The organism is Paenibacillus sp. FSL L8-0470, assembly GCF_038008625.1.
Classification (GTDB): domain Bacteria; phylum Bacillota; class Bacilli; order Paenibacillales; family Paenibacillaceae; genus Paenibacillus_AQ.
Genome location: NZ_JBBOZM010000001.1, coordinates 1 through 57,671, shown reverse-complemented (window position 1 = coordinate 57,671; position 57,671 = coordinate 1). Strand labels below are relative to the sequence as shown.

Genomic DNA, 57,671 nt, shown 5'->3' with positions numbered 1-57,671 from the left:
TTTGTTTCGACAATTTTTTTGACGAGCCCATGCACTTCGGCGTAATTTACGGTTTGGTCCAGATCATCCTGAAGACCAGCCCCCCGCAGATCAAGCTCCAGCTCCAGGTCAATATAGTAACGTTGTCCAAGCTTGCGTTCCTCTTCGAACACACCATGATATCCATAATACTCCATGCGGTGCAGCTTCATTTTATCCACCCTGATCCCTGCTTTCTAATACAAAATAGTTCGTTCAGCAATAGCCATCTATTCATGCACCCGCGGAGAGGCGGCATAGAGCATCGCATCACACATAAGTACGGTACGTTTCATCGTGGCCACATCATGCACCCGCACAATCTGGCAGCCTTGGGCAATGCCGAATGCAACGGTAGCGGCGGTTCCCTCCATCACATCATCAGACGGGAGGTCCAGCACGGTACGGATGAATTTTTTGCGGGAAGTGGCAAGCAGCATGGGATAACCCAGCATCGTAAGTTCATCCAGCACCATCATCGCCTGCAAATTCTCCGCATAATCCTTGGCAAAGCCAATGCCTGGATCAAGGATGATATTATGCGGCTTCACACCGGCTTCGAGCGCCAGGCTGATGCTGCCATTGAGGTCAGCTGCCATATCCGCGGCCAAATTCTGATAATTCCGGTCGTGGCGGTTGTGCATCAAAATAATCGGACAGTCTGCCTCAGCAGCCACAGCCGCCATATCAGGATCAGCCTTGCACCCCCAAATATCGTTGATGATATGGGCCCCTGCCCGAATCGCCTGACGTGCCACCTCCGCCTTATAGGTATCTATGGATAATATCAACTGAGGCGCAGCGCGGTGAATGCTCTCAATAACAGGCAGTACACGGGCCAGCTCCTCTTCCAGGCTTACCGGTTGATGACCGGGACGGGTTGACTCTCCGCCTATATCGATAATATCGGCACCTTCAGCAGCCATTTGCAGCGCATGTCTTACCGCTTGATCCGGTTCATTCCATAGTCCGCCATCAGAGAAGGAATCCGGGGTTACATTTAAAATGCCCATAATTAACGTCCGGTCACCAAGGATCAGCTCGCTGTTGTTCCAGCGGTAGGTCCGCTTATAGATTACGGGTCTCATACCGGCTCTCCCATCCTTTCCCTGTATAAAGTAATCAATTGCCCCGTGTATGCCCCGCAGCGCCCTGTGCCTACAGTCAGCGCCTCATCACCGTGCCACAGTGTGGTAACCGGGACAATCTCCTGCACCGAATTGGTGAGAAACACCTCATCGGCAGCCTGAAGCTGTTCCCAGCGGTACAATCCCTCTTCCACGCGGAGTCCGGCGGCAGGAGCCAGCTTCAGGACCATTTCCCGGGTAATTCCCGGAAGGATGCCTGTGGCCAGTTCAGGTGTGTGCAGCACCTTATTGCAGATAAAAAAAATATTGCTCACAATTCCCTCAGCAATGTTCCCTTCTGCAGTCAGCATAAGCCCTTCCGTGCCGCCGGCCGCAGAGGCATATCCGGCAAGCTCCCGTTTGGCCAGTATATTGTTCATATAGTGGAGTGACTTCAGCCTTACCGGTCCTTCGGGGGTATTACGACGCAGCTGCAACAGCTGCAGTCCTTTGCCTTCACTGTAGAGAGCGGCTGGCTGGCGCGGCAATTCTTTGATATAGAGCAAATGATTCGGGCGGCTATAGTCACCAGCCGGAAGACCAAGAATGTCTTCCCCGGCTGTAACTGTATACCGTATATAGGCATCCTTTAGTGCGTTTTTGTCCATCACCCGTGTGATCCAGTCCCGCAGGGACGCTTCATCCGGTACAAATGGAATGCCTAGCTGCCTGCAGCCATCAGCCAGTCTGTCCAGATGACGGCGCAGCAGGAAGGGGACGCCGTTATAGGTGCGAAAGGTTTCAAACAAGCCCATACCGTATAAAAAACCGTGATCCAAGGTGGAGACCACGGCGTCTTTAGCCTCAACTACGCTATTGTTGAGCCCTATATATTTCATGCCGTTTCCCCGGCTCTCCGTTTCAGAAAGTTGCGCAGCATGATGTGCCCATGATCCGTAATGATCGATTCAGGGTGGAACTGCACGCCTTCAATCGGGTACTCTTTATGGCGCAGCGCCATAATCTCGCCTTCCACAGTCTCGGCTGTAATCTCCAGACATTCCGGCAGACTCTCACGCTCTACAATCAGAGAATGATACCGGGTTGCAGTAATGGGAGATTCCAGTCCTTCAAATACGGATGTGCCGTGATGGTGAATCGGCGATGTTTTGCCATGCATCAGACGCTCCGCACGGATAACATTGCCGCCAAAGGCCTGTCCGATAGCCTGATGTCCGAGACAGACTCCAAAGATCGGTATGATCCCCTTAAAATGCTGCAGCACTTCCAGACTGATGCCGGCTTCGTTCGGCGTACAAGGTCCGGGAGAGATCAAAATATGGTCCGGAGCCAGCGCCTCTATCTCCTGAATGCTGATTTCATCGTTGCGGAATACTTTCACTTCTTCCCCCAGCTCCCCCAGGTATTGTACCAGATTGTACGTAAAGGAATCATAATTATCGATGACCAAGATCATTGTATTGCTCCCCCTTCGGCGCCGCCGGTCGTCCGCAATTCCTGCTGATGCTCACTGCAGAGAACCGCCTTCACGACCGCTTTGGCTTTATTATGGCATTCCCGGTATTCGCGGTACGGATCCGAATCAATCACAATACCCGCGCCCGTCTGAATATAACCGACTCCGTCCTTCACTGCCAGTGTTCTTATAATAATATTTAATTCCATATTACCGTTATAGTCAATCCAGCCCAGTGATCCAGTATATGGACCACGCCGTACCGGCTCCAGCTCCTCGATGATTTCCATTGTCCGCACCTTGGGTGCACCGGTAATGGTACCGCCGGGGAACAAGGCGGCCATGACATCATAAGCATCCTTGCCGGGGGCGATGCTGCCCTCGACCTGCGAGACGAGATGCATGACATGCGAGTATCGCTCCACGGTCAGCAGCTCCGGCACGCTGACCGATCCATAGGCCGCGACCCGGCCGATGTCGTTTCTCTCCAGATCGACAAGCATAATATGCTCGGCGGTCTCCTTCTCGCTCCCGCGCAGCTCCGCCTCCATGGCGGCATCCTCCGCGGGAGTCAGGCCCCTGCGCCGGGTACCGGCAATGGGGCGGGCACTGACCTTGTCCCCGTGCAGCTTGACCAGCAGCTCCGGCGAAGCGCTGGAGAGAGCGAAGCCGGGCGAGCGAAGCAGCCCCATGTACGGGGACGGGTTGAGCTTGCGCAGCCATTCATACACATCCTCCGGCGAGGAATTCAGCTGCGCCTCCTTGCGCAGCGACAGGTTGACCTGGAATACATCGCCCTGGCGGATGTATTCCTGAACGTGAAGCACAGCCTGCTGGAATTGCCCGGGCGAGAAAGCAGAGGTCATGCCTGGCCATTCACCGGACAGGTCGGCGCTTGATTCAACAGCAGCGATAATTCCACGTTCCTCTTCGCGGTCTTCCTCCAGGCCGGGAGCAGAGCAGATCTGATGCCACTGTTCCACCATTCCTTCTGCCCGGACGGTTGCGTCTTGATACAGTGACTTCAGAGCGGCAAGCTCAGACGAGCTGGCCGCAGCAACCGGCACATGCACGATGGAATAGAGCGTGTTCTCAAGATGATCATAGATCCACAGCTCTTCCAGCCGCATGAAGAGATAGTCCGGAAATTCGGGATCATCCTGGGCAAGCACAGGGAGCTGCTCCAGAGAGCGGACTACATCATAGCTGAGGAACCCCGCACAGCCTCCACGGAACGGGGGCAGGCCGGCAACCTGCAGTTTGGGCGAAGTGAAGCCGCTCATCCAGTTTTGCAGCACTTTCAGCGGCTCTCCCTGCAGCTCCACAGCTTGCGGTACTGGTTCATTCGTTCCCGCTGCCTCCGGGGACAAGCTGAGCACCTCGGCATCCCCGCCTTTTCCTTTTAGTACTGAAACGGGCTGCAACCCCAAGTATGTGTATCGTCCGCCTTTCCCGCTCTCCAGCACCACTGAATAGGGGGAGGCCAGCTGCCAGGCCTTCATCCAGGAAGAGGGCAAGCCCTCCTTGTCCTGCGGTGATTTTATAATTAAAGGGAGGAGGCTCCAGTCCTCTTGTGCCCACTGCTCCCAATCCTGCCAAGCCGTTATGATTTCCAAAGCCATCCTCCTAAAAGTTTTGTGAAGCCCTGCACTTCTTCAATTTGCTTCGTAACAAAACTTGCTTCGTAAGCATTCGCTTAAGTTCTATGAAGCTGCGCTGCTTGCATTAAGCAATCTAAAGTTTATTGCCTGTCAGTATACTGTACTTCGTGCTGCTTTGAAAAGCCTGAACCATGGATTTTCTGAAAAAATCTGCTTCAACTGACTCCAGCCTCATCTGCTGTGGAAGCACAGGAAGGATTATATCTTTCATCATGCACAAAAAAGAGCCTTCGTTATCCCTGTCTTAGCGGATGCGAGGACTCTTAGTTATTTGCTTAGTCAGCAATTATGCTTCGAAGTTATACAGTGGTGTGCTCAAATAGCGTTCGCCGTTACTTGGGATGATCACAACCACTTTTTTGCCTGCGCCCAGTTCTTTAGCCACTTTAAGAGCCGCGAATACAGCTGCACCGGAAGAAATACCGGACAACACGCCTTCCTCTTTAGCCACGCGACGGGCAGTTTCAAATGCTTCATCATTCTCTACGTGAATGATCTCATCATAAATGTCCTGGTTGAGGATTTCAGGAATGAAGTTTGCGCCAATCCCCTGAATTTTGTGAGGTCCCGGTTTGCCGCCGGCCAGAATTGGCGAAGCAGCTGGTTCTACCGCATAAATCTTCACATCAGGATATTGACCCTTCAACACTTCACCTGCCCCGGAGATAGTTCCCCCTGTACCCACACCAGCGATGAAAGCATCCAGCGGTCCACCAATGGATTCAATGGCTTCCACGATTTCCGGGCCGGTTGTTTCAAGGTGGATTTTCAAGTTGGCTTTGTTCTTGAATTGTTCAGCCAGGAAGAAGCTTGGGTTCTCGCTTAAGATCTGCTCCGCCTTCTTAACCGCACCGTTCATACCTTCCGATCCTGGAGTCAGTACCAGCTCTGCGCCGTAAGCACGCAGCAGATTGCGGCGCTCAAGGCTCATCGTTTCCGGCATAACAATAATAGCCTTATAACCTTTGGCTGCAGCTACAAGCGCAAGGCCAATACCTGTATTGCCGCTGGTTGCTTCTACAATCGTGCCGCCTGGTTTCAGAAGACCTTCCTTCTCAGCCTCTTCTACAATACTGAGGGCAATGCGGTCTTTAACGCTGGAGCCCGGGTTTTGGTATTCCAGCTTCAAATAAATTTCCGCTGATCCTTCAGGAACAATACGATTGAGACGAACGAGCGGTGTGCCTCCGATCAAATCTGTTACACTGTTGACGACTTTAGCCATGTAAAAACCTCCTTGGAATGATAAATGATATATGGGTGCATAACTTGTGACATATATAAGTCTTCAGCTTGTAATTCCGGGTGTGCACCAGGAGATTCAACACCGCAGCACCAAGTTATAGCGCTGTTCCGCGGTCAAATATGATCTGCCGCTATCTATTTCCGACTAAAACAGTAGGTTTTCCATTTAATTTCATATTATCAATCTTGCAGGCTGTTGTCAATATATATCGCTGTATCATATTTAGCGCGCAAATCACTCTCCACCTGCTGTAATGGAGCTGCCTGCTCCAGGGCCAGCTCCCGCCGAACCTGCTCACGGATTTCCGTCTGATCCTGGCTTTTGGGATCAATCATTTTCTCCAGCCGGATAATGGCATAATCATCGCCCGTCTGCAGGGGACCTGCGATATCTCCTTCGTCCAGTTGCGCTGCCGTCTTCAGCAGATCCTCCGGCCAAAAGGGATCCTCCTCTTCCACGGTTCCGATGCTGCCTCCTCGTCCCCGGCTTTCCTCATCTATGGATAATTCCTTGGCAAGTGCAGCAAAGTCCTCTCCTTGCTCCAGCCGGTCCATTACACGCTCAGCTTCGCTGTAGGTGGCCACTTTGATTATCGAGAGCTGCATTTCTTTCCTCGGTGTGAACCGCTCGGAATTCTCCTCTAAATAATTATCAATTTCCGCATCAGTAATGGTAATGCCTGCAGTTGCAACTGCCTGAAGAGTCAGGCGATACACTGCTTCTTCACGCACTTCCTGACGGGAAAGCCCCAGCTCCGACTGCATCTGGGCATAGTATTGCTCTTCCGAACCGTAACCGGTCATGCTGCGCTTCAATTCCTGCTCAATCTCCACATCTGTCACAGCAACACCAAGAGCCTTGGCTTCTTTGTCGACTACAATATGATTAAGCATGCCCAGCAGCACATCATTACCGTACTTTTTTTTGAGTTCATCCACCCAGGCTTGATCCGTTACCGGTTGGCCTCCTGCAGAGGCGATGTCCGAGGACTCGCCGTCCGCCGGCTCTCCTTTAAGAATGGACATCGCCCGCAAACTCCAGAATAAAAGACCTCCGAGCATCAAAGTCGCGACAGCCAGTAGAATAACGGCATTGCGCAGCGCGCGCTCCTGTCTTGTCATCATCCTCAGCCCTACGATTTCGCTTGATCCAGGATAACCTGCAATTCATCCTTATTAAAAACATAGGCCTCGTTGCAAAAATGGCAGACAACCTCAGCCTGATCATCTTCTTCAATCAAACGCTCCAGCTCTTTCTCACCCAAGCTGACCAGTGTCTGCTCCACCCGTTCACGCGAGCATTGGCAGACAAATTTGATATCCAGCTCATCCATAATCACTGCATCCGGTAAAAGATAACGGAGCATCTCTTCGGGTTCCAGCCCCTCTTCCAGTAAAGCGGTTACTGAAGGCAGCGACCCTACCGCCCGCTCAATCTCGGTGATCTCTTCATCCGTAAGCCCTGGAAGCAGTTGTACAATAAATCCCCCGGCTACGCGCACGGAGTTATCGGTTTCAACCAGCACACCAAGACCCACCGCAGCCGGTGTTTGTTCGGAAACTGCAAAGTAATACGTGAAATCATCTCCGAGCTCACCGGAAATAATCGGCACACTTCCCCGGTAAGGCTCCTTCATGCCTAAATCCTTACTGATATCAATAAACCCTTCCGTACCCACGGCGCCTGCGACATCCAGCTTGCCAAGACTATTGCTCGGCAGATGAACATGCGGGTTGGTCACATAACCGCGTACTTCTCCAAAAGCATTTGATTCTGCAGTAATCTGTCCGATCGGTCCATTGCCTTTGACCATTACGGCGAGTTTCTCCTGACCTTTGAGCATTGCGCCCATCATGGCTGCAGCGGTAACTGTACGGCCCAGTGCGGCTGTAGCCGTTGGATACGTATCATGTCTGCGCCGCAATTCATCAACCAGCGCTGTCGTGCGCACAGCAAAAGCTCTGACTCTGCCATTCAGCGCCGTTCCCCGGACCAGCCGGTCCTTTTTGTTATCCATCGGGTGCATACTCCTCCTATCTCCTGCCCTTTAAGGCTTCTTTATTTTATTTGTTGCGGTCATAAATAATACGCAAACCTTCCAGCGTCAGCATTGGATTCACTTCATCAATACAATCCGTTTCACCGGCAATGAGCGGGGCAAGTCCACCCGTAGCGATGACCTTCAGCACCGGCGCATTCATTTCCAGCTTAATGCGCCTTACAATCCCTTCAACCTGCCCGGCATAGCCGAAAATAATCCCTGCCTGCATAGCGTGGACTGTGTTCCGTCCGATTACCTTCTTCGGCTTCTCCAGCTCAATCCGCGGAAGTTTGGAAGCCCGCTGATATAAAGCCTCCGTAGAAATGCCGAGTCCCGGCACAATCGCCCCGCCAAGATAATTGGCACCTGCGTCAATGCAATCGAAGGTAGTCGCAGTTCCGAAATCAACAACAACTAGCGGACATTTATATTGCTCAATGGCAGCAACTGCATTAACAATCCGGTCAGCACCTACCTCACGCGGATTCTCATAGCGCAGGTTAAGCCCTGTCTTGATTCCTGGACCTACCAGCAGCGGATCCTTGCCAATATATTTCACACACATCTCCACGATGACCTGAACAAGCGGCGGAACTACCGAGGAGATAATAACCCCTTCGATATCCTTCACCGAAAGTCCCGACATGCTGAATAGATTATGGATCAGAACTCCATACTCATCCACAGTGGACTGGCGTGCAGTATTAAGCCTGAAATGGTGCAGCAGCTCACGCTGCCGGTACACCCCGAGAACAATATTGGTATTGCCGATATCGACGGCGAGCATCATGACAGCGGGCCCTCCTTCTTCGCATTCAGATCCAGACTGATATCCAGACTGGAGAAAGAATAGGTGAGACGGCCCACTGAAATTACATCAACGCCGGACTCCGCGATACGGCGAACCGTTTCCAAAGATACATTACCCGATGCTTCAGTCTTGACATGAGGCGATTTGGCCTTAATTCTTCTCACAGCTTCCTTCATCAGCTCAGGAGACATATTATCAAGCATGATGATATCGGCTCCGGCAACAAGTGCTTCCTCCACCTGCTCAAGGTTTTCCGTCTCTACTTCAATCGTCATTGTATGCGGAATATTAGCCCGTGCACGTCCTACAGCCTGACGGATTCCGCCAGCGCCTTTGATGTGGTTGTCCTTAATCATTACCGCATCATATAATCCGAACCGGTGATTCGCTCCACCACCGACCCGTACAGCGTATTTCTCCAGCATCCGGTGACCGGGTGTTGTCTTGCGCGTATCCACCAGACGCGTCGGCAAGCCATGAAGCTCCTGAACGAAGGAGGCGGTACGTGAAGCCACGCCGGACAACCGCTGCATTAAATTAAGTGCCAGCCGTTCCCCCGTGAGGATCGCATGCGTGCTGCCTTCAACTTCAGCGATGACCGTTCCCTTGGACACACTCTGGCCTTCTTGCACCAGTGCCGTGAACACAAGCGACGGATCTACAATCTCAAACACAAGCTCCGCTACAGGGATTCCGCAGATAATGCCGTCCTCTTTGGCGTGAATAATACCCTTGGACTCATGGCCTGCAGGTATCGTCGTACGGGTCGTTATATCCCCGGAACCGACATCCTCCTGCAGCCAGCCTTTAATTGCCTGTACCAGCTCTTCATTATATCCATTAAACATCATCACTTAATTCCTCCACTATTCCCAGTTCGCGAATCTGGAGCAGATGCTTCTGCCACTCTGCATCATTCCGCAGCGGATAGTCTTCACGGTAATGTGCTCCGCGGCTCTCCTCCCGCGCCAAAGCCGATTCCGTAATCAGCAGGCAGCAGGTCAGCATATTGGCGAACTCGTACTCCTCACGTTTGGTCAGCGCCGAAGCAAAAATCGGCAGCTGCCGTTTCAATTCCTCCAGCCCCTTAGACAACATCTCTTCATTCCGCCGCAATCCGGCGTAACGGACCATTACCTTCTGCAGCTTAAGCCGCCGCTCCACAATAGCTTGTGTAGGAGACTCAACACGGCCTTGCTGACTACCTGCCGAAATCGTCTCCCGCCGGAGCGGAGGAAGCTGGCGAATGCGTTCAATAATCCGCCGTCCGAACACAATGGCCTCAGACAAAGAATTGCTAGCCAAGCGGTTGGCGCCATGTACCCCGGTGGAAGACACCTCACCGCAGGCGAATAAACGGGAGATATTGCTCTCTCCGTTGAGATCGGTCTTAATGCCCCCCATCATATAATGCGCAGCAGGAGCCACGGGAATCCAGTCCGTTGTAATATCCAGTCCGTAGCCCATACATGTCTCATATATCGTGGGGAAACGATGTTTGACCATATAGGCCGATTCATGCGTAATATCCAAATAGACAAAGGTTGATTTGGTCAGCTCCATCTCATTGACAATGGCCCGGGCCACGATATCGCGGGGTGCCAGTTCCAGCAGCTCGTGATATCGTTCCATGAACCGCTCTCCATTGATATTGCGCAGCACAGCGCCCTCGCCGCGTACCGCTTCCGAGATCAGAAACCTCGGGGCTCCCGGATAACTAAGCGCCGTTGGATGGAATTGGATAAATTCCATGTCGCGCACATGGGCTCCGGCCCGGTAAGCGATGGCTACGCCGTCTCCGGTTGCAACTTCCGGATTAGTAGTATAGCGGTACAATTGTCCCGCCCCCCCGGAGCATAGAATCGTTGCATCAGCCTGCAGGAACAATCTTCCTCCACCCGGCCGCTGTACCAGTGCCCCAAGGCATTCGCCGCCCTCGGTAACGAGATCAATGACATAATGATCATCCCATACCTCTATATTGTCATGTTCAGTAACCTGTTCAGAGAGTGCACGCACAATTTCAAAGCCCGTAGCATCCCCGTTGGCATGCAGAATCCGGCGGTGGCTGTGTGCTCCTTCTTGAGTCAAAGCCAATATGCCATCTTCCTTGTCAAATACGGTGCCGAGCCGGATCAGCTCATGTACCCCGCCCGGTCCTTCATTCACCAATACATCAACAGCAGCCGAGGAGCAGAGCCCTGCACCAGCCATTAGTGTATCCTGCCGGTGATATGCCGGAGAGTCATCTTCGGCTATTACAGCGGCAATTCCTCCCTGAGCATATCTTGTATTACTCTCCATCAGCGATTTCTTAGTAATCATAATGACATGCCGGTCTTCACTCGCTTTAATAGCCGTGAACAATCCGGCGATACCTGAACCGATAACAATGCAATCCGTCTTTATTGTAGGAAGCTCGCGAAGGTCGAAATCAACCAAATACTGTGGAATCATGACCGCTTTTCACCTGTTTCAACGAAAGAGTAGCGCATGCTACCGGACTTGTAGCATGCGCTCTAGGGAAGTTCTGGCTTTGTCGGCGACAGCAGGCGGTACGTAAATCTGCGGCTTCATCGTCTCCAGGCATTTGACCAGTTTCTTTAAATTATTGACCTTCATATTAGGGCATACTAGAAATTTCGTTGCAAAATGGAATTCCTTATCCGGACTATCCAAGCGGAGCTGGTATCCGGTACCGTCTTCTGTCCCAACAATGAACTGCCGGCGGTCCGATTTCCGGCAATATTCAAGAATCGAGGTGGTGCTGCCTACATAATCGCCCATGGCAACCACTTCAGGGCGGCATTCCGGATGCACCACAAACTCGGCTTCCGGATATTTCGCTTTCATTTCCACTACATCTTTAACGGTAAGCATATCATGAGTGTTGCAATAGCCTTCCCAGATAATCAGCTTCTTGCCCGTCTGGTCCTGGACGTATTGACCCAGATTCTTATCCGGCACCCAGATGATTTCTTCCGCATCGAGTGATTCGATGACCTTCACAGCGTTGGCAGAGGTACAGCAAATATCAGTCTCTGCTTTAATTTCAGCCGACGAGTTGATATAAGTCACCACTTTAGCATTTGGATGCTGTGCTTTCAGCTTGCGCAAGCCATCCACATTGACCATATCGGCCATCGGACAACCGGCGCGTTCATCAGGAATAAGCACAGTTTTGTTAGGCGCCAGAATCTTAGCGCTTTCCCCCATGAAATGAACACCGCAGAAGACGATCACTTCTGCATCGGTCTCCGCTGCTTTTTGAGCGAGTAAAAAAGAGTCCCCCCGAAAATCGGCAACCTCCTGAATTTCATCACGCTGATAATAATGAGCCAAAATGATTGCATTCCGTTCTTTTTTCAGCTGTTCGAGGCGCACACGAAGTTCGCGATTTTGTTCCTGCTTGCGCTCAAGCGCCAGAGCTTCCACGGTTAATTCTCCCCCTTATTTCTTCACGGCGTACGCCGGCTCTACTTTCGAATAGATTATATGTTCCTTGCGGATCTGCACAGCCACTCAGCTCTGCTATAGATAGTTATCCATTTATTTAATATTTAATCACTAATGTACACAAGGTTCCACCCTCTGTCAATGTAACCGGGAGTCGATCAAGCTGTACGGTAGGAAGCCTAAAGGCGAAAAAAATCCGGAGAACTTTAAGGTTCTCCGGACGAGCTTACGTAGCTTCATTCAGTTTAGGGGCTCTTTAGACGAGGCCTCCGCCGCCGTCTTTATTGCCGTCGTTAGAATCATTTCCATCCCCGGACTCCGGATTATTCGGAATATCCTTGGTCAGATCAGGAATTGTAGAAGAGGTGTCGTCCTTGCCTTGAATGCGGACACGCACATCACCAATAGAATCAATAACGGGTTCACCGGCTTCGTGTGTCACACCCGGAGTCTCTTCCGGTTTACCGTCTTCAGTCAGATAGCCTTGCTCGATCAATTCTCTAATCTGATCCAGTTCCAGCGTTTCTTTCTCAAGCAAGGTGTTGGCAATGAGGTGCATTTCCTTGGAGTGCTTGGTAAGCAGCTCCCGGCAGCGTTCATAGCTGCTACGGATAAAGTTCTGCATCTCCTGGTCGATTTCATAAGCGATGGAATCACTGTAGTTCTGCTCATGCCCGATATCGCGGCCCAGGAAGACCTGGCCTTGGGATGTACCGAACTGCATAGGTCCCAGCTTATCACTCATACCGTATTCCATAATCATGCTGCGGACAATACGCGTAGCCTGTTGGAAGTCGCTGTATGCGCCTGTGCCGATTTCACCGATGAACATCTCTTCGGCAACACGTCCACCGAGGAGTCCGGTTACTTTATCAAGCAATTCCTGCTTCGTAACAAGCATGCGGTCTTCTTTAGGAAGCATAATGACGTATCCGCCTGCGCGTCCGCGCGGGATAATCGTAACTTTGTGAACCATGTCTGCATGCTCCAAGAAGTAACCCACAATCGTATGACCGGCTTCGTGGTAAGCTACAATACGCTTCTCACGGTCGCTGATCACGCGGCTGCGTTTCTCGGTACCTACAATTACACGGTCAATCGCTTCATCTACCTCACGCATGGTAATATCCTTGCGGTTGCGGCGTGCAGCGAGCAGAGCCGCTTCATTCAGCAGGTTCTCCAGATCGGCACCGGTAAATCCGGTAGTGCGTTTGGCGATAACATCAAGTCTTACGTCTTTCGTAAGCGGCTTGTTGCGGGAGTGAACTTTAAGTACAGCTTCACGGCCTTTAACATCTGGGCGGTCAACTGTAATTTGACGGTCGAAACGTCCCGGACGAAGCAATGCCGGGTCAAGTATATCTGCACGGTTGGTAGCTGCGACAATAATAATGCCTTCGTTGCCGCCGAAACCGTCCATTTCTACAAGCAATTGGTTAAGTGTCTGTTCGCGTTCATCATGTCCGCCACCAAGTCCGGCGCCGCGCTGACGACCCACTGCATCGATCTCATCAATAAAGATGATACATGGTGCATTCTTCTTGGCATTTTCGAACAAGTCACGTACACGGGAAGCACCGACACCCACGAACATTTCCACAAAGTCGGAACCGGAAATACTGAAGAACGGAACGCCTGCTTCACCGGCAACTGCGCGGGCCAGCAAGGTTTTACCGGTCCCTGGAGGACCTACAAGGAGAACCCCTTTAGGAATACGCGCGCCAACAGCTGCGAATTTACGCGGATCCTTGAGGAATTCCACGACTTCCACCAGCTCTTGCTTCTCTTCATCAGCCCCTGCAACATCCTCAAAGCTGATTTTCTTCTTCTCTTCATTATATAACCGGGCCTTGCTCTTGCCGAAATTCATTACTTTGCCGCCGCCACCCTGTGCCTGATTGAACAGGAAGAAGAACAGGATGAACATAATAACCAGCGGAATGATGGAAGAAAGGAATGTCAGCCAAATGCTGTCACCTTCCATTTTTTTCGTAACCAGCTCTACACCGTTGAGGTCGCTGGCCCCAATAAGCTCATCAAGAGCCTTGTCTGTAGGAGGAACAAATGTGGAGAAATTTTTCGATTTGGCATCTGACGGCTGCTCTCTATATTCACCAGTAACGGCAAAAGCATTGCCTTCAAACTGAATCGTCATACTCTTCACATTATTGTCTTTCAATTCCTGCCTTAACTCATCGTATCTAGGGAAATCGGCGGATTCATTTCCATTGCTCACAAACTGGACAATGCCCACCACGACTAAAAATAAAATCAAATAAAAACCAGAATTCCGGATGAACCGATTCATCCCCTACCTCCTCTCACAACGCTCAAGTTATTGTACCATAGCCTGCCCAGAGTCCTCAAATGCTCAGTGCTCCGGAAATCTGATCCGTGGATCTAAGGCTGTCGATTAGTTCATTTGGAATAAATTTCAGGCTTCAGTACACCGACGTAAGGGAGGTTCCGATACAGCTCGGCATAGTCGAGTCCGTAGCCGACTACGAAAGCGTCAGGAATCACAAAGCCGGTATAGGCAGCTTCGAGATTAACGGTGCGTCCTGTCGGTTTATCAAACAGGGTAACCACAGAAATGGAAGCAGCATTGCGTCCTTGAAGCATTTCAATTAAATAACTGAGTGTAAGACCACTGTCGATGATGTCTTCGACGATCAGAACATCGCGTCCTTCAACTGACGCATCCAAATCTTTGATGATTTTGACTACACCGGAAGATTTGGTGGATGCTCCATAGCTGGATACAGCCATGAAATCCATCTCAACAGGTACTGTAATGACTTTAACCAAATCCGCCATAAAGATAAACGCGCCTTTCAGCACACAAATTACCAATGGCGTACGTCCTGCATATTCTGCGCTCAGCTGGGCGCCGAGCTCCCTGATTCTTTGTTGGATTTCTTCTTCGCTGATCAAGATTTCCTGAATATCGTTCTGCAACTTGCGAACCTCCTAAGTTATACTATGAAAGACTAACTTCGACCATTACGCTTCTTCGTGCTGCTCCATATCCTCCAGAGACAAGAGAAGAACCGAGGCCGTGTGCCGCCCTACTGCGGCATGCATCGAGCGCCTAACGCCCGGAATCCAGACGATATTGCCCAAACCATCACAAACAAGGGGAATCTCAGAGCGTTCGGAAGAAGGTATTTTATCATCAATGTAAATATCTTTTACCTTTTTGCTTCCGTTTAATCCCATAACCCTTATGGTATCTCCAGGCAATCGGGAACGAATGGTCAGCGGCAGGACCAGCTCATCGCTGTCAAACCAAGCCGACATCTTCCCATAGTCCTCCCCCTGTACTAAAAAAGTTTCTTTCTCCAGCACCGTCATCGTCATTACTTTTCCTAGTTCCGTCAGCAAAAGCCGGGAATCAGGCAAAGACATCCGATATGTATAACTAACCTTCCGCTGCGGAGGCTTGGACGAGAACAAAATTGTATCATATTGCCGCGCACAGATCAGACCTCCACCCAAATCCAAACTCCATACGGTGGGGTGTTCCTGCAGCGTTCCCCGGCGTACAGCCTCGATCTTGGAAAAATCCAGGGTCGATGAATCCGCCGACAGATAATTTAATATTAGTTTAATCAAACGCCGTTGTAAAGCGGAGGGTATGGCCGCGAACAAAGCTCTCTTAAAGGTGTATTTTCCATGCTTCATCAAAACCAGCTCATCGAAGCATCTTGCTGCGTTCGCCTCCATAAATTCATCTTCGGCTCCGACAATTTCGGACAATTGCAGAAGCGACTGTTTGACTTTCGGGTTGTACTTTTCCAGTGAAGGCAGCACCTCCAGCCGGATGACATTCCGCTTATATTTGGTCAGCAGATTGCTGGCATCTTCGGCATAGGGAAACCCTTCATCCCGGCATAACCCGACAAGAGCCGTTTTGTTAATACGCAGGAAGGGGCGGATGAGTTCCACCTTTTTTTCTGTCCTCTTCCAGCGCATTCCGGCCAGACCGGAAGGTCCGCTGCCCCGCAACAGGCGCATGAGCACCGTCTCCGCCTGATCATCGGCATGATGTGCCAGCGCAACAGAGCGTGCGCCATAGCGGTGCGCAGTCTCGATCAGAAACTGATATCGTTTCTCGCGTGCCGTCCCCTCGGGGCCAAGCCCGCTGCCTTTGGCGAGGGAAGGGATATCAAATTCGGCCAGCTCAAAAGGCACCCCCAGCTCCCCGGCCATTTGCCGGACGAACTCCGCCTCCTCAACCGACTCAGCCCTGAACCCGTGGTTTACATGGGCACATACCAGCTTTAGCGGTATCCGGTTCACAGATATTTCATGCAGAATACGCAAAAGAGCCACAGAGTCCGACCCTCCGGAAACTGCGACTACTATGGTGTCATGGGGCGCCCACAGCCTGTGCTCGGCTGCAGACTCCAATACGGATTCCACAAGCTCATTCATTTGCTCCATACGGTGCTCCCTTTCTTGCCCTATCATTTACACAATCTTTGACCGGCATGGCCAGCATTCCGGTATATATATGAGATCAAAAACGCAATACCCAATAAATCGTAAAAGCCAGCACAAATAACGATAACCCAAATGCACTTTTTAGCCAGCGCGGGGTCGCCATGGCATCCTTCGGCTGTTTGCGCGTTCCGTATATATGAACCTTCCAGATCTCAGCAGCCTGCGCCGAACCGGGAAATCCGCCTTTTAGTGCAAGACACAGCCAAGAGGAGAGCTTCCTGTCAGGCAAACTTTTGGCCAGCTTAATCAGTTCATCGACGCTTCTTGTCTGCGGCAGCTGCTGGGCAGCGGCTTTCAGCCCGTCTTCATTAAGCAAACGAAGGCAGAGAACGGCAAAAGCAAACAGATCATAATTCTCGTCGCCGGTACGGCTGCCTGCATTCCAGAATCCCCGGTCATGCCATTCGGTAAATTGCTTCACACTGCGTCCCATGGGACTTGCGCCGCCATAGTCGATCAGTTCGGCTTCGCCGTAATGTGATACCATTACATTCTCGGGCTTGAGATCACCAAACACAAAACCGCATTCATGCAGCGTCTGCAGCTTCTCTAACAGCTTCAGTCCAACCAGACCCAGCCAGGAGATCCCGTTTTTAGCCAAAAAATGGTGCAGCTGTTTACCTTCAACGTAGCGCATCACATAAAAAGGGGTATGCTCTCCATCTTTGAAATCATCCGACTCCAGCAGGTAAGAGGACAGCGTAGATTCACGGCGGGCGCGAAACTCACTTCGCTTCCGGCAGGATTGCAGCGAGGTCAGCACGTTGATTTCCGACTGCAGCTCAAGCGTATCGTTTCCGATCTTGAGCGCATACCGCTCCCGTCTGCCTTCTCTTTGCACGAGATATACGGTTCCATTGGCCCCTCTTCCCAGCATCCGTTCAATGACATAACGGTTCCCCCGCCATTTGCCGCTAATAACGGTACCGGCAGGGTAGGGCGGATTAGACGACATACCCACCAATCATCCCTTCTCTTTCATCGTGATCCCTGCCCGGAAGGCGGTCACGGTGTTCATCCAGTGTATCACAACGGTAATATTCGAGCACCTTGAAAATAGCCGGACCTGTAGGCGTGGCTCCCCTCATTTTCAGCTTGGAGAACAGCGAGCGGACCTGCGACACATTACTCGTCCAGTCCATATCCAGCATGGCCTCCTCACTGCTCGAGCGCCCGGGAAAATGGAACACGGAAATCTCACTGCTTCCTTCCCGCGCTTCCAGGCTGAGGGCCAAATCACGGATAGCATCCTCTACGGCTCCCAGTTTAGGCTTCATACTTGCGCTTGCGTCAATCAGCAGTGCGATGCGCAGCGGCGAAGTTTCTGTCAGCTCATCTACGACGGTAACGACCTGCGAACGTTTCAACGGCGGCAGCTCTTCCAGCGAGCCTTCGCCGAGTATTTTTTTTACCTCTTTATTAACCGCCTGCTGAATGGTCTGAACCACAGTTTTGCGGGTCATCATCTGGATGGTCTGCGCCAGCTGCGGCGTTCCGACAATCCGGCTCAGTCCGCCCCCTGCTTTGGCAATATCGGAAATCTCCCGGCTTCCCAGCTCGCCAATGGTTCCGTAATCGACCACGCCAACCACGTTAACGGTGATTCCCTCCTGCCGGGCATGCGCCGCAGCCATCACCGGACTCTCCCCCACATTGGAACATCCGTCCGTAATGAGCAGAATTTGCTTCATGACCGTTCACTCCCCTTTGCCTTGTTATCTGTTTCTAGCATATCCAAGGTTGAGAGATTTCAAACGCCGCTTAGCGGAGATATTCAGATAAAAACAATAGTGAACTCGGGGAACTGCGAGGAACTTTTGGGCTTCCGATCGCTGTTGTCCCCGGATTTATTGAATTGGCCACATGGTGCAAATCCGGGGACAAAGGCGAACGCTGACGCTTCTCCAGCTCCAAAATTCCTCTCCGTCCCATAGATTCACGTTATGTTTGAAATCTGAAAAAGAACGCCGCTGAGCCAGCGGCTTTTGAAACGGGGCTGCGCAAAGGGCGGCGGAGTAGATGAGGCCCCGCCGAATTAGGATACTCCATTGCTTCCATATATAGCTCACGAAAGAATAACGTGAGTTAGATGATAGATTACCTTACTAGCTGACCGTGCGCGGCCGCTCCATCCGGCCGATGCCAGGCATATGCAGGCTGGACCATTCCGGATGATAATGATCGACCCGGCTGACGATAATGGTCATGTCATCATGGATTTCATTGCCTTGATAACGGATAACCTTTTCCAGCAGGCTGTCGGCCATATCCTGAGGATCATCTCCCTCCAGCTCCTGGATTAACCGCTTCATCCATATTTCTTTATTAACGGCATATCCGGGCGCATCATAAATACCATCGGTCATCATAATGAGAATATCACCCGGACGCAGCTGCATGCTGATCAGATCCACCTCAATGTCTTTTATGATTCCGATCGGAAGATTGCTCGAAGTAATCGGGATGACTTCGCTCCCCCTGCGGATAAAGGAAGGCGCAGACGCGATTTTCATAAAAGTAGTATGCGCCGAATACTGGTCGATCAGCGCCATATCCACCGTCGCATAGAACTCATCCGGAGAACGCAGCAGCAGAATGGAATTTACGGACTTTACCGCCAGCTTCTCGTCCATACCGGACTGCAGCAGCTTTTCCAGCATAGATAACGCGGCACTGCTCTCCATCCGGGCACGCTCTCCGTTACCCATCCCGTCGCTGATGGAAACAGCAAATGTGCCATTTCCAAGCTCTACGGTGCTGAAGCTGTCGCCGGAGAACATATCGCCTCCCTTGGCTGCCCCCGCAACTCCAGTATTCACCTCATAAGCTTTGGCAGATCCAAAGGTGACCATCGACAGTCCCTCGCGGGGATGCACTGCGGTTTCACTCACGACTGCAATATTCTCCTCCAGAATATCGGATAACAGCGGCGCAACCATCTTGCGGCACTCATCAAAGCCGCGGGTATAAGCATGAACCACTTCTATTTCTACCCGGCCGGGATCAAGGCTTAAAATCTCAATCGAATGAATGGACAACCCCAGTTTCTCCAGCGCCTCACGGATCTGGGCCTCCTGCCGGTACATTGCCTGGCCTTCACGTTTGATCTCCTTCGCCAGATCCTCCATCACCTGAGATACACCCGAAAGCTGCTCGGCAACAAATTGGCGGCTGTCGTATATTTGTCTTTTCCAGCGCATATCATGCTGGTATAGCTCATACTGGCCCTTCATCACTTCCAGCACCTCCCCTGTCTTGCCGCAAATCCGGCTCCACTCGGGCGGAAGCTGGGCTGCGGTGATGTCCGGGCATTCTTCTACGGTCGTCATCATATCTGTCATATACCTGTACGTCTGATAAAACTTCGTGTCCCAGCAATGCGAACGCCGGATACAGCCGGCGCAGGCACCCTCAGTTACGGTACTCATGAAGTCTTCCATTTCACGTTCACTTTTACCGGCTTCCCCAGCCCGGGGAATCTGCCCGAAGCTGCTCGACAGCTGCTGGAATACCTGCGAGAACTGGGTTACCCGGTCTGCTGTAATATCTCTCACTCTTCGGGCATATTCATGCTGTGACCGGCTGTGATCCGGTGTGCCCGGCACATATTTGGCGATGGCAGAAATAATCCCCTTTGGTGTTAGAAGAAACAACAGCACGGCAGCGCAAGTCTCCCAAGTTGAAGCCATCACATCACCCGGGCCCAAGAAGTAGACCGAAAGTATAGTTGAGCCCAGCAGCATCCCGATCGAGACTGCCCCTTTGCGCCCGGACTGCATCATCCCGGCCAGCATTCCGGAGAAAGCCAGGAGACTCATCTGATAAATGGCTCCGATATCAGCCAGGCTGAGGATCAGGCCGGTGACTACCCCGACGGCAGCACCGAGCGGAGCTCCACCGGCGAGAGCAAACAACAGAATAAGAAAGCGTGACAGAATATGTTCCAGCGACAAGCCGTTTATGATCCAGCCCACAAGGCCGGTCATGACGGAAGCCAGCAGAATAATCAAGCAGAGAACTTCATCATTCCGCAGCACCCGGCTCCTTTGCTTGTAAGTAAACAAAGGAAGCGCCTGCAAAAATACCAGTGTAAGCACAAAGCCAAGCAGCGCATCAAGTGTCGACATCATCAGCGGGTACCAGGCAATCGAGGGACCCATAATAATCCGGAACAGTCCGACCATAAATGAGGATACAAATACCATCAGCGGCGCATAGGACAGATCAATCCGCTGGAAGCTCTCAAAACCTTTGTACAGCAGGTAGAAGATAATTAGCTCTGCGGCAATCACTACAGCTCCGGAGAACGGGGTGAACAGACTGCCGAGGATCGTGGCTGCAGCCACCGGAAGTATGGAGTCTTTACGCATAAACACAATGACAGCAAAGTAAGCTACAGCAAAGGGTGACAGCTCGTCCAAAATCATTGCCCGTCCCAGCATAAAGCCCATTAAGCTCAACAGCAGCATCCATTTCTTCACTGTTAAAAACTGAAGCAGCGGTTGATTCCTACCCCAGCTCTTTAGACGCATGCCCCAGGCTTCCTTCTGCTCCTTGTCTTTGCTTCCCGCTTTTGTCCACTCCGGCAAATTGACCACATTGCTTTTATCCATTCCTCTGCACCACCCGTTTAAGAATTTATGGTTCTCATTATATAGCGGGGGTCTTAAGAAAGTTTGTCAGAAACAGAGAGCGAACTGTAAAAAATTTCCGACAAAAAAGCCTGTCCCGACAAAGCACCCGCGAAGCCTCTCGATCCCATGCGGGGCATTGGATTGATAGACTCGACCATCGGATTGCCGCAAGACTGTGCAGAGGCCAGCGGCAGATTTTCGTCAGCGATTGCTCTGGTGTTATGTGAGAATGAGATAGATGCTGTCGGCAATTTGCCGGGCAACGACAAAAAAACCGCAAGGGCGAAAGCCCCTGCGGTTATTTATGATGTGCAAGTAGATTATACGCGTTTGGCTCCACGGCCTCCGCGCTTTCCTTCTGTGTTCTTCTTGATCGAAGATATCCGTTCTTCGCTGTCTTTCAGGAAGCGTGACATTTTATCCTCGAATGAAGGTTTACCGGCTGCAGGCTTGAATGGACGCCCTCCCCGTTCACGATTGAAACCACCACCACCGCCGCCGCCTCCACCACTGCCGCCACCGCCGCCGAAACGGTCTCCACCGCTTGGACGTTCTGGTCTTGGAGCTCTAGGGGGACGTACTTCCGATGCCGGCTTATCTACAGCCTGCTTGATGGAAAGCCCGATCTTGCCGTCCTTGTCAACGTTGATCACCTTGACAGTTACTACATCACCAATCTTTAAATGATCGTTAACATCCTTGACGTAGTTATCGGCGATTTCCGAAATGTGAACGAGACCTGTGACACCTCCTGACAGATCCACAAATGCTCCGAAATGCGTGATGCCTGTCACCTTGCCTTCTAACTTGGTGCCCACTTCAATTGCCATAGAATAAAATGATCCTCCCTTAAAAATATACAGACGAATATAAAGTCCATCCAGTCTGCGGTGATTTGATTATACAGTAAAGAGCAAAGCAAGGCAACACAGCGAAAGCCTCTTTTGGCCTGCTTTATTGTCCTGATTGCTCGGGACGAATAGGCTGTTCCCCTAACGGATACATATTGTACCATTTACGCGCCAATTGGCCGATATACTCGTCATCGTTAAGTCGTGACACTTCGTATTTCAGTTGATTGAGAGAAGCCGTAACTCCCTCGCTGCTCGCCTGCTTCTTGGCCAGCTGTTCACTCTTGTCCGCAATTGCCGCACTCTGGGCAAAGAAAATATAACCGGCCCAGCCAAAAAAAACTGTAACCATGACCGCCCATATGAATCTTCTTCTCTTCGCGCCTGCAGCCAAGCCTTTGTTATTGCTACTCTTCTCTTCTGCAGAAAATCTGTTCATGCAGCCTACCCCCAGTTCAATCTCAGCGTTTCCACCATGCAGTCAACCACTCAGACAATCTCACCATCCAGGCACTGTGATAGAGCCGGGACAAAGACGGAGAGATCCATCTTACTGGAAGTACCCAAATTGGCTTCGTTAGACGCAGCAGCAGCTTCAGGATAAATAACAGGATCCGGCACAAGAGCAGCAGCGTCCCCCTCAGGAGGCGCCAAAGCCAGCGAAGCGGCATGCCTATTACGATTTCTACAGCTCTCCATAGCAGCCTGCACGTATACTGAATCGACTGAATTAACATTACCACAAAATGCCGCACCGTAACACTGAAGAGTAAAAAATAAATCCATACGCCTAGAAAGAGGCCAAGAAAGACATAAAACCTCAATTGTCCCTGATTCCCGGCATAAAGCATCCGGAAGACGAGGAGTGCCGCCCACATCCAATACAGCAGATCCAGCAGCGCATTCAGCCATTTGGGAAAGCTTAATTTCAGCGACAGCACCCGGTAGCTGTCATAGGCCAGTCCCATGGCTGTGCCGGCCAGCATCATGTAAAGCAGGGTGATCCACTGAATCGCGGGATTCATTTAAACAGTTTGCCGAGGATGCCTTTGTTTTTACTCTGCGCTCCGGGATCAAGGTAAATCAGGGAATGGACGTTGCCCTCCAGAGACAAAAGCCCATTCTCCAGACTTAGATTCTTGATATGTAAATGATTTCCGCGAATGGTGAGATGGCCAAGTTCCGTACGTAGCAGAAACTCCTCGCTGTCGAAGCTCTCCACATTCTGCACGCCTGTTAGCTCCAATTGCTTGCGACTGCGCATGTGCAGATCGTGCTGTTTATTGACTTTGACTGGCTCGATCATAGCATGTACCCCTCCTTCTTGTTTCTAATCTATGGTGGAAGAAGAGGTTATAGAACAGAGGCTTTTAGAATTTCAAAAGACCGATAGAGCTCCTGCACGAAGCCAACAGAGTTCTATTATTATTAAAAACAAAGAGGGTATTCCGGCCACTTCTGGCTACAGGAACACCCTCTTGCTTGTGATCTGCTTATCCTTACAGCGCTTTTACCAGTCGAGACCGTTGCTTTTGGCAACAGGCTCTTCACGGAGCAGCGTATACATGCCGGCGGCCTCATCCTTGCGGGTCGTTTCCACCAGTTTCTCCACTTTGACCGTTACTAGCTTTTGACCGAATTGCACTGTAATCTCGTCGCCGATCTTTACCGTACTGCTCGGTTTTGATTCCTTCCCATTAATCAGCACCCGGCCCTGTTCGGACACATCCTTGGCCACAGTGCGGCGCTTAATCAAACGGGATACCTTCAGGAATTTGTCCAGGCGCATTAGTTGACGGCTTCTTTAAGCTTGTTGCCAGCCTTGAAGGCCGGTACAGTGGATTCAGGAATTTCAATAGGTGTGCCCGATTGCGGGTTGCGGCCGGTGCGGCCGGAACGTTTGCGGGTTTCGAAAGTACCGAAGCCGATCAATTGGACCTTATCGCCTTTGGACAGTGCATCTGTAATTTCACCCAGCACGCCGTTCAATACGGTTTCTACATCTTTCTTTGCCAATCCGCTTTTTTCGGAAATGTTGTTTACCAAATCTGTCTTGTTCATAATTTGAAGTTCCTCCTAGGATACAAAAAAATAAATGAAACGCGATAAGCTGCTAGGATATGCCGCGAATCGTCATTTCGTCTTTAAGATATTCTGGATGCCGCCCGAAATTCCTGCCGCAAACACTCTATTTTTTAAAAATTAAGAGAGCAGTCCAGGCTCAGGCACTATTACATTATAAACCTCTCACCGCATTCCAAACCAGAGAGTTAAGCCCCATTCACATCATTGCCTCTTCCTGCAGCCCCTATACTGCAAAAGGCTGGGAAAGCGACGCCTATATTAGAGATGCTCAGAATCAATTTTTTTGCTCCTTGACCTTTGCCTCCTGCCACAACGCTTCCATCTCTTCTAGACTGCTGTCCAATAGACGGGTGTTCCGGCTTAGCAGCTGCTGCTCAATATATTGGAATCTAGATACAAACTTGCGGTTGGTACGGGTTAACGCCTCTTCCGGGTCCGCACCGATGAAGCGTGCAGCATTGGTCGCGGCGAACAGCAAATCCCCCAGCTCCAGCATTTGCTCCTCCGCCGGTGCGCCGGATTCGATAGCCTCCTGAAGCTCATCAACCTCTTCGCGGATTTTAGCCAGCACATCGCCAACGTTGTCCCAATCGAATCCTACTTTTGAGGCCTTTTTCTGCAGTTTGTAGGCCTTCATCAGCGCAGGCAAATCACGGGGAACACCACTCAGCGCGGATTCTGCTTCCGGTGTTACGCCTTTAAGCCGTTTTTCCTCGGCCTTCATGCCCTCCCAGTTCTGGAGCGCTTCCTCGGCATCTGCAGCATTCTTATCGCCGAAGACATGCGGATGGCGGAAGATCAGCTTGTCATTCAATCCTTCAATGACATCATAGACATTAAAGGTGCCCTGCTCCTCCTCCATCTGGGAATGAAGCAGGATCTGCAGCAGCAGGTCGCCCAGCTCTTCCTTCATATGGTCCGGATCATCCTCATCAATCGTTTCCAGAACCTCATAGGTTTCCTCAATCAGATTTTTGCGCAGTGATTCATGCGTCTGCTCCCGGTCCCATGGACACCCTTCCGGACTGCGCAACGTATCGACAATTTCATGTAAGCGGGCGAATGTGCGTTTTCGTGCACTTTCAGCGCGGTTGGCCGGAACATAAATCAGCGAGAGATTGCCGTACCCTTCCAGGCGGTCCAGCTCATACAGCGGTACCCGGAGAATACGTTCTTCCTTATCCACTCCAAGAGCATGTCCTACGATTACCTCATACTCCGGCGGATAACAATCCATCAGACAGAGCTTGGTTTCGGAAGCCGTGAAGCTGTCGTAGACCTGGCCGATCAGCGTATGCAGCTCCGGCTGAAGCTGGGAACTGCGGATACCGGAAGCATCCAGAAGCTGAAACCCTTCAATCGGGTCGAAGCCAAGCCGTACGAATGCCTCATCGAGAAAGCTTTCCCCGCCGAGAATGTGCAGTTCTACTCCCGCGCCCGGGCAGCGCTCCCGCAGCAGGGATACCGCCGATTCTGCAACCATGGGATGCCCCGGGACGGCATAGACAATTTCCGTACCCTGCGGTGCGGAACGCGCTTCCTCGATTAATTTCGCCGTAATGGCTTCATACACCTCAGGAAACGAGGACAGCGATTCATACAGCCCGTCAAAGGACTGGGAAGCTATTTCAAGCTCTGTTAAAGCTGCCATCACCGGATGCTCTGCGGTCCGGACATAAACGGCGGATGCGGATTGCAGCTTCTTGATAATGCCCAGGGTCAGCCGGTCGGGATTGCCGGAACCGAGGCCAACCACGGTTAATGTTGCGCTCATACCTGTCTCCACTCCTTCTGCACTGCCTTGCCGCTGAGGCTAAGGCAGCTTTGTATGTACTGCAATATAGTAATCTCATGCTTAAGAGATAACGGTTGGAACCCCTAGCTGCGCCTTAAGGGAACAGGCGCAGCTTCTTCAGCTTGTCCGCAAGCTGCGGGCCAAAGCCCGGAAGCTGGCGCAGCTCGCTTTCGCTGAGCAGCCGCAGGGCAACAGCGCCGGCCGCGAAGACGGCGCAGCCTGCCAGCACGCCGAGCAGGCTCTGCGCCAGGGCTGCGGTACGCCCGCCGCCGAAGCCGATGGCTGCGGCCGCACTGCCAACGCCGAGGCTTACGGCTGCGGCGCCCAGGCCAAGGCCCGCGAGCAGCAGCGCGGGCTTCACCAGGGCATCTGCGAAGCGCAGCCGCAGATGGCCCATACGGTACAGCAGCAGCACATTCAGCGCTGCTGCGAAGAGATGTGCGGCCACGCTGGCGATGGCTGCGCCGGTAATGCCCTGCTGCGGAATCAGCAGCAGGTTAAGGGCCGCCTTGAGCACCGCGGCGGCCAAGAGATGTATCGCCGGCGCGCGCACGGCGCCCAGGCCCTGCAGCAGCGCGGAGGAGATGATGCTGACCGTACCGCCAGCGGCGGTAAAGGCCAGCCAGGTCATCGTGCCGCTGCCGGCAGCATCACCGTACAGAGCCACATTGACCGGCTCTGCAAGGACGGCCAGGCCAACCGAAGCGGCCAGGCCCAGCAGCCAGAACCAGCGCAGCGACAGGCTGCAGCGGGTCTGGATCAGCCCTAGATCTCCGCGGTGCTTCGCCTCCGCGAGTGCCGGGATGAAGACCACTGATAACGAAGTGGCCAGCATCGTTACCATCTGAACAAGCGGCAGGCCGCGATTGTAGATGCCGAACTGCGCCATCGCCGCCGCTTCACTGACAGTTGACGACAGCAAACGGGGGACGGTAAATACATCGACCAGCCCGATAAGCGGTATAGCCAGCGTTCCGAGCATGACTGGAATACCATAGCCCAGCAGCTTGCGGGCCTTGGCTCCTGTCTGCTCCCGGATATTGTCCGCAGCAGAACTCCGGGTCCAGGCGGTTTCAGCGGCAGCTGATATCGCCAGCTCAGCCGACTGCTGCGCTACGCTCACACGGCGGCGGTAATTCTGCCAATACAGCAGCATGACAATCAGACCGGCCGCTCCGCCGCCAGCCGAGCCAATCAGCGCACCCGCCGCGATGGTGGCCGCATCTGCTCCCTTCCCGGTCAGATACAGCAGCAGTGCGATCATGACAGCTACCCGCACCGACTGCTCGACAACCTGCGACACCGCGGTAGGGACCATATTATGCAGTCCCTGAAAATAACCGCGCAATGCGGCCATAAGCGGAACAACAGCAAGCCCTAATGCGCTGCAGCGCAGCGCGGGAATGACATGGGAGTTGCCGACCCACCCGGCGATAACCGGAGCCCCAAGATAGGCAAGGGCCCCGATCACAAGGCCGCTGATGACTGTAATGGCCGCTGACAGCAGCAGAACCCTCCGGCCTTCGCTTTCATCTCTGTCGGCCGAGGACTCGGCCACGAATCTGGCGATTGCAGACGGCAGACCCAGCATAGCTATCGTTATAAGCATCGTGTACAGGGGATTAACCGTGTTGTATATGCCGAACACGGCGTCTCCCCCCAGATTTTGCAGCGGAATTTTCTGCAGCGTACCGATCAGTTTGGAGAGAATGGCTGCTGCGCTGAGAATAAATGCGCCTTGCAGTAATTTAGAGCCTTGTGTACCAGATTTCATAAAAGTACCTGCTTCTACAGCGATAACTGCCATAATGGGATGAATTTCTATATTATAACGCATGGAGGCGCGTAAGTAGAAACGGTTTTGCTTGCATTTACACGGACGGCCGCATTTTTCTGCAATCCGCATCTTCTTATCTTTTCCAAAATGGAATGTCAAAACCCCGCCCTCCCTTTGTATCATACCAAAAGGAAAGCGGGGTCCATAGTATCAAAGACGTTACTGCTCCATCTGCTTGCCCAGAAAAGCGGCTGCCGTTTCGGCCATTTTGATTTCCATTTGCGCCATTTTTACCGAATCATCCTTGTTCAGCAGCACTACACAACCGATGGGGTCCCCGCCTGAGATGATGGGAGCAGCTACATAGCTCGATATTAATTCTGCATGATCTTTACCGATGTCATAGCTGCCTGCATTCGTTTCGAGCACGGTCTTGCGGCTGTCCATTACCTTCTCCAGAAGCACACCCACCTGTTTCTCGAGATAATCCTTTTTGGAGCCTCCGGCAAGGGCGATAAAAGTGTCCCTGTCAGTAATCATTGTAATATGCCCGGTGCCTTCATAAAGCGACTCTGCATATTCCTTGGCGAAATCGCCCAGCTCACCAATGGGGGAATACTTCTTCAGTATGACTTCACCGTCGCGATCGACGAAAATTTCCAACGGATCCCCTTCACGAATACGTAGTGTGCGTCTGATTTCTTTAGGGATAACAACTCGACCGAGGTCATCAATACGACGTACAATTCCAGTAGCTTTCATTTCACATGTTGCCCCGCTTTCTTAAGAAGTATGGTCCAACTACTGTCCATTAAGGGAATGGATAATCCCAGTGATTTATCGTAATATCTGACCATAGTATTCATCTCTTCCCAGTTCCTTATACATCCTCTGGAAGGTATAACATTAAATATCCTTAATCCGCAGACTTCCGGCGCGCCCCTCCCCGTTATGTGCTATTTTTAACATAATTATACATTATAATTTACAAAATAAAGCCATCCCTCGCTTTGAAGCGTCAGGATGGCTTGTCCGTGCAAATGGTTTATTTGGCTTCTTGTGTAGCCTCTGGTGAGGCACTTGGAGCTTCTGTAGCTTTAGTTCCGCTGTTTGTTCCGGACTCAGAGGCAGCAGCGGAGCTTTTCGGCAGATTGATTTTGATCTCAAGAGGTCCTAGATCATTCTCTAGGAAGGACTCGAGTTTCTGGGATGCCGTTGAGTTTTTCACGGCCTCTTTCTGTTCATCGGTCAGCTTATCAAAGGTTGCTTCCGTACGGGACTCCACCTTCAAAATATGATACCCGAATACGGTAAGAACCGGCTCACTGACTGTATTCAGCGGCAGCGTTTGCGCTGCTGCCTTGAACTCTTCAACATAATTGCCGAGCAATACGTCCTTCAGCTGGCCGCCAGCTTCCTTAGACGCGGTATCATCGGTGTATTGCTTGGCGATTTCAGCAAAGTCCGCTCCACCGTCAAGTTTAGCCTTTACTTCATTGGCAAGCTTTAGTGCGTCTTCCTTTGTACGCTCCTTACCGTCAGCACCGGTCAAACCAATCAATACATGACGCAGCGTAGCCGTGGTGAAATCGCCCTTTACCGTTTCGAAGTGCGTCTTCACTTCGTCATCAGTTGTTTTTAGCAGCATATCCTGATAAACCGTAAGCACACGTACCATATAATCATGGACATCGGATTCCTTTAAATTTTGCTCTTTCAGTTCGCTTTCGAAAGTGTTGCCCAAACGAGTCTTAAGCTCACTTACCTGCACGTCTGCTTCCTTCTCTGCCTGCTTCTTGGCCTCATCGGTTGCCTTGCCGACCTGATATTCAAATGCCGCTTGCTGGTTCAGAATCGACTCCTTGAAGGTATCAAGCTCCATGAACTGGGCCTGCTGCGGGGAAAGGAATTTCATGACACGGGTATCCATATCATACTCCTTCTCAGTAATGGTTCCCCCTTTGTAGGTAGCGTACGCTGTGCTGCTATCATCAGCTACATTATTATTTTTATTATTGTTGTTGCTGCTGCAAGCAGAAAGCATAGAGAAAGAAAGAGCCGCTGCCAGTGAGACCAGCAGCACTTTCCAGGATTTTGTTTTATTTAACGACATCATGTAGTTCTCCCTTCAATTTTAGAGACTGTTTGGCCGCTGCCAGAAACTGCTCTAACAGATCAAGCAGCGCCTTATCGTCAAGATCCTTCGACTTGATGCGGATACTGGCTTTTGCATCCCTATCAAATTGTACACGTCTTTCAAAGCTATTTCCAACTTTGGCAAGCTTGGCCGTATCAAAGGCCCCGGTGCTCCCTTCATGGAAGTTCAACGAAACATCGTCACCACGACGGATCATTGATTCCAATCCATAGAGCTTTCCATATACCTTGAGACGGGCTACGGACAGCAGATTGACTACGGCCTCCGGCAATTCTCCGAAGCGGTCAAGCAGTTCATCCTCCAATTCCCCAGCGTCCTCAAAAGTGGAAACCGCCGCAACCTTCTTGTAAATTTCGATCTTCTGGATGCTGTCGTAGATATACTCGGATGGAAGATACGCATCAATTGACAAATCAATGACCGTATTGCCCTGCTTCAGCGAAGTATCCTCTTCTCCCAGTACAGTGACCTTACGCTTACGGATTTCTTCCGCCAGCATTTGCGAATACAGGTCGAAACCGACGGAAGCGATAAACCCGTGCTGCTCCGCACCAAGCAGATTGCCCGCTCCGCGAATGGAAAGGTCGCGCATGGCAATTTTGAAGCCGGAGCCAAGCTCCGTAAATTCCTTGATGGATTGCAGGCGCTTCTCCGCGACCTCAGTCAGCACCTTGTCCCGCTGATACGTGAAATAGGCATAGGCAATCCGGTTAGAGCGTCCTACACGTCCACGCAGCTGATAGAGCTGCGATAGCCCCATTTTGTCGGCATCATGGACAATAAGCGTATTGACATTCGGAATATCCACCCCAGTCTCAATGATACTTGTGCTCACCAGCACATCGTATTCTCCGTCAAGGAAATCGAGTATGGTCTTCTCCAGCTCCGATTCCGACATTTGGCCGTGGCCAATGCCGACCCTTGCTTCCGGAACGAGCATGGAGATTTGGGCGGCCATTTCCTGAATGCCTTGAACGCGGTTATAAAGATAATAGACCTGTCCTCCACGGGCCAGCTCACGTTCCACCGCTTCCCGGGTAAGCGTCTGACTATGTTCAACCACATACGTCTGCACGGGAAAGCGGTTCTCCGGTGGTGTCTCAATGACTGACAAATCCCGCACGCCAAGCATCGACATATGCAAGGTCCGTGGAATAGGCGTTGCAGTCAAGGTGAGCACATCGACATTGGTCTTGAGCTTCTTGAGTTTTTCTTTATGGGTTACACCAAAGCGCTGCTCTTCATCAACAATTAAAAGACCGAGATCCTTAAAGACCATATCCTGCGACAACAGCCTGTGTGTGCCGATTACTACATCTACCGTTCCCTGCCGGACACCCTTAATGGTCTCATTCTGCTCTTTGCGGCTGCGGAAGCGGCTCAGCACCTGAATGTTCAGCGGATAATTGGCAAACCGCTCACGGAAGGTTTCATAATGCTGCTGCGCGAGGATTGTGGTCGGCACCAGCACGGCAACCTGCTTGCCTTCAATCGCTGATTTGAAGGCTGCCCGGATCGCCACCTCCGTCTTGCCATAGCCAACGTCTCCGCATAGCAGCCGGTCCATCGGACGGTTCTGCTCCATATCCTTCTTGATCTCTTCGATAGCACGCAGCTGATCTCGGGTTTCGTCATACGGGAACATTTCCTCGAATTCACGCTGCTCCTGCGTATCCTTCTCAAAACCATAACCCAGAGCACTTTGGCGTTCGGCGTACAGCTTAATCAGATCATCCGCGATATCCTGAACAGAAGAACGCACTTTATTAGTAACTCGCGTCCACTCGTTTCCGCCAAGCTTGTATACCTTCGGTTCTTTATCTTCCGATCCGACATATTTCTGAATCAGATCTATCTGGTCAATCGGTACAGATAGCTTATCGCCACCGGCATATAGAATATGCATATAATCCCGGTGAATTCCGCTGACCTCAAGTGTGCCAATCCCCATATATTTGCCGATACCGTGATTCTGATGTACCACGTAATCGCCGATTTTGAGCTCGGTATAGCTCTTGATCCGTTCTGCATTGTCAATTCCTTTGGAAACCTTGCGCGCCTTGCGCTGCTTCTGGGAGAACATCTCTCCTTCAGTGATCACGGCAAGATGAATGGAAGGCAGCTCAAAACCGGAGCCCAGATTCCCGTGGACAATAGTAGGCTCTTCGATGCCATAATCGTACAGCACCCGGCGGACCCGTTCCATCCGCTCCTCGCTGCTCGCCAGCATCACGACCTGCACACCCGACTTATGCCAGCGCTCCATCTCCGATTTCAGCACATTCATCTGGCCGTGGAAATCCTGCATGCCGCGGCTGATAAATCCAAGGATGTTCTGCGGCTGGATATGTGGAACCTGGCGCAGGAAAATCGACATGAACAGACTCTGGAATGGGCGGCGGTACATGATAGCCTCATTATCTACAGAAAGATGAAGATCAGGCAGATTCTTGCCGTTCTGCAGCAAATGCAGGTTCCATTCTGACTCGTCCCGCTCCAGCTGTTTCGCCGTTTCCAGCAGTCTGGCCGGCTCATCCATAATAAGGAGAGTATCCTGTGCCATATAATCATATAAATGGCAGCGTTCAGGATATAACAGACTGATATATTTATAGACTTCAGGGAAATAGGTGCCCTGCCGCAGCATCTCCAGCTCCCGGCCCATTTCCTCACGCAAACGTAGCTTTGCCTGCCGGTCGGTCATTTTCTCAAGCTGGCGTTCCAGCATCGCAGCCGCTTCAGAGGCTGCCGAATCCTGGCGGGACTGGTCTGCGATGATCTCCTTAGCCGGCGTGATCTTCACACTGCGCACCTTGTCGATGGATCGCTGGTCTGCAGGATCAAAGGTTCGGATCGAATCGATCTCATCATCAAACAGCTCTACCCGATAAGCCAGTGAAGAGGTCATTGGATAGAAATCGACAATGCCCCCCCGAACACTAAGCTCACCGCGGTTCTCTACCCGTTCAACCCGTTCATAACCCATCATAATCATTGACATTAGAAAATCATCGAGAGAGAGGGTTCCATCCTGTGAAACGGTTAATTGTGCCTCTGCCATCACATGCGGCGATGGAAGCAGACGCCGGACGCCGGAATAAGGCACAACCACAACGCCACGGAAGCCCTGCGCACATTTGGTCAGGACATCTATCCGCTGAGCGAGCGTCTCAGGGCTGGAGACAGCCGCTTCAGCGGCAACCAGCTCATTGGCAGGGTAAAGCAGCACGCGATCCGGAGAAAGCGCTTCCTGCAAATCCTCAGCCATCTTCTGGGCCGAGAACATATTATGGGTGACTATAAGCAGCGGCCGTTCGGTTTCTTCATGCAGCGCCGCCAGCATAATTTGTCTGGCCGAACCGGACAAACCTGATATTAGCTGCTCCTTCATCCCTACGGCAACACCGCGGGTGACAGACTGAAAATCAGGATCTTTGGAAAAAGCTTCTATAAGACCTTGTAACAACAAAAGACACCTCTCTTACTGAACAGGCTGACAGCAGCCTAAGCCGCCGCACCTATTATGATTAGAATTGAAAACAAGCCTCAGCGATAAGGCCAAGGCTTGCGGATGACGATAGAGACAGGCGCTTCCACCTTACTGAAGCGGACTGGACAGCAGGCTGAGCTCAGGGTTGTTCTCCAAGGCCTGTTTGCAGTAATCGCAAGTAACCTTTACCGTGATCTCACCTTCTGAATCATACGCTATGATATCTCTGCGCTCCGCAGGGGTCAAAGAATGCAGACCAAGCTGCGCTTCTGTGATATTACTTCTATTGATGCTTCCCAGAAATGTCCGGCAGTGCCTGCATACGTAGTGTATTGCCATCTATATGCCTCCTGAAGTTAGTATATACCCTTCAGTATGCCCCGGCCCGGCCGTATTTAGCCTAAAGATGCGGCGGGAGCGGGCGGCTAGCCATTGAATTTGGCCATGGTCTGTTCAAAGGTATGCTGCAGGCTGAACTCCAGGGCATCACAGGTATCCAGGATCATGGTCTTCAGCCTGTCTCCGTCTTTCTTGGGAAAGGTAGAAAGCACATAATCTACAATAGCAAAGCCCGGTTCAGGACGGGAGATCCCCATCCGCACACGGTTGAAGCTTTGCGTGCCTGTATGCTGTATGATCGACTTGATTCCGTTATGGCCTCCGGCACTTCCCTGATAACGCAGCCGGATTTTGCCGATTTCTGTATCAAGATCATCATAGACAACGATCATATCCTCTAAATTCACTTTATAATATTCCATATATGCACGAACCGCTTCTCCGGACAGGTTCATAAAGGTCATGGGTTTGATCAGAACTGTCTTGACTCCCCCGATGACGCCCTCACCGATTACGGACTTGCACTTATTCTGGTTAAAGGTGATTCCGTTTCTGGCCGCTAGCTCGTCAAGCGCCATAAAACCGACGTTATGCCTGGTTTTGGCGTACTGCGGTCCCGGATTTCCGAGTCCAACAATCCATTTCATGATGGCCTATCCTTTCCATCCGGTTCTCTTAAGCAGAAGAGTTCCGTTTTTGGTACAATGAATTTTATTAGGCTTACTTCTAGAGCAGCCTAGGGCCACTTTACTCCAAAGACAGGTGATGAACGATGCCACATCAGGGCGACATCTTAACGCTTCAGCGCCATTTCCAGTACCACATCCAATATGCTGTGCCTGTCGAAATTTACAGAGACAATGTGCACGTAGCCATCGGTGTAGTTACAGCGGCGGATGAAGGCTTTGTTGAGCTGCAAGGAACTCTTTACAACCGCAGCCTGTTCACCTTTATCTCCCGGCCAGGGTATTAATGCCGCAGCAAAGCTGGGGGTCATCACGCCGACAAGGGTTACATCTTCCGTTACGGAGGTGTAACCCTTTTTGAATATAGGCGGGAACGGCAGTCATATCACTACAAGAGCACTACCCGAATACTATTCGATTTCGAACAATTTGCTGATGGACAGCTCCTCATGAACACGAATAATCGCCTCACCCATAAGTGGAGCCACGGACAACACTTTGAGCTTCGAGGTCGGATTGCTGCTGCGGATTGGAATGGTATCCGTCACGATAATTTCTTTGATTGGTGAATTTTCCAGACGTTCATGCGCAGGTCCAGACAATACCGGGTGGGTACAGCAAGCATAAACTTCCTTCACGCCGCCTTCCATCAAGGCATTGGCTCCCAGTACAATCGTTCCGGCCGTGTCGATAATATCATCGATCAGAATCGCTGTTTTGCCTTCGATGTTACCGATAATATTCATGACTTCGCTGACATTGGGTTCCGGACGGCGTTTGTCGATGATCGCCAGAGGTGCGTTAAGGAAATCGGCAAGCTTTCTAGCCCGCACAACACCCCCATGGTCCGGGGAGACCACAACCGGATTCTGGATCTGCTTCGAACGGAAATACTGGGCAAGAATCGGGACACCCAGCAGATGATCCACCGGAATATCAAAGAAGCCTTGAATTTGCATGGCATGAAGGTCCATCGTGATAACACGGTGAGCTCCTGCTTTTTCGATCAGGTTCGCTACCAGCTTGGCCGTAATTGGATCACGGGAACGCGCCTTGCGGTCTTGACGAGCGTATCCGTAATAAGGAATAACCACATTGATGCTTTTCGCGGAAGCGCGTTTGAGCGCGTCTACCATAACCAGAAGCTCCATCAAATTGTCGTTAACCGGACCACAAGTCGACTGTACGATATAGACATGGCAGCCCCGGACACTCTCAGACAGCTTGACCTGAATCTCCCCGTCGCTGAAGCTTGTGGTATGTGATTCACCCATCGGAATTCCGATATAATCAGCAATTTGACTAGCCAGCTTAGGATTGGAGTTACAGGTGAAAATCTTTAATTTGGAATCGCAATAAGTCATAAAATATAAACCCTCCGTGACGGAATTTAGCTTCCAAGCAGCGCCGGTAAAGAGATCTCAGCTCTATCCGGCGCTTTGGCAGTGGCCCTTACGATTGACTTGACTGGTCTTTCTTTGCTTTGGCCCGGGAGCGGATCTTCTCGGCATATCCCGGCTTGTTCTCCTGTCTTACTCTGGCAATGGCCAAATCATTCTCCGAAACAGATCTTGTGATTGTCGACCCTGCAACAACAAAAGCGCCTTTGCCTACGGTGACCGGTGCAATCAGATTCACATTGCTGCCGATGAAGGCATTATCTTCAATTGTCGTCTTGGATTTATTAAATCCGTCATAATTGGCAGTAATTGCACCACAGCCAACATTTACATTCTTACCTACAGCGGCATCGCCGACATAGCTCAAATGCGATACTTTGGAGCCGTCGCCGATCACTGCATTCTTAATTTCCACGAAATCGCCTATTTTGACTTCCTCACCAAGTACAGTGCCCGGACGCAAATAGGCAAAAGGCCCAACGGTAGTCCGTGCGCCGACTTGTGCCTGATTCAGTACGGAATGCTTCACCTCAGCGCCGTCCATAATCACGCAGTCTTCGATTTCACTGGAAGGCCCGATCACGCAATCTTCACCAATGACGGTTTTGCCTTTCAGCTGGGTACCCGGATATAACACGGTATCTGATCCAATGATGACATCGGCTCCTATATAGGTGGAAGCCGGATCAATGATGGTTACACCGTTCAGCATATGCTGCCGGTTGATGCGCTGGCGCATGTAACCTTCTGCTTCGGATAAAGCCAAACGGTCGTTAACGCCGATAGACTCCGCAGCGTCATGAGCCTGATATCCCAGAACGATATCACCCTGTGCCCGGAGTATGCCGATTACATCTGTTAAATAATATTCCTGCTGGTTATTACTGTTGGTGACCTTCTCCAGCGCCGCGAACAGCTTGGCATTATCAAAACAATAGGTACCTGTATTAATTTCGCCTACAGCTGCTTCCTCAGCGGTGCAATCCTTCTGTTCCACAATCTTCAGTACACCGCCGTCTTCCCCGCGGATAACCCGTCCATAGCCTGCAGGCTGATCCATCACAGCAGTCAGTACAGTTGCTGCCGCATGCTGCCCTTCGTGCAGTGTCATAAGCCCTTCCAGCGTTTCCGCCATGACCAGCGGTGTATCACCGCAAATCACGATGGTTGTGCCTTCCTCGCTGCCGATAAGATCCTTAGCCTGTTTGACGGCATGACCGGTACCCAGTTGGGTTTCCTGCAGCACATATTCCGCATCCTGGCCTATATGGGCTTTTACTTGCTCTGCGCCATATCCGACAATAACGACGGTACGCTGGCTTCCGGTCGCTTTAACTGTATCAAGTACGTGCCCTACCATCGGTTTGCCACAGACGGGGTGCAGCACTTTATATAATTTAGATTTCATGCGCTTGCCTTGACCTGCGGCAAGTACAACAGCCATTCTTTTCAAGAATGCCAACCTCCCACTTCTTGAGCTCACTACTGAATATATCTCATATCGGGAAAAAAGAAAAGAGAACCATGTGAGCATGGTTCCCTTTTCTTCGAACCCCAATTAAAAACGGCTTGACCTTACGCCGCCCTGGGAGGGCAGCTGGACATCAGAGTCAGCTTAAGGCTTAAGCTCCCTCTTCGATGACCTCTTCTTCTTCCGTAGCGGCGCGATCGTACTCGGCCAGAACCGCAGATTGAATCTTCTCGCGTGTTCCCGAAGAAATCGGGTGTGCGATATCGCGGAATTCGCCGTCCGGTGTACGCTTGCTGGGCATAGCAACGAACATCCCGTTATTACCGTCGATGACTCGAATGTCATGAACAACAAACTCGTTGTCGATTGTAATGGATGCGATTGCTTTCATTCTCCCCTCAGAGTTGACGCGGCGGAGTCTGACATCCGTAATTTGCATGTGTGTGTTCACCACCTTTTTCCATCAGAGACTTGGTGTATAATTCCACACAGCAAAGCGAATTCCTTCTTTTTGATTCCAAAAAATGCCTGATAATGAAGATTATTTTTGCGCAACCATTGATTTCGACACCATTCGCGGGGTTTTCTAATAATCCCTTACGATTTCGACATTTTACTGTTTCTTAACGCAAAGTAACTGTCCAGCTCAGGAGGAGAAGTAATTACCCGGATACGCTGAAATCCGCCGCACCTTGGAATCCACCTCATTCAGCTTCACCAGAGATACATAGTCATGCAAAAGACGTTCTTCCGTCTCCACCGCACCTGATTCCACGAGTACACCTACACCGGCCACTTCGGCATTGAACTCGCCAAGCAGATCGACCATACCGCGTACGGTACCGCCGGCCTTCATGAAATCATCCACGATCAGCACCCGCGACTTCTCACGCAGCGCCCGCCTCGAGAGCGACATCGTATGTATGCTCTTGTGCGAGCCCGATACATAGTTGATGCTAACCGCAGAGCCCTCGGTCACCTGATGGTCACGGCGCACCAGCACCACCGGCAGCCCAAGCTGTGCAGCTGTTGCATAAGCCAGCGGAATGCCTTTGGTTTCCACGGTCATCACTACATCAATCTCTACCCCGTAGAAAGCCGTTGCAATGATCTTTCCGGCCTGTTCCATCAGAGAAGGCAGCCCCAGCAAGTCAGACATATATAAATAACCACCGGGCAGAATCCGGTCGCTCTGCTCCAGCTGTCCGCACAAACGGTTAACGAAAGCCAGCGCCATCTCTGTTGGCATTCTAGGAATATAACGCACCCCGCCTGCCGCTCCGGCCAGTGTCTGCAGCTCACCCATGCCTTCGCCTTCAAATACTTCTTTTATAATAGCCAAATCTTCGCTGATGGATGACTTTGCCGCACCATACCGGTCTGCAAATGTTGACAGCGACAGCAGGTCATGCGGTTTCTCAAGCAAAAATTGGGTCATGTCTACCAAACGTTGGCTTCTTTTAAGTTTTTTCACGGAATGCTCCTCGCCAAAACCGAATATTATTATAAAATAATATCACTTTTGTACGGATTTACACAAGAAGAAACGGCTGCTCTGCCTTTGACAGTTGCTAGCCGTTTCTCTGGAAGCTCTTCAGCTCAGCGAACGTACCGCGTAAACTTCCTTACAGAATCCGCGCAGTCCATTGTAAATTCTGGCTACCTTCGACTGTTTGGATACCAGACCGAAGACGGTCGGTCCGCTGCCGGACATCAGCACTCCATCTGCACCCAGCTTCATCATGGCTTCCTTCAGCTGCTGCACCTCTGGATGGAGCTTCAGCGTCACATCCTCCAGAACGTTGCCTAGCCCCGCACAGACTGCGTTGAAGTCGCCCGCTGCAATGGCCTCCTGCATCCGCGTTGCCGACGGATGCACCGCAATGTCATTCGCCCGTACACGTCCGTACACCTCAGCCGTCGATACATTAATCGGTGGCTTCGCCAGGACGACCCAGCACTGCGGCGGATTCTCAATCGGAGTCAGCCGCTCGCCTCTCCCCGTTGCCAGGGCAGTGCCTCCTGTGACGCAGAACGGCACGTCCGAGCCCAGCTCGGCGCCCAGTTCCTGCAGCTCCTGCGCCGGGATACCAAGGCGCCAGAGCCTGTTCAGGCCGCGCAGCGTTGCTGCCGCATCGCTGCTGCCGCCGGCAAGGCCGGCAGCGACCGGAATTCTTTTGTCCAGATGGATATGTACACCGCTCTTCACATTATAACGGTCTTTAATAAGCCTCGCAGCCTGAAAGGCAAGGTTCTTCTCGTCGAGCGGAATATATCCCGCCTGGCTTGATATAATAATCGAGTCTCTCTTCATCTCTGATAGCTCCAAACGGTCCGCCAGATCCACCATGGTCATAATCATTTCCACTTCGTGAAATCCGTCAGGCCGCTTGTGAAGCACATCCAGCATCAAATTGATCTTGGCCGGCGCTTTCTCATACATTTTCAAGGCGTTCACCCACCTTCAGCTTTTCCCGTAAAAACAACTTAACATATTATATGAGAAACTTGTAACGAAGTCCATTATCAAAAGTTTGGACAGGCCAAAAAGGGAAACGCCGCAAGGACGGTTCCCCTTTTTTATTACCATTTTTCAGCACATAAGCGGTTAAGACTTCCGGGCAGCCTGCTCGGCAAGCTGAATCGCCCTCTTCACCATATTCCCTGCATCCTGGGCCCGGATTCCACCCCAGCCGTCCCGCTCTACCGTTTCGTAGAATCCAAGCTCCTTAGCCAATTCCGTCTTCAGTTCCTCCGACATCATGCCTCGTTTTCTGCGGCTCATTAGCGGAATTCCTCCTTAGGGTAGTAGATGATTAGCTTATTGCTCCTTTAGTATGCTGTACCGGGGCAATGATCATTCAACCCGCGAAGAAACCGTTCACACTGTTGTTATATTCACAAAACAAAAAACAGCCCCCATAGGAGACTGTCCGTAACACTTAAGCCTTAATATACATAATTCGCATTTGCCCATCGTCTTCGCAAACTGTGATCTCCACAGACTCCGTAAGAATATCGGCATAGCTATAGGAGACACGCTTGAAGGTTTGCTGCTCCTGATCCAGTTTGACAATAAATACAGAAGGGTACGTTTCTTCCAGGACACCGGTGCGTTCAACGGTCTTACGACGTCCACCGTTTGCACGCAACGTGATCTTATGACCGACGTGAGCTTCGAGACTGCGTTTAATTTCCAACAGCGCGTTATTAGCCATTACCTGACGACCACCTCTTTCCTTGTCCATTATACAACTTTTCACAAACATTGTCAAAGCAAATAAATAATTATAGATGATGCCAAAAAAGTTGTCAACGGAATTTTTTTAGAACGAAAGACTCCCGGCCGAGGCGCCTTGTTATCGGTAATAATATACCGGAGGCTGTCGCCGCCTGTCCGGCTTCCACAACAAAAAAAGGAAAAGAAAAGCGTTATGCTTATCCTTTCCTTTTTTTGTTCCTGCCATTCTGGAAAATTATTGCGTACGGCTTTTCCGGGACCATGATACTATATCGCCGACGGGGTAACTTTCAGCGCGGAAAGATTTTGCAGGCGAGGCATTCCAATCCGGAAGCTGCCGCGTGTCTCTATTCCGCCCATTCCCTGGTTGCCGCTGATGGTATGATTCAGTACATCGCCTAGACTGACAGTGTCACGGATCGAGGTAAAAGAGGCTTTGGCTGCTATATAGACCGGATCCAGCGCATGAATCAGGATTCTCCCCGGTGAGCTGGCAAAATTGGCCCCCGCCCCCAGCAGTGCCTCAAAATGCGACTGGCAGGCTCCCGCCACAATGGTCAGGGCATCAAAGTTCCGTTCATATTCCCTTGCAACCCCAATAGCAGCCACAAAGTTCTGCGAATTTTTGTAGCTGCTAAGACTATAGAGATCATAAGTATGCGGCTGTTTCAGCACCCCGTCGTGGCCAGTTATAACTACGATATCCGGACGCACACGAGGCAGAAGCCGGTATAATGTCTCCGCCATTTTGGACTCATGAACATGATGCCCTTCCGCGGGAATCCGCAGCTGTTCATACAAGCTAAGACTTTTGTTCAAATAAAGCGCATCGCCGTCCAAATGCAGCACTTTGCCCGGCACCTCGAAATAAGCCGCCTCCTTGGGGGATTGCGGCCAGCCTCCGGCAACAGTTTCTCCGCTGCGCTGGCTCTGTTCCTGACGGTCCTTACGCAACCTTGTCAATGATTCCTTTGCTTTGATCTGTGCCTGCTGTCCCCGTTCTGTAATACGGGTAGGCGGCACTTGAACCAAGTCGTCCAGGGGAGCATCCGCCAAAAGGCGGAATTCTGTGCCTTTGATTACAGCTCCACTCTGCACGATGTTCTCCACCCGGAAAGTTACATCTCCACCATAAGATTTGCGGACGACCAAGTCTCCTAAATTCATGACAACACCACCTCTATCCCCATCGTATGGGCAAAGGTCATGGTTGGTTCTTCAACAGCCGCATTTTCAAAAGATAAAGCGCGATGTTTCACGCTGCATACTCTAGGCGATTCCTGCCGCCAGCAGCACAGCGCTAAGCCGGGCGTACTCCGCAAGGCTCAGCGTCTCCCCGCGGCGGGTTGGCTCTATGCCAGCCTCAGCCAGCAGCGCCTCCAGGCGTTCACGGCCTTCTCCAGGGAAGAAGCGGGCCTTGAGATTGTTTGCTATTGTCTTACGCCGCTGGGTGAAGGAAGCCTGGACCACCTCAAAGAAATGCTTCTCATCAGCTACATCCACCGGAGGACGTTCTCTGACCTTCAGCCGGATTACAGCAGATTCCACATTCGGCTGCGGGATGAAGACCGTACGCGGCACAATACAGACCAGCTCAGGCTCACTGTAGTACTGCACGGCTATGCTGAGGCTTCCATATTCTTTGCCGCCCGGAGAAGCCGCCATACGCTCAGCAACCTCCTTCTGGATCATTACCACGATATTATCCAGCGGAAGTTTCTCTTCCAGCAGTTTCATCAGTATAGGAGTTGTCACATAATACGGCAGGTTGGCAACCACACTTACTTTGTCGACGGTTGCAAAATCCTCTGTGAACAGTTCCTGGAGGTTTACCTTCAGCACATCATCATTGCGAATTTTGACATGCGGGTACGGAGACAGTACATCCCGCAGAATCGGAATCAGTCTGCGGTCGATCTCTACAGCAGTCACCGCACCCGCAGCCATGGCCAGCCGTTCAGTAAGTGCTCCGATACCCGGACCAATCTCCAGGGCGCCCGCAGAGTCAGTTAATTCTGCTGCGTCCACTATTTTATCAAGGATATTCTGGTCGATCAGAAAGTTCTGTCCCAGACTTTTTTTGAACGAAAAACCGTAGCGCTGAATAATTTCTTTGGTCCGTACTGGCGATGAGATCTTGTTATTGCCACTCATGAGGTAATGCCTCCCTGATCAATTTGTGCGAGAGCTCCGGAGAATTCTTCCCGCGTGATGCCAAACATAGCCAGCCGCTTGTATAGCTGTTTGCCGTTACAATACCCGATGCCAAGCACGTTGCCAAGCGCCATCCTGCGCTCAGCCGCTCGCGAATGCACCAGCATGCCCGCCTCCATAAGATCCTCCAGCCCAATAAGGGCAGGGGCCCCCTCAAAGGAGGTATGTACATGCTGCAGCGCATGACGGATCGCTTCCGGTGATGCATTCTCAACACCGATATCCCCCTTGCGTGTGGCATCCTTCTCCGGGATGAATGCATGCTTGCAGCCTGGCACCTTGGAGGAAACAATCTTGCGGATGCGTTCGCCGGCATGATCGGGATCCGTAAGGATGATCACGCCTCTGCGTTCCATTGCCAGCGCTATCTTGGCGATAACCTTGCGGTCTACCGCTGAACCGCCAGTCTCTATCGTATCGGCCTCCACCGCCCGCTTGACGGCAACCGTATCACTCTTGCCTTCCACCACAATTAATTCCTTAATCATACACGTTGCTCCTTCCTGTAAAACACAAAAAGAAGAGGATTCGCTCCCCTTCTTTTTGGCTAAAGAATGTATAAGTGATGAGCGGCAGCCCGTTCTGTCAGTGCTACCCTCACTATAGCTTATAAACCGTTAATTTGCAAAAGCGGACCACGTTAATTCAACTCCGGCTTCACTGGACCGATCACATAAATAGTCCGGGACTTGCGGCCGAAATTACGGGCATGGCTCAGTGAATCGTAATAAACATCTAACTTGTTGCCTTTGATGGCACCGCCGGTATCCTCTGCTCGGCGAAACCCTAATCCCTCAATGTACACCCACCAGCCGATAGGAATTACATTCGGGTCCACAGCTATTGTCCGGCCTTCTGTTACGCGTGTGCCAGAAGCCGTGCGGGTCCCAATGCCTGGCTCTTCCGAAGAATAGGCTGTCATCGACACATTTTTGATCATCTTCTTGTATTGGAAATCTACGCCTGCCTTGTGCACGACGTTACTGCTTTTTGCGGAAACTTTGGTTGTTTTGGATGCCGTACTTTTTTTGGAAGTTGTCACAGCAGCTACAACGGGCTTTGGCAGGGGCTTCGTACCAACATAAACAATTTTATGTTTGGTAACCGTCTGTACTTCCTTGCCAATCATGCGCATAGAGACCAGTTCTCCATCTTGGTAGACCTTCTCGATATGCTGGACCATGACGCCTGGTGCGCCTAACTGTGCCACTTTTACGGTCCCCTTGTTCAGGGAAGGATCTGAGGTCTTAATGACCTGGAATGGCAAATTATGCTTCCGCTCTACAATTTGCTTGTTGATGCGGACAATTTTAATTTCCATGCCGGCCGATACTGTGGTGTCAAGCGAAGGGTATATTTTGTCACTGCTCTCCAGGCTTAAACCCAGTTTGCTAATGGCGTCACCGATAGTGTCTTCGGTGGTGTACATTGTTTTTGTTGCTCCATCCGCAGTGAGACTAAACTTCTGTGCACGATTGATCACGACACGGTCGCCGTCCTGTATCTCATCACTAAGGCCAATAGATAATTCATCATGCGGCTGCAGCGAAATTTGTTCCTTAGCCAGCACATCACTGAGCAGCGCTTCGCGCGTTTCCAGCGTCTGTACTTTCCCGTCTATTACTAAAAATATCTCTTTCTTGCTCTGACCGTGTACGTACAGCAGAATGAGCAGCGCGATAACGATTGATACCGCACCTGCAAGCGAAAGTAAGCGAGGATTCACTTGCTTCCACCGTAATGCGAAAGACCTGCTGGATGATTGCGAATCATGGGATACTTCTGGTTGGAATACGCCCACTCTCTCCATCCTCCTTACATAGCCCCGTCGTCAAGTTGTATATCAAGGTGACTGAATGATTGCTGACGAAACTAGGTTTGAGATTGCAACAGGATACGCCCGCATTGCTTTAGCGTTTCCTGCTCATGGATCGCCTGCCCGGCATAATTACTCCAGATACCTGTTATATAACAGTATGCTGGGAACATTCGCATTATTCAAAACAAAAAAAGCCCAAAAAAGAGTTCACAGAGGACTCTTTCGTGGCTTCTCCGGATGTCAGAATACGCGGGAATGTTTATGCACGAGGTTTCCTCTCTTACTTGCGCTTACGGGGTTAGCTGTCGGGTTCGGGCATAAGAGAGACGCCCTATCTTAGGTCACCCGCTCACGGCGGTTGCCCTCAAATTCACCCCAAAGACCACGTGAAGAAATCAAATAAATTCTGCGGCATTTCTGTGTTGTACTCTATGTACGGACATGCGGCAGGCATTATTGGTTCCCCCGTTCTCCATACGGAGACTCAGCGAGACGATCCATGATTCAGTGACTGTCACAGTAACAACAGCTCACTGCACTGAAAAGATGATATCCTGTTTTGATGCATGTTGTAAAGGACGATTCAACCACGTTTACGCAAAAAAATGATTAAAATATTGTAATATTCAGCCGTTTTTAAATTAAAAAAGTTTAATATATCGGCTATACTTCATTTTTCACCGCTTTTACTCCCGATTTCAGACAATTCCAAATCGTTCCAGTGCGTTCGCGTACGTAATTTCCGCCAATTCCTGTAAATCAATCCCTTTTATTTCCGCGGCAGCCTCTGCTACTAATCTCACATGTGCGCTCTCATTTCGCTTGCCCCGGAAAGGGTGCGGTGTCAAATAAGGCGAGTCCGTTTCAATCAGCAGCCGGTCCATCGGAGTCTGGGCCAGCACCTCTTTTGGCACTCTGGCGTTCTTGAATGTAATCGGGCCGCCGAAGGACAGGTGAAAGCCTAAATCCAGGCACATTTTGGCTATTTCCCAGCTTCCGGAGAAGGAGTGCATCACTCCGCCTATTTCATCAGCCTTCTCTTCACGGAGAATACGCACCACATCTTCATGAGCATCACGGTTATGAATACAAATCGGCATTTTCAGTTCACGGGCTAGTCCGATTTGTTTGCGGAACACTTCATGCTGTACCTCTTTGGGAGAGGTGTCCCAATAGTAATCCAACCCAATTTCTCCGATGGCGACTACTTTTTTATGACTGCACAGTGAGGCGATCCACTCGAGATCACCGTCCCTCATGTCTATGGCATCCTGCGGATGCCAGCCGACGGCTGCATAAATATAGTCATAGGTTTCAGCAAGCTTCATGGTCGTTGGGATTGTTTCCCTGTTAAAGCCAATATTAATCATTTTGGTAACTCCTGCCTCGAGCGCATTGGCGATTACCCTTTCGCGGTCCTCGTCGAATTGCGGAGCATCCAGATGGGTGTGCGTGTCGAACAATTGCATGTTACATCCCCTTTTCTGTCATAATTTCTATGATGAATTCCAAGTATTTTTGGATTACTTTGCAAAGATTTCTGCGATTGAAGTAGGCAGCATTGGAAGGGCTTTCTGCAGCTTATCCTGTGGAAAATACAGGTGATAACGGCCGCGGTGAATTCCGCTGATGGAGCGTACGATATCTGAAACTTCAGAGATCTCCCTCAGTTTGTCATGGCGGTCAAGCAGCAGAATCTGCTTGCTGTCAAAGCCTTGTCCCGGACGAAACACATCATAGGGCAAATCTGTTGGAAAATCAATTTCCAGATCATAATCGGCATCTAGCCCTGCCACGGCAAAGCTGCGGCGTATTTCGTCAATCGTCTCGGAATCAAGGTTCTCCATCTCTACATATTTATACAGTTTACGATGAATAAACCGGCTGCACAAGTCGCTTAACAACTCATCCTTCTCCAAAGTCCACTGCATGAAGGCGGTCTGGATCATAGCTTCGTCTAGCAGCAGATATTGCTCCACCGTGACCTCTCCGCGGAACAAATCACCTAAAGGATCAATCATGAACCGGAATTCATAACCGCTCTGGTACAGTTCTTTGGCTCTGCGGAAAATTTGCCGCAAAATGATTTCGGAACTGCGTGTGACCGGGTGGAAATATACCTGCCAGTACATTTGATAGCGCGACATTAAGTAATCCTCGATGGCGTGCATCCCTGACTCCTTAACCACTACCCTTCCATGGTATGGGCGCAGCATTCTTAGAATCCTGTCAATATCAATCGTCCCATAGTTTACTCCCGTGTAGTATGCATCGCGGAGCAGATAATCCATGCGATCAGCATCCAGAGGGCCGGAAACCAAGTTGACTACAATTTCATGCTCATAAGTTTTGGAGATTACCGATGCTACCTTGCCGGGAAAATCCTCTGCCACATCCCGCAGAATCGCGGTGATCTCCGTGTCCTCCAGAATGATCCGGCAGGTCCAGTCTTCATGGTTCATTTCAAAGGCTTCTTCTATAGAATGGGAGAACGGGCCATGCCCCAAATCATGCAGCAGCGCTGCACATAGAGTAAGCAGGCTCTCCTCCGGCATCCAATCCTTATACCCGCTTCGCTCGAACTGCGAAATGATACGGCGTGTAATTTCGTAGACACCCAGGGAGTGTGAAAATCGGCTATGCTCTGCACCGTGAAAGGTTAGATAGGAGGTGCCAAGCTGACGGATGCGCCGCAGACGCTGAAATTCCTTGGTATTGATCAATCGCCAGATAATTGTGTCCTGCACGTGAATATAGTTGTGAACCGGATCTTTGAAAACCTTCTCTTCTGTCAGCGGTTGCTTCATGTGTTCAACTCCTTCGAATAATATAATTAGAAATAAGAGGTAATAGGTAGTATAATAATGAATTATGTCGCACTTTGTCGAATTGTGTCATTTTATCGTTTTACAAATCGACAATTTAATTTTATCTGCATTTGTATGAATTTATGTGTAATGTAGGCGATATAAAAGTTTTATTAAAAAATTCCTTAAAATTAGCCTCAAAAAAGGTTGACTGTTTTGGGAATGGTTGGTATTATAAATATCATAAAACGGTGAACAATGTCGAATAATGACGCTTTTGAACATTGAGAGGAGCAACGATTGTAATGATGAAATCAACAGGAATTGTAAGAAAAGTAGATGAGCTTGGACGGGTTGTTATTCCGATCGAATTGCGCCGTACCCTGGGCATTGGAGAAAAAGATGCGCTCGAAATTTACGTGGACGGTGAGCGGATCATGCTTAAAAAATACGAGCCAGCTTGCATTTTCTGCGGCAATGCTGAGAATGTAACCTATTTCAAAGGAAAAATAGTTTGTCATGAATGCATTTCTGCTATCCCTACCCCTGTGACAAACTAGAACAAATAGGTTATAATAGGAACTAATCAAATTGTTAATTCTAACCTTTTTATATCTCCTTGGCCTCCCGTTGATGCGGGAGGTATTTTTTATGCTTTTTTACCCTCCCAAACCCTCCCTACAGGGAGGGCCCCAAGGGCCCCGGCCCTCTGGACACCCGGAAGCTTGTCTAATTTGTGGCCGCGCGTAAAGGAGTAACTGTGACGGTGGACCGGCCCTCTTTCGGGCACGCCCTCAGGGCCTTGCCATCCGAGGGATTTCGCCATAGGCCGTGCGCCTATGGCGGCTGCGCGAAGGCGCTGCCCTGCAACGGTTGGGCGATAAAGCCGCTCTCCCTGCGGGAATCGCTTTACGGTAGCACGGGCCAGTGACTTTAGCGGTTACTGGCTGCTGGCTGGTGAGCTGCTTTTTCTGCTTTTGCCCGCTCTCCCTACGGGAATCGCTTTACGGTGGCACGGGCCAGTGACTTTAGCGGTTACTGGCTGCTGGCTGGTGAGCTGCTTTTTCTGCTTTTGCCCGCTCTCCCTGCGGGAATCGCTTACGGAGGCAAACGCCCTTTACTCCCTGTCCAACAATGCATTGTAAATATCGCGTTTGGCCAAGCCACGGTCTGCGGCGGCTTTTTTCATAGCTTCCTTCCGTGCCATTCCTGCGTTTTCATAGTGAGCGACATGCAGCTCAATGCTGAGCTCACGCCACCAGGAGGATTCAGCAATCTCAGCCTCTTCTTTGCTTTCCCCTTCAACCACGATTACATATTCGCCAAGCGGCGGATGTTCGGCCAGCCAAGCAGAACATTCCTCAATCGTGCCGCGCAGAAACTCCTCATAACGCTTCGTCAGTTCACGGGCCAGCACCACCCGGCGGTTGCCGAATGCCTCCTGCAGATGAACCAAGGTTTTGGCTACCCGGTGCGGAGATTCATAAAACAGCAAAGTCCCCTGCACAGAACGAACAGCGGATAATACACTACGGATATCCTTACGCTCCCTGGGCAGGAACCCGACAAAGGTAAAGCTTGTAGTCGGCAAGCCGGAGGCAATCAAAGCTGACAAAGCCGCGTTAGCTCCGGGAATTGGAATGACCGGAATATGGTGGCTGACAGCCAATGCTACAAGATCTGCTCCAGGGTCGGAAATTGCCGGCAGACCGGCGTCGCTGACAAGCGCCAAATTTTTACCTTCTATTATATAGCGGATCAGTTCCGGTCCACTGGCAGCCTTATTATGCTCATGATAGCTGAACAGCATGGAAGGCGTAATTTCAAAATGGCTCAGTAACTTACGCGTCTGTCTTGTATCCTCGGCGGCAATAATATCACATTCTTTTAAAGTGCGGACTGCACGGTAAGTCATATCCTCCAGATTGCCGATTGGCGTAGCGACCAGATAAAGACAACCGCATCCTGGCGGTTTAATTCCATCATTGTTGTTTTGAAAGCTGCTTTGGCATGTTATAGTCATCATTTACCCTCTTTGTTTCCATAATAAATATCCATAATTTCTGGACAGTATTGATTGTCCTCATTATATACGATCAGCGGCGGTTGTAAACGCACCTCAGGCTTTCCATCGCGTGCAGCTTCAATCAATACCATATTGGCTTCCAAATGTGCTCTTGGATGCACGAAACGAATCAGCTTCGGCTCCAGTCTGTTTTGTCTCATCAGGCTGATAATATCTACCAGACGCTGTGGCTTGTGTACCATACTTACCTTGCCTCCGGTGCGAACCAGTCTTACACATGCCTGAATCACCTCTTCCAGCGTGCAGCCAAGCTCATGGCGGGCCATCGCCTGATGTGTATTCAACTTGAGATCGCTTCCGTTAAGCGGCATGTACGGCGGATTAACGGTAATCGCATCGTATACACCGTATCCAGCATCATTATGCAGTTCGCGTAAATCCCCTTCATGTATCTTAATCCGCTCCTGCAGTCCATTTAAGGCTACACTACGGCGTGCCATATCCGCCAGACGCGGCTGAATTTCAATACCTTCTATAGAAGCTTTGGTTCGTGTAGTGAGCAGTATCGGAATAACTCCATTGCCAGTACAAAGATCAAGTACTCTGCCGCGTGGCGGTATACCCGCAAACCGGGCCAGCAGTACGGCATCCATTGAGAAGCTGAACACTTCATCACTCTGAATAATCCGCAGATCATGAGTCAATAAATCATCCACCCGCTCCGTTGGCAGCAGTAGAGGAACAGGTATTTCGTTAGAAAAATTCGTCATTGTAATCTCCTAAAAGTTTTGTTGAGCCTATGCTTCAATGAAATTCTTCGAAACAAAATTCGCTTCGTAAGCATAGACTTAGTTTTGCCTGAGCATATACTTCAATGAAATCCTGCGAAACAAAACTCGCTTCGGAAGCATACGCTTAGTTTTGCCTGAGCCTGTGCCTTTCTTTCATCAGTCTACGCCCTTAAATTCAAAAAAAACCGTAGGCGTAAATCTCCTACGGCTGGATATCCTCATTTATTAAGAAAAGAAAGACAGAACAGACAATCACCTTCTGTGCGCAAATGGCCGAAATAGACATTGCAGATGTGAAAGCCTTCATGATACAGCCGGGCCAGATTGTCATAACCTTCCCCAACTACCTCTTCTGTTCCCTCTCTGGCGGCCAAAAGAGCTTCCGCCTCCGCAGTATCAACGGCAGGGTCCAAAGGTGCGTCCCTCTTCAATATTTTGCGGAGCTGTTCATTCTCCAGACTAAGCCTTTGATTGGCTTCCATCAGTTCCTTAACCGTCTGTTTCCAATCTCCGAGACTTGCGCGCATGCTTTCCATCTGCGCTTCCATCTCCTGCATGTGTGCAAATATATTTATCTTCTCCAAGTTTCCACCCCGAAAGTAACCTTATATGGTTTACTTGACGACAACATCATCCATTGGAAGTTCCTTAACTTTGCCCACTTCAAACAGCTGTACATGAACCGTGCGGGTTCCGGCATTAATTCCTACCACCTTGCCGTCACCGAGTGAGGTTACGACAATCTTGCCTACCGCCGGCATTTCTTCCTTCGTGCTTTCGTAATTATCATGCTCAAACTTCAGGCAACACATCAGCCGTCCGCACAAACCCGAGATCTTTGTCGGATTAAGCGAAAGGTTCTGATCCTTAGCCATCTTGATCGACACCGGCTCGAAATCTCCAAGCCAGGAGGAGCAGCACAATACTCGTCCGCAAGGCCCCAGACCACCCAGCATCTTAGCCTCATCACGCACACCAATCTGCCGCAGCTCGATCCGGGTACGGAAAATACTTGCCAGGTCCTTGACCAATTCGCGGAAATCGACGCGTCCCTCGGCAGTGAAATAAAAAATAATCTTATTGCGGTCAAACGTGAACTCCACATCCACTAGCTTCATTTTGAGCCCATGATCGCGAATTTTATTTAAACAGGTGGTAAAAGCTTCCTTGGCTGCACCTTTGTTCTCTTCAACCACACGTGCGTCGGTTTCTCCGGCAATACGCATGACCTTCTTGAGAGGCAATACAACATCCGCTTCCTGCACCTCTTTTTTGCCAACGACAACTCTACCGTATTCAACCCCTCTTGCCGTCTCAACAATAACGCATTGATCGCGTTCAATCGGGAAATCAAGCGGATCAAAATAATATATTTTACCCGCTTTTTTGAAGCGGACACCTACTACGCTGTACAAAAATTAACCCCCTTGTTTGCCGGTAAAGGAACCCTTAAGCAAGTCCGCTCTCTGATGATCCATGCTTGTCCTTCCTTATCCGTTAAACCCATACTTCCAGGCTGAAGCGACATATAGAGGATATATCATAACTAACCCTTTAACTTTCCAGTCGGATTAAGAACTGCTCCAGACACAGTTGGGCATTGGCATTGGACCGGAGCCTCCGCTTGCTCTCCGCCGCGAATTCCATATAAGCCACCCATTGTTCCGTACTCCGCTGACGGGCATGTCTGGAAATAAAGTCTAACTGATCTATGAAAACGATGCTTTCGTGTCTTCGGTACAGGAAGTAAAGCATATCTTTAAACCAAAGATGGAACATGCTGAAAAGAATATCCAAATGTTCACCGAGCCCGGCCTTGAACAGCTTCTGCCCTACGGTTGCTACCGCAGTGCTGCCTTTGCCCAAAGACTCCTTAGCTAATTGTAACACTAGATTTCTCATTTCTGCAAACCAATTCTGTGCCAAAAGTTCCCTGCAGCCATCAAGACCTGAAGTCAGCGATACTGCACACCGGGCTAGCGGCACAGGAACCCCCTCGCCGGATAACGCCTGGAGCATAATATCCGGATGCAGCGGGCTAAACGGAATACGCTGAGTCCTTGACTGAATCGTTGGTAGCAGGGAACTGCTATTATCGGAGATTAAAATGCCTACTGCCGGAGCAGGTGGCTCCTCCAAAAATTTGAGCAGACTGTTGGCGGCTTGCACCGTCATTTTATCCGCTCCTTCTATAATATAAACCTTCGGGTTAATTCCTTCCGATCGGTAAGAAAAAACACGCTGCAGCTCACGGATCTGATCGATCTTAAGACTTGCCCCTTCGGGCTTCAGCAGGGTTAAATCCGGATGGTTGCCATGCTCAACCTTGCGGCATTCCAGGCATTCACCACAGGCATCGTCCTGGAGTACGGTGCAAAATATGGCTTGCGCGAACATCAGTGCTGTCTTCATTTGTCCGCTCCCGGAAGGTCCGGTGAACAGATAGGCATGACTGACCGCTTCTTTGCGCAATGCATTTTGCAGCAGGCGTTTGGCATCCTCCTGGCCTAATATATCATGAAAAGGCATAAATTCCTCCAACTCTTTTAAAAAGCAAGATTAATCAGCATTCCGCGGATCTCTCCAACCCGTCCCAGCAGATCAATACGGCCATGCTCACTTTCCAGCAAGTCATCCGCCAAGTTCAGCAGCGCGGCATCGATCTCCTCCAGCAGTTTATACCTTTTACTCCTGCCGCGACGGTCCCAGCCCTTCGTATCCTTCAGAATGACTCCGCGGCGCGCAGTCTCCTCCAGAAACTTTTTGATCATATTGCGGTAAATCGCCAGCTCGCGGACCGTCATGGATTTGGATAGCCGATCGCCCTGCTGCTGGATATCTTTAATCTGGCGGTTAAGCTCATCTATCGTTTTCTGTTCACCCTGCTGATGGAATACATCAGTGAATGATTTTTGCTGAACGGGCCTTCTACCTTCTTCGTTAGTCGGCAGCTCGCTTTTTAGGGGCCTGTAGCCCGGATTGATTTTCAAAGGTATCTACCGTCCTTATCATGGGATTGCACCGGTATTATGCTCAATAATGCTCAAAACGATCAACAGGAAGCACGAATACTGTTGCTCCGCCTACCTGTACCTCTACAGGAAGTGGTAAATATGAATCCGTCGTACCGCTCATAGGAGTTACCGGAGTAACAAGCTGCTCACGCACCTTGCAGCTATTTCGGATAACACTAAGTACAGCATCTACCTGAGTATCGTCTACACCAATCATAAATGTGGTATTCCCTGCGCGTAGAAATCCGCCTGTACTGGCCAGCTTGGTTGCACGGAAGTTTGCCTTGACCAGCTCACTGGACAACCGGTTACTGTCTTTATCCTGGATAATTGCGATGATTAAGTTCATCTTCGTTCCCTCCTAAAAGTTTTGTAGGCGATACATTGGAGTGTTACCTCTCCAAAGGTGATGTGATAAGTTCACACCTAAGTAATATTAGACAAAGCGCGCTAAAAATCCTTTAAAATGCGCTCCTTCAGCGTACGAACGATATCCTGTTCAACCATATGAATCGGACGATTGGCATCAAGGACAACAATCCGCTGGGGATCTGATGCAATAACGAGCTGATACCCTTCACGAACCTTTTGGTGAAAAGCCATGTTTTCCAAATCAAGGCGGTTCACTTCCCGTTCCTGATTGGCAGCGATCCGTGACAGCCCCACCTGCGGGTCCACATCCAGATAAAAGGTTAGATCCGGCATCCGGTTCCCAATAGCAAAGCGGTTAATGCTCCGGACCTCTTCAATGCCAAGTCCTCTCGCATAACCCTGATACACGAGACTGCTGTCTACGAACCGGTCACAAAGCACGGTAATCCCGTCCTTGAGTGCAGGCTCAACTACTTCCGCCAGATGCTGGCTTCTTGCCGCTGCATACAGCAGCGCTTCCGTCCGGGCATCCATAGCAGTATGGGCGGGATCCAGAATGATGGATCGGATCTTCTCGGCGATTTCAATCCCCCCGGGTTCACGCGTAATCCGGTAGGGCATGGAGTGATTCTGCAAATATGCCGCCACCCGGCCCAGTACTGTTGTTTTTCCCGAGCCATCGCCTCCCTCCAAAGTAATGAAGAAACCTTCTCGTGCCACTTATACTTCTCCGCCCTTCTGAATGTTGTATACCTTGATATGCTGTAATACCGGATCAGCGCAGGCCTGAAATTTGGCTCCGCCTTTACTGAGACCACTCAGCCGGCTGCATATAGCTTCGGTTATTGCTTCGCCCGGATAGAGCAGTGGAATGCCCGGCGGATAAGGAATAACCATCTCTGCCGCCACTCTTCCTATACTATATTCTAAGCGGACGCTTTCTGTTTCACTTTCAAGCACCGGCTGCAATGAAAACGGAACCGGATCAGAAATCAGAGACGTGGGGAAATTGTTCCACGTGGAATTATTGTTGTGAGGAGTTATGCTTCCCTCTGCCTGACTGTCAGTGAAGGCTGCTGCAGGTGCTTGGTCCGCAGCAGCCTTAAAAACCGCAGATGCCGGACCAGCAGCAGCCCCAGATGCCTGCGGCACCGGGCATGGCATGTCCGCACCAATCTCCTGCAGCGCGCACAGCAGCGCTGCCGCATCTTCTGCCTTCGAGCCGAGGCTGAAGGCCAGCACTACGTGCCGGGCATCGCTCATCTCCGGCACGATGCCCTTCTCCTCGAGCCTGCGCTGCAGCTCGAAGCCCCCCAGGCCCCCGGCGGCGTCATAAATGACGGCCTTGAAGGGGTCCTGCATGCTGTACGCCGCCCCGCTATGCGGCGGCGTTCCCGTGCCGGCGGCTGCGCCTGCACCGCCGGAAGGCTGCAGCGGCACCGCTGGCTGCAGCAGCCCATAACGCGGCAGCTGCGCCAGGCCGTGCCGCAGGACGTCTACGGCGGCGAGCCCCGCCGTGAAGGCATTTGCGCGCTGGCTGTGCACCAGCCGCCGGGCCAGATCGAGCGAAGCCATCACGGGGTAGGATGGGCTGGAGCTCTGCACCATCGCGAGCCGCTGCCTAAGCAGGGTGCGGTCAAGCCGCGGGCCCTGCACATGCAGCATGGCACCCATGGTGAGCGCGGGCAGCATCTTGTGCGTGGACTGCACTACGCCGTCCGCGCCGCACATTAGCGCCCCGGCCGGCAGCTCGGGGTGCTGTCCGTAGTGCGCCCCATGCGCCTCGTCAACCAGCAGCGGAACACCGCTGTCGTGACAGATCTGAGCGAGGGGCGCCAGGTCGCTGCCCATGCCGTAGTAATTCGGCATGGTGACCAGCACAGCTGCGGCTTCCGGGTAGGCTGCCAAGGCAGCCTGCACCGTCTCAGCCGCAGGAGCGACCGCAAGGCCGCTGTCCGTATCCAGCAGCGGCTCCAGAAAAACTGCCTGGACACCTGCCAGCATTAGTCCATGAATGACCGATTTATGCACATTGCGCTGCAGAATCATGGTCATCCCCGGCTGGGGGCATACCGTCAGGATGAGGGCAAGATTACCGGCAGTGCTGCCGCCAACGAGAAAAAAACTCTCTTCCGCCCCAAAACAGTCCGCTGCCAGCTCCTGTGCTTCCTTAATCACCCCTTCAGGATGATGAAGGTCATCTGTTCCGGAAATCTCTGTGACATCGTATTTCATGATCTCATTTAGATATCCTGCGCCCCCGAATCCGCTATAGGCCTCACCATTCTTATGGCCCGGCACATGATAAGATATATTACCCTTTACTCTATATTGTTCCAACATTTCGTATACAGGTGCCCTGCCAGGCTGTAAATTGTTCATGATCTATTCCTTCCCTGGGGGTTACCTTCTATTTTAACGCAAATATGTGCAAACGCCTATTATTCTGGACAAAAGCCTCTTCACAACAACAAAACGGCTCCTCCCGCCCTTTAAGACGGGGAAGCCGTTATATTGAAGCCTTCTTATGCAGCCAACGCGACACATAACCACCGCCTGCTCTTTTTACCCCATCTTCATTCCATACCTGTGTTCTGCTCAAGCGTTCTTCTGCAATCCGATCTTCTTCATCCGTCCAATAAAAAAACGGTATTTGGCATCTTCCGCCTCTGTATGCACCATTTCACTCTCACAATCCTCACAAATGAAATGCGAGACAATCACAATACCTTCCTCTTTCACTTGTCCGCAAATGATGCAGGGCTGTCCGGGTTGCTGTTCCATTACCATCCCACCTTGACTCTTTTAAGAACAGTATGTTACACCTTCTATCATTTTAAACCCTTTCATAGTTTTTTCCTATCCTTCAAGGCTTATAATATATATATTCCGTCATTTGTCTAAAGGTGAACCTGATGCTGAAGTTTAATAAATTGCTGTCATTCGCCGATATTAGTAACATGAGAACTAAGTGAGGAGGTCAAACCTTTCTTTATGGAACCTAACACCAAAGGCGCAGCCACATTCTATCAATACAAGCTTATCAAAAAGATTAATCTCACGCCTGTTAAGCTGCGGATATATATTGCGCTCCCCCTCTTTTTCGTAGTGCTGGAAACAGTGTTCCTTTCCTGGTGGAGTATCCTGTTCATGATTATTGCCGCACCTGTTGTGATATGGATTCAATATGTAATCTCGCGGTCAGTTCTGGTCATTACCGGGCATCCCATCGCCAAGCGGTGGAGATTATCCTATCGCCTGCCATGGCTTGGTTATATGCCTGATCAATACATCAGCTATGGTATCTTCCGTAAAGTGCAGATGCATAACTTTTGGATCGGCCTGTGCATCGCCGCGCTGTTTATTGTATGGTCTCCGCCGGCATTTACAGTATCCTTGATCATCTGTCATCTATGGGTGCTCTTCCCCCGTCTTTATACGCTGCTGAGACTAAATCGTGAAGAGAAAAATGGTATGCTTAAGTTCACATCCACTGATGTTTCTTATTACTCTCAGTAATCAACAAGCCACATACATACAGCTATGAAATGCTCACACTACAATAAATAACCGCCGTCCTAATAGACGGCGGTTATTTATTTACTCTCCAGCTCTTTAACTATGTTTTCTTCTCCTTCGGAATCATCACAACGAAATAGTCATCATGGATCGTTAGGTGAACTGTGAGTCCATCCTTTTCAAAGACTCGCGAGCTTCCTGAGTCATCATCCTGTTGTTCTTCCCATCCCCAAGCCTTGATGGCTTCCAAATAAGGCTCTGCTACGCCATCCTTTTCTTTAAGTCCGGGCAATGAATAACGAACATAATCCATAGCGACATTGGTAGTGGTCCGATCAGGAGAGCTGGCGTCCTTAGGTACCGGAAAGCTTTTTTCGTTAAGCGCACCCTCAAAGGCATCCCAGGCAGGCTCTTTCGTACCGCAACCAACCAGCATTACACAAACTATAGAAACAATAAATAATATCCACATGGGCCGGGTTCGCTTCATACCTTAAATCCTCCTTACCTCTACCATGCATCTAAAGACGCAAGAAAATTCAAATTTAGAATTTATCAGTAGTTCATTCGTATTAAGGTTCTTCTTAATATTTGCACTTTTCTATTATACTTTGATCTGCTGTGGCTTCGGTAACAAAAATGTCACTCCATTGTAAGCGTTTTATATATATATGCTCCTCTATACCTATCTCTTACACTCTAAATAACAAAAAAGCCACTGTTGAGAAACTCAACAATGGCTTTGTGTGCTTGGCGGCGTCCTACTCTCCCAGGACCCTTCGGTCCAAGTACCATCGGCGCTGGAGGGCTTAACGGTCGTGTTCGGGATGGGTACGCGTGGAACCCCTCCGCTATCGCCACCAAACGGGCATTTACAGCGTAAATGCTTCAGGAACCTT

Annotated in this window: 58 protein-coding genes, 1 rRNA gene and 1 riboswitch (1 of these 60 running past the window's edge); of the genes, 3 read left to right on the top strand and 56 right to left on the bottom strand. The window is 50.7% G+C overall.

Features of this window, described 5'->3' with window-relative positions; translation table 11 throughout:
* The 31 genes from folB to pth form a co-directional block, all read right to left on the bottom strand.
* Positions 1-200: the 5' portion of a dihydroneopterin aldolase gene (gene folB, locus NST99_RS00295; protein WP_341089053.1), read on the bottom strand. 163 nt of this gene lie to the left of the window's left edge; the window shows 200 of its 363 coding nt (coding positions 1-200); it begins with the start codon at positions 198-200; its stop codon lies off the left edge, out of view.
* 48 nt (positions 201-248) lie between these two features.
* Complete coding sequence (folP, locus tag NST99_RS00290; protein ID WP_341089051.1) at positions 249-1,106, bottom strand: dihydropteroate synthase; 858 nt, start codon at positions 1,104-1,106, stop codon at positions 249-251.
* A complete protein-coding gene (locus NST99_RS00285; protein WP_341089049.1) occupies positions 1,103-1,984 on the bottom strand; it encodes an aminotransferase class IV in 882 nt (293 codons plus the stop codon). The genes folP and NST99_RS00285 overlap by 4 nt, the downstream gene beginning before the upstream one ends.
* On the bottom strand, positions 1,981-2,562 hold the full coding sequence (gene pabA, locus NST99_RS00280) for an aminodeoxychorismate/anthranilate synthase component II (protein ID WP_341089047.1): 582 nt from the start codon (positions 2,560-2,562) through the stop codon (positions 1,981-1,983). The genes NST99_RS00285 and pabA overlap by 4 nt, the downstream gene beginning before the upstream one ends.
* Positions 2,559-4,184 (bottom strand): anthranilate synthase component I family protein, encoded by a 1,626-nt coding sequence (locus tag NST99_RS00275; protein ID WP_341089046.1) that lies wholly within the window; start codon positions 4,182-4,184, stop codon positions 2,559-2,561. The genes pabA and NST99_RS00275 overlap by 4 nt, the downstream gene beginning before the upstream one ends.
* Positions 4,185-4,509: 325 nt before the next feature.
* Complete coding sequence (gene cysK / locus NST99_RS00270; RefSeq protein ID WP_038584437.1) at positions 4,510-5,448, bottom strand: cysteine synthase A; 939 nt, start codon at positions 5,446-5,448, stop codon at positions 4,510-4,512.
* Between the two features lie 200 nt (positions 5,449-5,648).
* On the bottom strand, positions 5,649-6,590 hold the full coding sequence (locus NST99_RS00265) for a peptidyl-prolyl cis-trans isomerase (protein ID WP_341089045.1): 942 nt from the start codon (positions 6,588-6,590) through the stop codon (positions 5,649-5,651).
* An 11-nt stretch (positions 6,591-6,601) separates the two neighbouring features.
* Positions 6,602-7,486 (bottom strand): Hsp33 family molecular chaperone HslO, encoded by an 885-nt coding sequence (gene hslO / locus NST99_RS00260; protein WP_341089044.1) that lies wholly within the window; start codon positions 7,484-7,486, stop codon positions 6,602-6,604.
* Between the two features lie 46 nt (positions 7,487-7,532).
* On the bottom strand, positions 7,533-8,300 hold the full coding sequence (locus NST99_RS00255) for a type III pantothenate kinase (RefSeq protein WP_038584431.1): 768 nt from the start codon (positions 8,298-8,300) through the stop codon (positions 7,533-7,535).
* Positions 8,297-9,172, bottom strand: a complete 876-nt coding sequence (nadC, locus tag NST99_RS00250) for a carboxylating nicotinate-nucleotide diphosphorylase (RefSeq protein ID WP_038584428.1) — start codon at positions 9,170-9,172, stop codon at positions 8,297-8,299. Before nadC ends, NST99_RS00255 begins: the two co-directional genes overlap by 4 nt.
* Positions 9,162-10,778 carry an L-aspartate oxidase gene (gene nadB / locus NST99_RS00245; protein WP_341089043.1) on the bottom strand — a complete coding sequence of 539 codons (1,617 nt, stop codon included), beginning with the start codon at positions 10,776-10,778 and terminating at the stop codon, positions 9,162-9,164. The genes nadC and nadB overlap by 11 nt, the downstream gene beginning before the upstream one ends.
* Positions 10,779-10,817: 39 nt before the next feature.
* Positions 10,818-11,756, bottom strand: coding sequence for a quinolinate synthase NadA (gene nadA, locus NST99_RS00240; protein WP_038584425.1), 939 nt, complete (start codon positions 11,754-11,756; stop codon positions 10,818-10,820).
* A gap of 277 nt (positions 11,757-12,033) precedes the next feature.
* Positions 12,034-14,085, bottom strand: a complete 2,052-nt coding sequence (gene ftsH, locus NST99_RS00235) for an ATP-dependent zinc metalloprotease FtsH (RefSeq protein ID WP_341089042.1) — start codon at positions 14,083-14,085, stop codon at positions 12,034-12,036.
* A 110-nt stretch (positions 14,086-14,195) separates the two neighbouring features.
* Positions 14,196-14,735 carry a hypoxanthine phosphoribosyltransferase gene (hpt, locus tag NST99_RS00230; RefSeq protein ID WP_038584418.1) on the bottom strand — a complete coding sequence of 180 codons (540 nt, stop codon included), beginning with the start codon at positions 14,733-14,735 and terminating at the stop codon, positions 14,196-14,198.
* Positions 14,736-14,780: 45 nt separating this feature from the next.
* A complete protein-coding gene (gene tilS / locus NST99_RS00225) occupies positions 14,781-16,223 on the bottom strand; it encodes a tRNA lysidine(34) synthetase TilS (protein WP_341089041.1) in 1,443 nt (480 codons plus the stop codon).
* Between the two features lie 76 nt (positions 16,224-16,299).
* The gene (locus NST99_RS00220; protein WP_445744938.1) at positions 16,300-17,238 is read right to left on the bottom strand and encodes a serine/threonine protein kinase; all 939 of its coding nucleotides are present in this window, start codon (positions 17,236-17,238) and stop codon (positions 16,300-16,302) included.
* On the bottom strand, positions 17,228-17,974 hold the full coding sequence (locus tag NST99_RS00215; protein WP_341089039.1) for a hypothetical protein: 747 nt from the start codon (positions 17,972-17,974) through the stop codon (positions 17,228-17,230). The genes NST99_RS00220 and NST99_RS00215 overlap by 11 nt, the downstream gene beginning before the upstream one ends.
* Positions 17,975-18,388: 414 nt before the next feature.
* Positions 18,389-20,896: a stage II sporulation protein E gene (spoIIE, locus tag NST99_RS00210; RefSeq protein WP_341089038.1), complete on the bottom strand. Its 2,508-nt coding sequence runs from the start codon at positions 20,894-20,896 to the stop codon at positions 18,389-18,391.
* Positions 20,897-21,237: 341 nt separating this feature from the next.
* Entirely contained in the window at positions 21,238-21,747 is a 510-nt protein-coding gene (locus NST99_RS00205) for a S1 domain-containing RNA-binding protein (RefSeq protein WP_341089036.1), read from the bottom strand.
* 124 nt (positions 21,748-21,871) lie between these two features.
* The gene (locus NST99_RS00200) at positions 21,872-22,207 is read right to left on the bottom strand and encodes an FtsB family cell division protein (RefSeq protein ID WP_076113637.1); all 336 of its coding nucleotides are present in this window, start codon (positions 22,205-22,207) and stop codon (positions 21,872-21,874) included.
* 22 nt (positions 22,208-22,229) lie between these two features.
* The gene (gene yabQ / locus NST99_RS00195; protein ID WP_341089033.1) at positions 22,230-22,793 is read right to left on the bottom strand and encodes a spore cortex biosynthesis protein YabQ; all 564 of its coding nucleotides are present in this window, start codon (positions 22,791-22,793) and stop codon (positions 22,230-22,232) included.
* Positions 22,790-23,074 carry a sporulation protein YabP gene (gene yabP / locus NST99_RS00190; protein WP_076113635.1) on the bottom strand — a complete coding sequence of 95 codons (285 nt, stop codon included), beginning with the start codon at positions 23,072-23,074 and terminating at the stop codon, positions 22,790-22,792. The genes yabQ and yabP overlap by 4 nt, the downstream gene beginning before the upstream one ends.
* Before the next feature lie 204 nt (positions 23,075-23,278).
* Positions 23,279-23,557 (bottom strand): RNA-binding S4 domain-containing protein, encoded by a 279-nt coding sequence (locus NST99_RS00185; protein ID WP_150275633.1) that lies wholly within the window; start codon positions 23,555-23,557, stop codon positions 23,279-23,281.
* A complete protein-coding gene (locus NST99_RS00180) occupies positions 23,557-23,829 on the bottom strand; it encodes an HU family DNA-binding protein (protein WP_038584392.1) in 273 nt (90 codons plus the stop codon). Before NST99_RS00180 ends, NST99_RS00185 begins: the two co-directional genes overlap by 1 nt.
* Before the next feature lie 298 nt (positions 23,830-24,127).
* Positions 24,128-25,627, bottom strand: coding sequence for a nucleoside triphosphate pyrophosphohydrolase (mazG, locus tag NST99_RS00175; protein ID WP_341089028.1), 1,500 nt, complete (start codon positions 25,625-25,627; stop codon positions 24,128-24,130).
* A gap of 115 nt (positions 25,628-25,742) precedes the next feature.
* Positions 25,743-27,422: a putative polysaccharide biosynthesis protein gene (locus NST99_RS00170; protein WP_341097496.1), complete on the bottom strand. Its 1,680-nt coding sequence runs from the start codon at positions 27,420-27,422 to the stop codon at positions 25,743-25,745.
* Positions 27,423-27,644: 222 nt separating this feature from the next.
* Positions 27,645-28,187 (bottom strand): stage V sporulation protein T, encoded by a 543-nt coding sequence (gene spoVT, locus NST99_RS00165; protein WP_038584386.1) that lies wholly within the window; start codon positions 28,185-28,187, stop codon positions 27,645-27,647.
* Between the two features lie 283 nt (positions 28,188-28,470).
* Entirely contained in the window at positions 28,471-29,538 is a 1,068-nt protein-coding gene (locus tag NST99_RS00160) for a peptidylprolyl isomerase (protein ID WP_341089027.1), read from the bottom strand.
* A complete protein-coding gene (gene mfd, locus NST99_RS00155; protein ID WP_341097493.1) occupies positions 29,525-33,049 on the bottom strand; it encodes a transcription-repair coupling factor in 3,525 nt (1,174 codons plus the stop codon). The genes NST99_RS00160 and mfd overlap by 14 nt, the downstream gene beginning before the upstream one ends.
* 132 nt (positions 33,050-33,181) lie before the next feature.
* Positions 33,182-33,412: an anti-sigma-F factor Fin family protein gene (locus NST99_RS00150; RefSeq protein WP_341089025.1), complete on the bottom strand. Its 231-nt coding sequence runs from the start codon at positions 33,410-33,412 to the stop codon at positions 33,182-33,184.
* Positions 33,413-33,498: 86 nt separating this feature from the next.
* Positions 33,499-34,059 (bottom strand): aminoacyl-tRNA hydrolase, encoded by a 561-nt coding sequence (pth, locus tag NST99_RS00145; protein ID WP_341089024.1) that lies wholly within the window; start codon positions 34,057-34,059, stop codon positions 33,499-33,501.
* 125 nt (positions 34,060-34,184) lie between these two features.
* On the opposite strand from pth, the gene NST99_RS00140 reads away from it, so the two are divergent.
* Positions 34,185-34,385 carry a hypothetical protein gene (locus tag NST99_RS00140; protein WP_038584374.1) on the top strand — a complete coding sequence of 67 codons (201 nt, stop codon included), beginning with the start codon at positions 34,185-34,187 and terminating at the stop codon, positions 34,383-34,385.
* A gap of 123 nt (positions 34,386-34,508) precedes the next feature.
* Here NST99_RS00140 and NST99_RS00135 read toward each other — a convergent pair whose 3' ends face one another.
* The 13 genes from NST99_RS00135 to NST99_RS00075 all read right to left on the bottom strand — a co-directional run bounded on the left by NST99_RS00135 (position 34,509) and on the right by NST99_RS00075 (position 47,050).
* Entirely contained in the window at positions 34,509-35,462 is a 954-nt protein-coding gene (locus NST99_RS00135; protein ID WP_019914487.1) for a ribose-phosphate diphosphokinase, read from the bottom strand.
* An 88-nt stretch (positions 35,463-35,550) separates the two neighbouring features.
* Positions 35,551-36,951 carry a bifunctional UDP-N-acetylglucosamine diphosphorylase/glucosamine-1-phosphate N-acetyltransferase GlmU gene (glmU, locus tag NST99_RS00130; protein ID WP_341089023.1) on the bottom strand — a complete coding sequence of 467 codons (1,401 nt, stop codon included), beginning with the start codon at positions 36,949-36,951 and terminating at the stop codon, positions 35,551-35,553.
* Between the two features lie 169 nt (positions 36,952-37,120).
* Positions 37,121-37,408 (bottom strand): septation regulator SpoVG, encoded by a 288-nt coding sequence (gene spoVG / locus NST99_RS00125; RefSeq protein ID WP_020425826.1) that lies wholly within the window; start codon positions 37,406-37,408, stop codon positions 37,121-37,123.
* A 207-nt stretch (positions 37,409-37,615) separates the two neighbouring features.
* On the bottom strand, positions 37,616-38,443 hold the full coding sequence (gene purR, locus NST99_RS00120; protein ID WP_038584367.1) for a pur operon repressor: 828 nt from the start codon (positions 38,441-38,443) through the stop codon (positions 37,616-37,618).
* A 120-nt stretch (positions 38,444-38,563) separates the two neighbouring features.
* Entirely contained in the window at positions 38,564-39,418 is an 855-nt protein-coding gene (gene ispE, locus NST99_RS00115; protein ID WP_340895699.1) for a 4-(cytidine 5'-diphospho)-2-C-methyl-D-erythritol kinase, read from the bottom strand.
* A 159-nt stretch (positions 39,419-39,577) separates the two neighbouring features.
* Positions 39,578-39,754: a small, acid-soluble spore protein, alpha/beta type gene (locus NST99_RS00110; protein ID WP_019914492.1), complete on the bottom strand. Its 177-nt coding sequence runs from the start codon at positions 39,752-39,754 to the stop codon at positions 39,578-39,580.
* A gap of 157 nt (positions 39,755-39,911) precedes the next feature.
* Entirely contained in the window at positions 39,912-40,187 is a 276-nt protein-coding gene (veg, locus tag NST99_RS00105) for a biofilm formation stimulator Veg (RefSeq protein ID WP_019914493.1), read from the bottom strand.
* Between the two features lie 290 nt (positions 40,188-40,477).
* Complete coding sequence (yabG, locus tag NST99_RS00100) at positions 40,478-41,377, bottom strand: sporulation peptidase YabG (protein ID WP_038584361.1); 900 nt, start codon at positions 41,375-41,377, stop codon at positions 40,478-40,480.
* Positions 41,378-41,479: 102 nt separating this feature from the next.
* The gene (gene rsmA, locus NST99_RS00095; protein WP_341089021.1) at positions 41,480-42,364 is read right to left on the bottom strand and encodes a 16S rRNA (adenine(1518)-N(6)/adenine(1519)-N(6))-dimethyltransferase RsmA; all 885 of its coding nucleotides are present in this window, start codon (positions 42,362-42,364) and stop codon (positions 41,480-41,482) included.
* Positions 42,361-42,912: a ribonuclease M5 gene (gene rnmV / locus NST99_RS00090; RefSeq protein WP_341089019.1), complete on the bottom strand. Its 552-nt coding sequence runs from the start codon at positions 42,910-42,912 to the stop codon at positions 42,361-42,363. The genes rsmA and rnmV overlap by 4 nt, the downstream gene beginning before the upstream one ends.
* Before the next feature lie 152 nt (positions 42,913-43,064).
* A complete protein-coding gene (locus NST99_RS00085) occupies positions 43,065-44,225 on the bottom strand; it encodes a ubiquitin-like domain-containing protein (RefSeq protein ID WP_341089017.1) in 1,161 nt (386 codons plus the stop codon).
* 290 nt (positions 44,226-44,515) lie between these two features.
* A riboswitch (cyclic di-AMP (ydaO/yuaA leader) is annotated at positions 44,516-44,743 on the bottom strand.
* 198 nt (positions 44,744-44,941) lie between these two features.
* Positions 44,942-45,712 (bottom strand): TatD family hydrolase, encoded by a 771-nt coding sequence (locus tag NST99_RS00080; RefSeq protein WP_341089016.1) that lies wholly within the window; start codon positions 45,710-45,712, stop codon positions 44,942-44,944.
* Between the two features lie 54 nt (positions 45,713-45,766).
* A complete protein-coding gene (locus NST99_RS00075) occupies positions 45,767-47,050 on the bottom strand; it encodes an HD domain-containing protein (protein ID WP_341089014.1) in 1,284 nt (427 codons plus the stop codon).
* A gap of 305 nt (positions 47,051-47,355) precedes the next feature.
* Here NST99_RS00075 and NST99_RS00070 point away from each other — a divergent pair, with 305 nt between their 5' ends.
* Positions 47,356-47,610, top strand: coding sequence for an AbrB/MazE/SpoVT family DNA-binding domain-containing protein (locus tag NST99_RS00070; protein WP_019914502.1), 255 nt, complete (start codon positions 47,356-47,358; stop codon positions 47,608-47,610).
* Positions 47,611-48,167: 557 nt separating this feature from the next.
* Here NST99_RS00070 and rsmI read toward each other — a convergent pair.
* From rsmI to NST99_RS00020, 10 genes are all read right to left on the bottom strand, one after another.
* On the bottom strand, positions 48,168-49,073 hold the full coding sequence (rsmI, locus tag NST99_RS00065) for a 16S rRNA (cytidine(1402)-2'-O)-methyltransferase (protein ID WP_038584344.1): 906 nt from the start codon (positions 49,071-49,073) through the stop codon (positions 48,168-48,170).
* On the bottom strand, positions 49,073-49,846 hold the full coding sequence (locus NST99_RS00060) for a tRNA1(Val) (adenine(37)-N6)-methyltransferase (RefSeq protein WP_341089013.1): 774 nt from the start codon (positions 49,844-49,846) through the stop codon (positions 49,073-49,075). The genes rsmI and NST99_RS00060 overlap by 1 nt, the downstream gene beginning before the upstream one ends.
* Before the next feature lie 239 nt (positions 49,847-50,085).
* Positions 50,086-50,451: an initiation-control protein YabA gene (locus NST99_RS00055; RefSeq protein WP_341089011.1), complete on the bottom strand. Its 366-nt coding sequence runs from the start codon at positions 50,449-50,451 to the stop codon at positions 50,086-50,088.
* A gap of 30 nt (positions 50,452-50,481) precedes the next feature.
* The gene (locus tag NST99_RS00050; RefSeq protein ID WP_341089010.1) at positions 50,482-51,282 is read right to left on the bottom strand and encodes a PSP1 domain-containing protein; all 801 of its coding nucleotides are present in this window, start codon (positions 51,280-51,282) and stop codon (positions 50,482-50,484) included.
* A 139-nt stretch (positions 51,283-51,421) separates the two neighbouring features.
* Positions 51,422-52,396, bottom strand: coding sequence for a DNA polymerase III subunit delta' (gene holB, locus NST99_RS00045; protein WP_341089008.1), 975 nt, complete (start codon positions 52,394-52,396; stop codon positions 51,422-51,424).
* A gap of 17 nt (positions 52,397-52,413) precedes the next feature.
* Complete coding sequence (locus tag NST99_RS00040; RefSeq protein ID WP_341089007.1) at positions 52,414-52,857, bottom strand: YaaR family protein; 444 nt, start codon at positions 52,855-52,857, stop codon at positions 52,414-52,416.
* A 43-nt stretch (positions 52,858-52,900) separates the two neighbouring features.
* Positions 52,901-53,230: a cyclic-di-AMP receptor gene (locus NST99_RS00035; RefSeq protein WP_038584327.1), complete on the bottom strand. Its 330-nt coding sequence runs from the start codon at positions 53,228-53,230 to the stop codon at positions 52,901-52,903.
* Positions 53,231-53,331: 101 nt separating this feature from the next.
* Positions 53,332-53,973 carry a dTMP kinase gene (gene tmk, locus NST99_RS00030; protein ID WP_341089005.1) on the bottom strand — a complete coding sequence of 214 codons (642 nt, stop codon included), beginning with the start codon at positions 53,971-53,973 and terminating at the stop codon, positions 53,332-53,334.
* Complete coding sequence (locus NST99_RS00025; RefSeq protein ID WP_341089004.1) at positions 53,974-55,635, bottom strand: aminotransferase class I/II-fold pyridoxal phosphate-dependent enzyme; 1,662 nt, start codon at positions 55,633-55,635, stop codon at positions 53,974-53,976. It abuts the gene before it with no gap.
* 216 nt (positions 55,636-55,851) lie between these two features.
* Positions 55,852-56,037: a sigma factor G inhibitor Gin gene (locus NST99_RS00020; protein WP_038584317.1), complete on the bottom strand. Its 186-nt coding sequence runs from the start codon at positions 56,035-56,037 to the stop codon at positions 55,852-55,854.
* Positions 56,038-56,247: 210 nt separating this feature from the next.
* Here NST99_RS00020 and NST99_RS00015 point away from each other — a divergent pair, with 210 nt between their 5' ends.
* Positions 56,248-56,772 carry a hypothetical protein gene (locus NST99_RS00015; protein WP_076113617.1) on the top strand — a complete coding sequence of 175 codons (525 nt, stop codon included), beginning with the start codon at positions 56,248-56,250 and terminating at the stop codon, positions 56,770-56,772.
* Positions 56,773-56,872: 100 nt separating this feature from the next.
* Here NST99_RS00015 and NST99_RS00010 read toward each other — a convergent pair whose 3' ends face one another.
* Both NST99_RS00010 and rrf read right to left on the bottom strand, forming a co-directional pair.
* Positions 56,873-57,262 (bottom strand): hypothetical protein, encoded by a 390-nt coding sequence (locus NST99_RS00010; protein ID WP_341089002.1) that lies wholly within the window; start codon positions 57,260-57,262, stop codon positions 56,873-56,875.
* A gap of 258 nt (positions 57,263-57,520) precedes the next feature.
* A 5S ribosomal RNA gene (gene rrf / locus NST99_RS00005) occupies positions 57,521-57,637 on the bottom strand.
* Positions 57,638-57,671: the final 34 nt, after the last annotated feature.

Coding starts and splice junctions, on each gene's coding strand:
- tilS (WP_341089041.1), bottom strand. CDS start 16,223: ATGGAGCAAATGAATGAGCTTGTGGAATCCGTATTGGAGTCTGCAGCC.
- rsmI (WP_038584344.1), bottom strand. CDS start 49,073: ATGACTATAACATGCCAAAGCAGCTTTCAAAACAACAATGATGGAATT.
- rnmV (WP_341089019.1), bottom strand. CDS start 42,912: ATGATTAAGGAATTAATTGTGGTGGAAGGCAAGAGTGATACGGTTGCC.
- NST99_RS00025 (WP_341089004.1), bottom strand. CDS start 55,635: ATGAACAATTTACAGCCTGGCAGGGCACCTGTATACGAAATGTTGGAA.
- NST99_RS00160 (WP_341089027.1), bottom strand. CDS start 29,538: ATGTCGTTAAATAAAACAAAATCCTGGAAAGTGCTGCTGGTCTCACTG.
- NST99_RS00285 (WP_341089049.1), bottom strand. CDS start 1,984: ATGAAATATATAGGGCTCAACAATAGCGTAGTTGAGGCTAAAGACGCC.
- NST99_RS00275 (WP_341089046.1), bottom strand. CDS start 4,184: ATGGCTTTGGAAATCATAACGGCTTGGCAGGATTGGGAGCAGTGGGCA.
- NST99_RS00110 (WP_019914492.1), bottom strand. CDS start 39,754: ATGAGCCGCAGAAAACGAGGCATGATGTCGGAGGAACTGAAGACGGAA.
- NST99_RS00170 (WP_341097496.1), bottom strand. CDS start 27,422: ATGAAATCTGGTACACAAGGCTCTAAATTACTGCAAGGCGCATTTATT.
- NST99_RS00015 (WP_076113617.1), top strand. CDS start 56,248: ATGGAACCTAACACCAAAGGCGCAGCCACATTCTATCAATACAAGCTT.
- NST99_RS00075 (WP_341089014.1), bottom strand. CDS start 47,050: ATGAAGCAACCGCTGACAGAAGAGAAGGTTTTCAAAGATCCGGTTCAC.
- spoVG (WP_020425826.1), bottom strand. CDS start 37,408: ATGCAAATTACGGATGTCAGACTCCGCCGCGTCAACTCTGAGGGGAGA.
- NST99_RS00035 (WP_038584327.1), bottom strand. CDS start 53,230: ATGAACTTAATCATCGCAATTATCCAGGATAAAGACAGTAACCGGTTG.
- NST99_RS00080 (WP_341089016.1), bottom strand. CDS start 45,712: ATGCAATTGTTCGACACGCACACCCATCTGGATGCTCCGCAATTCGAC.
- NST99_RS00180 (WP_038584392.1), bottom strand. CDS start 23,829: ATGAACAAGACAGATTTGGTAAACAACATTTCCGAAAAAAGCGGATTG.
- rsmA (WP_341089021.1), bottom strand. CDS start 42,364: ATGAGTGGCAATAACAAGATCTCATCGCCAGTACGGACCAAAGAAATT.
- nadB (WP_341089043.1), bottom strand. CDS start 10,778: ATGATTCCACAGTATTTGGTTGATTTCGACCTTCGCGAGCTTCCTACA.
- NST99_RS00010 (WP_341089002.1), bottom strand. CDS start 57,262: ATGAAGCGAACCCGGCCCATGTGGATATTATTTATTGTTTCTATAGTT.
- yabQ (WP_341089033.1), bottom strand. CDS start 22,793: ATGAATCCCGCGATTCAGTGGATCACCCTGCTTTACATGATGCTGGCC.
- NST99_RS00265 (WP_341089045.1), bottom strand. CDS start 6,590: ATGACAAGACAGGAGCGCGCGCTGCGCAATGCCGTTATTCTACTGGCT.
- yabP (WP_076113635.1), bottom strand. CDS start 23,074: ATGATCGAGCCAGTCAAAGTCAATAAACAGCACGATCTGCACATGCGC.
- ftsH (WP_341089042.1), bottom strand. CDS start 14,085: ATGAATCGGTTCATCCGGAATTCTGGTTTTTATTTGATTTTATTTTTA.
- mazG (WP_341089028.1), bottom strand. CDS start 25,627: ATGAGCGCAACATTAACCGTGGTTGGCCTCGGTTCCGGCAATCCCGAC.
- spoIIE (WP_341089038.1), bottom strand. CDS start 20,896: ATGGATAAAAGCAATGTGGTCAATTTGCCGGAGTGGACAAAAGCGGGA.
- NST99_RS00070 (WP_019914502.1), top strand. CDS start 47,356: ATGATGAAATCAACAGGAATTGTAAGAAAAGTAGATGAGCTTGGACGG.
- NST99_RS00215 (WP_341089039.1), bottom strand. CDS start 17,974: ATGAAGCAAATTCTGCTCATTACGGACGGATGTTCCAATGTGGGGGAG.
- folP (WP_341089051.1), bottom strand. CDS start 1,106: ATGAGACCCGTAATCTATAAGCGGACCTACCGCTGGAACAACAGCGAG.
- NST99_RS00150 (WP_341089025.1), bottom strand. CDS start 33,412: ATGGCAATACACTACGTATGCAGGCACTGCCGGACATTTCTGGGAAGC.
- NST99_RS00140 (WP_038584374.1), top strand. CDS start 34,185: ATGCCACATCAGGGCGACATCTTAACGCTTCAGCGCCATTTCCAGTAC.
- NST99_RS00220 (WP_445744938.1), bottom strand. CDS start 17,238: ATGTCGTCTAATCCGCCCTACCCTGCCGGTACCGTTATTAGCGGCAAA.
- NST99_RS00135 (WP_019914487.1), bottom strand. CDS start 35,462: ATGACTTATTGCGATTCCAAATTAAAGATTTTCACCTGTAACTCCAAT.
- NST99_RS00200 (WP_076113637.1), bottom strand. CDS start 22,207: ATGAACAGATTTTCTGCAGAAGAGAAGAGTAGCAATAACAAAGGCTTG.
- hslO (WP_341089044.1), bottom strand. CDS start 7,486: ATGGATAACAAAAAGGACCGGCTGGTCCGGGGAACGGCGCTGAATGGC.
- NST99_RS00020 (WP_038584317.1), bottom strand. CDS start 56,037: ATGGAACAGCAACCCGGACAGCCCTGCATCATTTGCGGACAAGTGAAA.
- pabA (WP_341089047.1), bottom strand. CDS start 2,562: ATGATCTTGGTCATCGATAATTATGATTCCTTTACGTACAATCTGGTA.
- pth (WP_341089024.1), bottom strand. CDS start 34,059: ATGAAATGGATTGTTGGACTCGGAAATCCGGGACCGCAGTACGCCAAA.
- NST99_RS00185 (WP_150275633.1), bottom strand. CDS start 23,557: ATGCGCCTGGACAAATTCCTGAAGGTATCCCGTTTGATTAAGCGCCGC.
- NST99_RS00255 (WP_038584431.1), bottom strand. CDS start 8,300: ATGATGCTCGCCGTCGATATCGGCAATACCAATATTGTTCTCGGGGTG.
- cysK (WP_038584437.1), bottom strand. CDS start 5,448: ATGGCTAAAGTCGTCAACAGTGTAACAGATTTGATCGGAGGCACACCG.
- nadC (WP_038584428.1), bottom strand. CDS start 9,172: ATGATGTTTAATGGATATAATGAAGAGCTGGTACAGGCAATTAAAGGC.
- yabG (WP_038584361.1), bottom strand. CDS start 41,377: ATGAATTTAGGAGACTTGGTCGTCCGCAAATCTTATGGTGGAGATGTA.
- holB (WP_341089008.1), bottom strand. CDS start 52,396: ATGCCTTTTCATGATATATTAGGCCAGGAGGATGCCAAACGCCTGCTG.
- veg (WP_019914493.1), bottom strand. CDS start 40,187: ATGGCTAATAACGCGCTGTTGGAAATTAAACGCAGTCTCGAAGCTCAC.
- NST99_RS00205 (WP_341089036.1), bottom strand. CDS start 21,747: ATGGCAATTGAAGTGGGCACCAAGTTAGAAGGCAAGGTGACAGGCATC.
- NST99_RS00060 (WP_341089013.1), bottom strand. CDS start 49,846: ATGACGAATTTTTCTAACGAAATACCTGTTCCTCTACTGCTGCCAACG.
- spoVT (WP_038584386.1), bottom strand. CDS start 28,187: ATGAAAGCTACTGGAATTGTACGTCGTATTGATGACCTCGGTCGAGTT.